This is a genomic window from Terrihabitans aquatilis (assembly GCF_052542005.1).
In genome coordinates this window covers 725,314-782,107 of sequence record NZ_JBOCUO010000001.1, presented here as the reverse complement: position 1 = coordinate 782,107, position 56,794 = coordinate 725,314, and the positions used below count along the sequence as shown (strand labels likewise).

Below are 56,794 nucleotides of genomic sequence, written 5' to 3'. Positions count from 1 at the left end.
GATCGTGGATGGCGTACAGAAGGCCGCAAACTGAACGGCGGAGACCGCGACAGATCCCCCCTGAAAGACGCCGATATCCGGATCGGTCGAGAAGCCCGCATCTCCCTTGTCGTTTAGCACGGCGCCGGGAATACGGCGTAAATCCGCCACGGATTGGCGTGGTCGACCATACGGCTTTCGAACATCGTCGATCAGCACCACGCGTCTTTCCAAAAGCCATCTCGGATCAATTTCGCAGATGGCTCGGATCACTCCGGCAGACAGCAAGAGGATGGTGTCGCGCGGTGCCTTGGCATCCAGCAGTGCCATGTGACGCCAGATGAAGCGCTCATCTTCGATCGCGATGGCGAGCGGACATTCGACCGTCTCACCGATCAGGGTACACGCTCCGTTGAGCAGGATCGCAGACTTCGGCCCGACCGCGTCAAATGACGTCGTGGCAACCGATGGACCGCTTCCAACGACGAACAATTCATCCTGTACGGTAGCTTCCTTCAGGATGCGTGCAGGGTGCAGCGTGCAGACATCCTGTCCTTGGAAAGTCGCTGCGCAGAAACTTCCTTTTTCGTCGCGCTTCAATCGCAGCGCCGGCAGCCAATTGTGCGCGTGCGACCAGCGAGGAATGCCGATCAAGGACAGCTTGATCAGACGACGGTGCAGCGGCTTGCGTTGATGCCGCGTGAAAATCGGCGCGCGGGTGAGACTCATGTGAATATCTTCGTGTCCTTGCGCCAGGAATAGGCGAGGCGGGACAGCCTCATGTTTCGGGGGCGCAGGAACTTTCGGAAAATGGGGAGCTCTTCGAACGGGCGGGCATCCATTGCCGCAATTTCCGTTTCGGTCATCGCATGGAACGAATATCTCCCCCGGTTGAACGGGAAGATCCGGACCTTTCTCTTGCCCTTCCGAAACAGTTTCGGAAACGGCACATGCATCATGATCGGCGAGAAGGGAAAGAGCCGCTGGTAATCCATGTCCGCGAGGGCTTCCCGATTGATGCCTTCCCCGTCCTGCAGAATCCATCCTGAGGCCTTCAGGCGACCCAGATGTGTGACCCCGACATCGGCGTAAGCGGTTTCAGGGCCGTGCCGATAAGCCCGAATATCCGGCATAATTTCGTACTCACCACCCCGCAGGAAACGCGGGTCGACTTGCAGGACTTTTTCGCTCGTGGCGAACATTCGCGAATATTGCTGCCTGACCTCCGGCGAGAACGGACGGACGAACTGCATGTCATCCTGGATCATGAAGAGGTAGTCGAAGCCGTTCTCGCAGGCATGATCCAGCATGTTGCGGATATTGGCATAAAGATTTCCGTGCCGCTTTCCGTCCTTCGGGTCTGTGTTCACGATGACCTGATCGAGCCATCCTCGATGATCCTCGAGAACTTGGCGCGTTTGCGGGTCTTCACTGTTGTCGTCGCACACGATGACGCGAAAATTCGGGCAGAATTGCCGCGTCGATTCAAGGCAGATCTTCAGCGAGGCTCCCATATTATAGGAAAACACGCAAAGGAGCGTGTTTGCGGGGCCGATTTCTGGCGCCGGAATCATGTTAGGGGACGACATCGCCGAGCCTCTTTTTCTCCGAGGCCGAGACTTCCTCTTTCCATAGCTCGGCATAAATCTGGCCGATGCGGCGCGCTTCTTCCGTAAGGCCAAACGCCTTTTCAGCGCGCACGCGACCCGATCTCGCCATAAGCTCCGCCCGGCCGGGGTCCGCCATCAAGGTTTCGAGACGGGAGGTGAGGGTCGGCAGATCCTCGATATCGACCACAAAGCCGGTCTCTGCATCCGCCACCAGATGCTCGAAGACGCCCGCACGGGTGGCGACGACCGCGGTGCTGCTCGCCATTGCCTCAAGAGGCGTCAGCCCAAAGCCTTCCCATCGCTGGGGGGCGACGTGGATCAGGAGGCGGCGAAACCAGCCCGGAATCTCGTCGGCCGGAAGCTCGCCGAGAAACAGGATGCGGTCCGTCAGGCCGGCGTCGGTCACCCTGCGGCGGAGTTCGTTGAGGAAGCCTGCATTGTCCGGCGTTGCCAGGCCGATGACCACAGCGGTGAAGTCCGGATATTTCGGCAGGAGGCGGCACATCGCCTGCACGAACAGATCGGTGCCTTTCTGATGGCGGATCCGGCCGAAGGCGCCGATGCCATAGCGGCCGGGCAGGCCGGTTTTCGCCCATTCCGCCGCGCGGTCCTCGCTCGGGCGGAATTTGTCGAGGTCTACGCCATGCATGATGGTTGTGGATAGCACTTCGAGATACGAGGCGGCCTGCGGGGAGGTGGCGATCACCGCGTCCATGCGCCGGATCAGCCATTTGGTAAAGCTCGTGTGATGACGCTGGGCAGCAGACGTGAAGACCAGCCGCCACGGCTGCCGCAGAACGTCGCGCAGAAGAACGCCAGCGATCATTTCGATGTTGCGGCGGGCATGCCAGATGCGAAATGACCTATTGCTCGGCCGCGTCCATCCATGGCGGAGGATGTCGCTCCAGCCAATACGCGGAAAGTCGGCCGGGATGTGATGGCCGAGCGCCGCGATCTTCAGGCTCCGCGCCTGATGAGGGATGAGGGCCAATATGGTGGCCGTAACGCCAGAGAATCTGCGGTTAAGATTGGGCGCGACCACATGTATCGCCCGCAGATCGACGTTCATAACCGAACGTGAGAGGCGCACGTTCATCACGCGCGCCCGCTCGTCGGACATGATTGGAGGCCCGGCTCCGGAATTGAACCGGAGCTTGCCAGACGTTGCACCGTCTGTGAGTCGCCGCTCCCCCACCGGGCCATGCGCAACCTATGCGGGCAAATGTTGCTAACTCCTGAACGGCTTACTCGAAACGGATGTCCAGGATCTCATAGCTCTTGGCACCGCCCGGCGCGGTCACTTCCACCTGATCGCCGATCTTCTTGCCCACGAGCGCACGCGCGATGGGCGAGGTGATGGAGATGCGTCCGGCTTTCACGTCGGCCTCGAACTCTCCGACAAGCTGGTAGGTACGCTCTTCCTCGGTGTCCTCATCGATCAGCTTCACCTTGGCGCCGAAGGTCACGGTGTCGCCCTTCAGCTTGGTGGGATCGATGATCTCGGCGCGCGCCAGGATGCTTTCGATCTCGGCGATGCGACCCTCGTTCAGGCTCTGCTGCTCTTTGGCCGCATGATATTCCGCGTTCTCCGAGAGATCGCCATGGCTGCGCGCCTCGGCGATGGCCGCAATGATGCGCGGGCGCTCCTCGGAGGTCCGCTTCTTGAGGTCCGTTTCGAGGGCCTCATGTCCGGAAGCGGTCATCGGAACTTTTTCCATGATCTTCTTCTCTCACGCAAAAAGACGCCGGCACGCGTGAGTGTCGGCTCACGCGATGCCAGTCACAGGTTGCGGGTAACGTCCCGAATCAGTTCGGGGTTTGGACTTCCCCGGCGAAGTAGGACTGCAATGGCCGAACTTCCAGATCCCCCTCAAGGTAGGCCCGGATGCCCTGTGCCGCCGCAATCGCTCCAGCTAGGGTGGTATAGTAGGGCACTTTGTGCAAGAGGGCTGCACGCCGGAGCGAGCGGCTGTCGCTGAGAGCACCCGCACCTTCGGTTGTGTTGATGACCAGCTGGACCTCGCCATTCTTGATGGCGTCCACGATGTGCGGGCGGCCTTCGAGCACCTTGTTGATTGGCCGGGCGACGACACCCTGCTCCTCGAGGAAACGCTGGGTGCCCGTGGTGGCGATGATCTCAAAGCCGAGGCTGACGAGCAGCTTTACGGCATCCACGATCCGGGATTTGTCGCCGTCCTTCACCGAAACGAATGCGGTGCCGGAGGTTGGCACGCGCGTGCCGCCGCCGAGCTGGCTCTTGGCGAAGGCGATCGCGAAATCACGGTCGAGCCCCATGACCTCTCCGGTCGAGCGCATTTCCGGTCCGAGGATCGTGTCGACTCCCGGGAAGCGGGCAAACGGGAACACGGCCTCCTTGACGGCGATGTGATCGAGCGTCTGCGGCGTGAGCCCGAACGAGGCGAGGTTTTCGCCGGCCATGATGCGGGCTGCGATCTTGGCGATCGGCCGGCCGACGGTCTTGGCCACGAAGGGCACGGTGCGGGAGGCGCGCGGATTCACCTCCAGCACATAAATGTCGCCGTCCTTGATGGCGTATTGCACGTTCATCAGGCCGCCGACTTCCAGCGCCAGCGCCATCTTCTTCGTCTGCGCCTCGATCTCGGTGATCGTTTCGGGCTTCAGCGAATAGGGCGGCAGCGAGCAGGCCGAATCGCCTGAATGCACGCCAGCTTCCTCGATGTGCTGCATGATGCCCGCGACGAAGGCGTCCTTTCCGTCGCACAGGCAGTCGACGTCCACCTCGATGGCGTCGGAGAGATAGCGGTCGATCAGCACCGGGCTATCGCCGGAAACCACCACGGCCTCGCGCATGTAGCGTTCGAGCTGGCCTGGATCGCGAACGATCTCCATGGCGCGCCCGCCAAGCACGTAGGACGGCCGGATAACGACGGGGAAGCCGATCCGGTCGACGATGACACGCGCTTCCTCGGTCGAGGTGGCGATGCCGTTCTGCGGCTGGCGCAGATCGAGGTTCCGCAACAATTGGCTGAAACGGTCGCGGTCCTCGGCGAGGTCGATCGCATCGGGCGAGGTGCCGAGGATGGGAATGCCCGCATCTTCCAGTGCCTGAGCCAGCTTCAGCGGGGTCTGGCCGCCAAATTGGACGATAACGCCGTGCAGAGTGCCGTGCAGGCGCTCGGTGTGCAGGATCTCAAGTACGTCTTCGGCCGTCAGGGGCTCGAAATAGAGTCGATCCGAGGTGTCGTAATCGGTCGACACGGTCTCCGGATTGCAATTGACCATGATGGTCTCGTAGCCAGCATCACGCAGTGCGAAGCAGGCGTGGCAGCAGCAATAATCGAACTCGATGCCCTGGCCGATGCGGTTCGGACCGCCGCCGAGGATTACCACCTTCTTGTGCTCGCTGGGCTGCGCCTCATCGGCCGGGCGGCCGTCGAACAGCGGCGTGTAGCTGGAATACATATAGGGCGTTGGCGATGCGAACTCGGCGGCGCAGGTGTCGATGCGCTTGAACACCGGGCGCACGTCGAGCGAATGACGCAGCCCCGCCACGTCCTTCTCGCTGGTGCCGGCCAGTTTGGCGAGGCGAGCGTCCGAGAAGCCCATGGATTTCAACGAGCGCAGGGCGCCGGCCGTCTTCGGCAGGCCGAGACGCCGCACCTTGTCCTCGGTGTCGACGACGCTCTTGATCTGGTTGAGGAACCACGGATCGATCTTGCAGGCCTCGTGCACCTGCTCGACCGTGAGGCCGAGACGAAGCGCGTGGGCGCAGGTCACGATGCGGTTGGGCAGGGGGGCGGCCAGCGCAGCGCGCACCGCGTTCTTGTCGTCGCCCTGGCCAAGCCCCTCGATCTCGACCTCGTCGAAGCCGGTGAGCCCGATCTCCAGCGAGCGCAGCGCCTTCTGCATGGCTTCGTTGAAGGTGCGGCCGATGGACATGGCCTCGCCGACGGATTTCATCGAGGTGGTCAGATTTTGCTCGGCGCCCGGGAATTTCTCGAAGGCGAAGCGGGGAGCCTTCACCACTACGTAGTCGATGGTGGGTTCGAAGCTCGCCGGCGTCGCACCGCCGGTGATGTCGTTTGCGATCTCATCGAGCGTGTAGCCGACGGCCAGCTTGGCCGCGACCTTGGCAATGGGAAAGCCCGTGGCCTTCGACGCAAGCGCGGACGAACGCGAGACACGCGGGTTCATCTCGATCACGATCATGCGGCCGTTCGCGGGGTCGATGGCGAACTGCACGTTCGAACCACCCGTCTCGACACCGATCTCGCGCAGAACCGCGATCGAGGCGTCGCGCATGCGCTGATATTCCTTGTCGGTCAGCGTCAGCGCCGGGGCCACCGTGATCGAATCGCCGGTGTGGATGCCCATCGGATCGATGTTCTCGATGGAGCAGATGATGATGCAATTGTCCGCCTTGTCGCGGACCACCTCCATCTCGAACTCCTTCCAGCCGATGACGCTCTCCTCGATAAGGACCTCGTCGGTGGGGGAGGCGTCGATGCCGCGCTCGATGATGTCGACGAACTCGGCCTTATTGTAGGCGATGCCGCCCCCCGTGCCGCCCATTGTGAAGGAGGGGCGGATGATGGCCGGCAGGCCGATCTCGTCCAGCGCCTGCAGGGCTTCCGACATCGAATGGGCGAGACGGGAGTTCGGCGTGTCGAGGCCGATCTTGGTCATGGCCTGCTTGAAGAGGTCGCGATCCTCGGCCTTGTCGATGGCCTCCGCCGTGGCGCCGATCATCTCGACGCCGAACTTCTCCAGCACGCCCATCTTCCGCAAGGACAGCGCGCAGTTCAGCGCCGTCTGCCCGCCCATCGTGGGAAGGAGGGCATCGGGCCGCTCCTTCTCGATGATCTTGGCCACGATCTCCGGCGTGATCGGCTCGATGTAGGTCGCGTCCGCCAGCTCCGGATCGGTCATGATCGTCGCCGGGTTGGAGTTCACCAGGATGATCCGGTAGCCCTCCTCGCGCAGCGCCTTACAGGCCTGGGTGCCGGAATAATCGAACTCGCAAGCCTGGCCGATGACGATCGGACCGGCGCCGATGATGAGGATCGATTTTATGTCGAGGCGTTTGGGCACAGCGGGGCGTTCCGTGACGTTTGCGCGCGCAAAGGTGCGCGGGCCGTTGCGGCGGTTTTGGCGATGATAGGCTAGAGGCGTCGTTTACACAGTGCGGAGGCTTTGCGAAAGTCCCGCGTGCTTAACCACAGGATAGATATGGCCGAACCACGCTGGACGATCGTCACGGGAGCATCATCCGGCATCGGATTGGAACTGGCGCGCTTGTTCGCGGCGGATGGCGATGGGCTCGTCCTCGTTGCGCGCCGTCGTGAGCGGCTGGACGCACTGGCGGCTGAGCTTTCGGCGATGCATGACGTGCCCGTGCGGGTCTTGCCGCTCGATCTGGCCGATCCAGCCGCACCTCAAGCTCTGTTCGATTGGGTGACGCGCGAGGGCATCATCGTCCACACCCTCGTGAACAATGCCGGCTTTGGCCTGCGCGGCCGCTTCCACACGCTGCCGACGGATCGCCAATCGGACATGGTGGCCGTAAACATCGCCGCGCTGACCTGCCTGTCGCGCCTGTTCCTGCCCGGTATGATCGCCCGCGGGCAGGGAGGCATCCTCAACGTGGCCTCGATGGCCGCCTTCCAGGCAGGGCCGTATATGGCGGTCTATTACGCCACCAAGGCCTATGTGCTGTCGCTTTCGGAAGCCTTGCACGAGGAGGCAAAGCCCCACGGCGTCTATGTCAGCGCGCTTTGCCCGGGGCCGGTCGACACCGAATTCGCAGACGTGGCCAACCTCCAGGGCAGCAAGCTGTTCACCTTCGGCGCGGCGGATTCGGTTTCCGTGGCGCGCTATGGCCATCGTGCCTATCGTCGCAACGTTGCCATCGCCGTCCCAGGTCTTCTGAACAACATCGCCGTGTTCGGGTCGCGCATGATGCCGCGCTTCCTCACCCGCTGGGCTGCCGGGCGCTTGCAGAAGGTTGCGGGCCCCTGAATAAACAGGACGGTATTCGCTTTTCGCAACACCGTTATGCATGAACCCATCGCCGCGCAGACCGTTGGCCGGGCATCCGACCGTTTTGGATTGCACACCAACAAAGCAAGGAGATCGCGATGGATCTCGTTCTGCCAAGCTGGGTTCTCGCGCTGCCGCCGTGGGTCTGGGTTCTTGCGGGGCTAGGGGTCGCCGCATTGGTCATGCTGCTGGCCTCGGTCGTCCTGGCGTTTGTAGGACTGCGCTTCGAAAAATATGCCCATACACGCTTTGTCGCCCATGTCCTGAAGCGGCTGCGCTTCTCGCTTTCACTGATCGTGGGAACCGTCGCGTTTTTCCTGCTTCTCCCGGTCACCGGGGTCACGCTTTACATGCAGGCCGGGCTTCAGCAGGTATGCGCCGTCATTCTGGTCGCGGCCGTCGGTATCGGGGCCTATCGCCTCGCGAGCTTCGCCTTTGATCTCTACGCGAAGCGGGATGGCGCAAATTTCGAGGACGTCCACGTCCGACGCCGGCAGACGCGCTACAATCTCCTCAGGCGTCTCGCGCTTACAGCGATCGCCGTTGCGACCATCGGCCTGATCTTCACGGTTATTCCGGCGCTTCAGACCGTCGGCGTCAGCCTTTTCGCCTCGGCCGGTGTTGCCGGCATCGCCATCGGTCTCGCCGCGCGGCCCGCCATCAGCAATCTGCTGGCCGGCATTCAGATCGCGTTCAGCGAACCCATCCGCATCGGCGATCAGGTGGTGCTGGAAGGCGAATGGGGCACGGTCGAGGACATCACCTCGACTTATGTTGTGGTGAACATCTGGGACCAGCGCCGGCTTATCCTGCCGCTGTCGTACTTTCTGGAAAAGCCGTTCCAGAACTGGACGCGCGAAAATCCGCAGATCCTCGGCACGTCGATGCTTTACGTCGATTATTCGGTGCCCGTGGAAGAGATGCGTCAGGAACTCGGCGAGATCCTCAAGCAGTCGAAATATTGGGATGGCCGCGCCTGGGCGCTCCAGGTGACCGACCTGCGTGAAAACACGATGGAGCTCCGCGCCCTCATGAGCGCGCGCAATGCCGGCAGCGCCTTCGACTTGCGCTGCGAGGTGCGTGAGAAAATGGTGGGATGGCTGAAGGAGCGCCATCCCGAGGGTCTGCCACGCTCGCGCCTCGACGTCAGCGCCGGTAGCCGTTCCGAATTCGCGGCGCTGGCGGGTATGCGGCCGCAATGAATGTGAGGAAGGCCCGGGACTGCCCGGACCTTTCCGATCAATACAGGGTGCGCGGCCGGGAAAGGGACTGCACCCAGTAATAAAGCTGCACCAAGGCCGACAGTCCCACCAGGATGTAGACGAGCCGGGTGAGGGCGGTGCCGACACCGAAAATGGATTCGACGAGATTGAAGTCGAACGCACCGACGAGGCCCCAATTCAGGCCGCCGACGATGATGAGCAGAAGAGTGATGATGTTCACGATGTGCATGACGCGTTGCCTCGACGGTCCTTGAGGATGGCCGTGGTGAGGCAATCGCCGGTTGTGTCGTCGGTTCCGCCGTTTGTGCGCGATCACGAGAAATTGGGCGCCAGTCGGCCTATAAGCCGGGTTTTGTAGGGCCGGTTGCGGTTGCCCGCAGCCGACGCGACGGCCATTCCTCTGGGACATCCGTTGCCGGATGCCTCGAGCAACCAACCCGAGCAGCGGTCTGGAGGCGGGACCTGGGCGAGCCCGCGCCGCTCCTATTCGGTTTTGCTCCCGGTGGGGTTTGCCTTGCCGCTCCTGTTGCCAGGCGCGCGGTGCGCTCTTACCGCACCCTTTCACCCTTACCCGCGGCGGACCGCGGGCGGTTTGCTTTCTGTGGCACTTTCCCTGAGGTCACCCCCGCCGGACGTTATCCGGCACCGTGCCTCCATGGAGCCCGGACTTTCCTCCCTGCCGAAGCAGAGCAGCCATCCGGCCGACTGGCGCGCCCCAATAGAGGGTGTTCGCACCCGATTGCAAGGCTTGGCGCTTGTGAAGACGCTGGCAGAGGTCTACCGACGCCGGCATGATGCCCGTATCCGCCAGCCGATCTTCTCTAATCGAGACCTTTGTCCCGCTGCTGTTCGTCGTGCTGTGGTCGTCGGGCTTCATCGTCGCGCGTCTCGTCGCGCCGCATGCGGATCCGCTGACCTTCACCTGCGTGCGGTACGTGCTGGTTCTTCTCCTGCTCGTCCCGCTGGCCCTGATCCAGAAAGCGCCCTGGCCCCGCACCCCGCGTGAGATCGGCGCCAATGCGGTCTCCGGCGTGTTGCTCCACGGAATGTATCTCGGGGGTGTTTTCTGGGCGGTAAAGCACGGGCTGCCGGCGGGGATCGCGGGCCTCTTTTCCGGCCTTCAGCCCTTGGTCACGGCTTTGGTCGCACAGCCGCTGCTCGGCGAACGTGTCGGCTTGCGGCGTTGGATTGGCATCGTGCTCGGCTTTGCAGGCGCCGCGATCGTGCTGTCACCGAAGCTCGGAATGCAGCCGGACTCCATTCCTCCGATCTCGCTCGGCGTCGCGGCCATCGCCTTCGCCGCCTTCACCGCGGGGACCATCTGGCAGAAGCGCACCGGCGGTCTCATGGATTTGCGCACGGGCAATGTCGTGCAGTTCTCGGCGGCGCTGGTTCCCACGGCCGCCGCGGCCTTCCTGCTGGAGGAAGGCAGGTTCGACATGACGGGCGAATTGTTCGCCGGCCTGTTCTGGTCTGTCTTCGGCTTGTCGATCGGTGCGGTGATGCTGCTGCTGGCCATGATCCGGCGGGGCGCGGTGGTGAAGACAGCCTCGCTGCTCTACCTCGTGCCCCCCGTCACGGCCCTGATGGCCTGGATCGGCTTCGGCGAGACGTTCACGCTGCTCCAACTGGGCGGGATGGTACTGGCCGCCATCGGCGTTGCGATCGCGACGCGGCCCGAGATATGATTGCTGAAATGGCGCGGTTGGACGGCCGGGCGCTTTGTCGTTCTCTGAAAAGCTCCGGTGAAGATCATGAGCGTGCGGGTCCATTGCGTCTACGGCGCCGATCACATCGACCATGTCCGGGATGTGCTCGTTCCTTCATTGGCGTCTTCGGCCGATTGCGCCATCGAATTCTGTGCGATCAATTACGACGCCGCATCGGACGCGCTTCTGGAAAACACGCGGTTTCAGAACGTGTCTGTGGTCAACGTGTCCAACGACCGGGGCGGCACGATCGGCTTTGCCGAGGCCCACAATGCCCTCGCGCGAACCTCAACCGACGCTCCGTTTTTCATCATCATAAACCCGGATTGCATCGCCCAGCCGGGGTCGATCGAGGCCTTGGTTGACCGTTTCAACTATAATCCCACCGGGATCGGTATCGTCGAGGGTCGGCAATGGCCTTTTGAACACCCCAAGGAATACGATCCCGACACCGGCGCGACACCATGGGCAAGCGGAGCCTTCGCTCTGATCAACACGGCCGCCTACGGCCAAATCGGTGGGATGGATGAGAACTACTTCCTTTACATCGAGGATGTTGATCTCAGCTGGCGGATGTGGCTCGCCGGGTTTGAGGTTATCTACGAGCCAAAATCAGCGGTGGCCCATTTTTCGGGCGGTCCGTTCTACCGCGATGATCTCGTGGAAAACGAAAAATACTTCGGACTTCGCAACTTTCTTCTGATCATGAGAAAGTTCTGGGGTGAGGAAGGGGAGGAGCGCGCCCGCAAAATGCTCGTCCGTCACGGTGACAAGGAGATCGTTTCTGCCGCCTTTGCGGATGTCGATGCCAACTTCCGCCATTTCCATCCTTTGCCGGGGCGTCCGAGCCACCCTCTGATCAAGGTTTGCGGCGTCGGCCTGTTTCACGAGATCCGAAAATGAGAGTGCATGTCGCAGCTCGCTCCAAGGAGAGCGCTAAAAAGTTCAGCTCCAACAATCCGGCGTTTGTGGATTGCGAAGTCCATCTCGGGAGTAAGTCTCTTTTTGATTTGCTGAACAAGATCATTTTTGATTATCCGGACGATGTTGCCCTCTTCGTTCATGATGATATTTTCGTCTGCAGAGAATTTATAAATATCGTCGAAGAACTTGTCCTGGATCTGGATCGAAATTGGCCGGGATGGGGCGTCTGCGGAAATGCAGGTTTTGCTCCGCTGTCTTATGGTGCCGATGCCAGCAATGTTGTCAGATGTCTGCAGGATCCTCATGGTGGTCCGACCCGGCTTCGCGATATATGTCCAGTCGAGACAGTTGATGGCAACACAATACTGCTCAATTGCCGGGCACTTCGCCAATCTCATGTGAGACTGCCAAGTCTTCTCGGTTTCCATCTCTATGATGTTTCTCTGTGTATTGAGGCCCTTGCGGCCGGGTTGGGCGTTCTTGTTGCTCCACAACTCGCATGCATGCACGCAAGCGGTGGGGACGGATCTTCTTTTCGTGCTGCGGTTAAAAACCTCTCCTACGAGAGATATCTGCAATCCCGTCTAAATAATCGAACTCTAACTACCTTGAACGGACTGGTCTCAATTCCGTACAAGAAGCCTGAAGATCGATTGATCGACATCGAGATGCAGGCGCTAAGAAATGCTGCCGTGGGTCGCTCCGCGAAAACGGTGGCGATCGTGATCCGCACCCAATTCCGCAGCCCTAGTCTTTTGCGCCGCGCGCTCGATACGGCGGGGGCCTTTCGGGCGGCAGCGGGAACGTCCACCCGGTTTAAGCTCGTTTTGATCACCGATCGGGACGAGGTGGAAGAGACCGATCTTCGACTAGTGGACGAAATCATTCGCACCGGCCCTTTGTCGACCGGTGACACGCGAAATCTACTGATCCGCCATGTGATCCGAAATGTCGAGGCCGATTATTTCTGGTTTGTAGACGATGACGATTGGCTCTTTCCCAACGAAGCCGAGCGCGTGGCGCTTGCCGTTGCCAGCGCAACTCGGGATGCCGCCATCTTCATTGATTGCCAAGCGTATCACGAGAGATTGTCGCCCTCATCGGGATTGGAAGGATCGTCCTACACCATCCAGCCGGGCCATCTATTTGCCTCTGCGGATTGGGCGCGGTCTTTATCAGGCAATAATCACATCCCGATGTGCGGAATGCTGTTGAGCAAGACGTTGCTTGATCAGGTGCCGGACAGTCTCTTCGACCGAGTGGTTTATTTCGAGGATTACACGCTTCTAATGGTCAGCATCCTCACAATGCAGGCCCAACCCATCCTGGTGCAAAAGCTGACAGTCGGAGTCTCAATTCGACGGCCGACGGCGGAGAAGATTCTCGATAATACACCGATTGATCGTACGGTATGGAATCAATCTTATGCGGAACTGCTCAGCCAGATGTGCGCGAGATCTTCAAATTCGCTCTTGATAAGCTTCACACCGTTCGTGATGAAGGACAAGAAACTCGGGTTTCAGCCGCTGAAGAAAACAAGCCGGTTCGTCAAATTACAGGCGTTCTTGCGCCATCCGAAGAACTCGGAAAAGCGCAAGCGATACCGCCAGCAATTTTTTTAATTTGGACGAGTGATCTGGATCGCAGCTTAATCCCGCGCGATCTTCTTCACGGCCGGGGCGGTGGCGTCGGCGAGGCGGGTGGTCGGTAGTCCGGCGGCGATGATTTTGCGCACCTTGGCGCAATAGGCTGCGCCGGCGCGGGTTATGCCGGGCGTGCGGTGGCCTGCCTGATATTTGGAGATCGCGCCGCACATGTCGTTGCCGGCCTTCTTGTAAGCCATTCCGAGATATTTCAGACCGTAGGTCAGATTGGTCTCGGGATCATAAAGCTCGGCACGGGTCCCGGAAAAACCCAGTGATTTCGCGGTTGGATAGCTGATCTGAGTCAGCCCGACATGGCCGCCGGGGCCTGTGGCCTTCGGGTTGTAGCGGCTCTCGACCATTACAACGCCATGCGCCAGCTCGAACGGCATGCCGTTGTCGCGGGCGATGCGTGCCACGAGGTCTATCAGGGCGTCTTTGCCGGACGCCTGTTGAGTGGGGGCGGCTGGCCGGTCAGGTGGCGTCGGTTTCGCGAACAGGGGCAGGGTGCCAAGGCTTGCCTGCACCGGGGCTGCGTAGCCCAGCACGGCCGGAGTGGGCTGCTTCTTTTCGGGCGTCGAGCCAGGTGTTGGCACGTTTGCTGCGACCACTGGCGTGGCGGGCGTGACCGGGGATTTGGCGGCCGCCTTTGCGGGCGTAGAAGCGGCCGAAGCGAGGCCAGCTTCGACCGGCTTTGGTCGCATATCTGCGGCGCCAGGTTTTGCGGTTTCCGCCTTCGCGCTGACGGCCGCTTGGGTCTTTGGAGATGGTGCCGCAGCGGGCCGGGCCATCGGAAGTGGAATCGCGGTCGCCGGTTTCACGCTCTTGGTGGGTGTCGGGGCGGGCTTTGCAGCTATGGAATCCTGGCTCTCTGCCACGGCCATTGCGGCGGCAGGCTTGCCAGTCGATGCCGGATCAGCCTTCGCCGCCGGTTGAGCCGGCGTGCCGGCGGCCGCAGCCGTTGCTGTCGGGCGCATCGCGGAGGCGGCTTTGTTCACGGGTGCGCGGCTGGCGGTTTTCGAAGGTGCGGCCTTCTGTGCCGGCGTCGGCACGAGCACCATCGGCGCGGCAACGGCGCCTTCTTTTTCCGGAGCGGGCTTCTTCTTCGCGGATTTAACGGGCTCGGATTTCGAGGCGGCCGGTGCTTGCGCCGCGTCCTGGGCGAAAGCGGGCGCCGCACACAGGATGCTTGCGCCCATCATTAGCCCGGAGAATAGAGTGCGCCTCATCCAGATCCCCCAAACCCAAATCCTGATCAGGGTTAGCCTTAATGGTGTGGCCATTCTGAGGCAAACATGACAAGCGCGTCACGTTTTGGGCAGCGCCTTCAACAGGCGACGCAGCGTCGCGATGGTGGACGGGTCGATGATGCCGTCCACTTTTTCCTGCCGGAAATGGCGTTGGAAGGCGGTCACCACCGCTTTCGTCCCCGCGTCGAACACGCCGGAGATCTCGACGCCATATCCGTAGATCGCGAACAGCGACTGAACCTGCTCGACGATCTCGCTGTCGTCGCCTTCCTTCAGCGTGTCGCCCTGCGTGGTCAGCGGCGCGGGCTTCTGCCAATGGCCGAGACCGGCCGCAAAGAGCCTGTCCCACGGGAATTTCTCACCCGGATCTTCCTTGCGCCGGGGCGCCACGTCGGCATGGGCGAGCACACGCTGACGGGGAATGTTCCGGCGGGCGCAGATATCACGGCCCAGCGCAATCACGGCGTCGATCTGCGCTTCGGGAAAGTCGCGGTAGCCATGTTCGTGACCGGGATTGGCGATTTCGATGCCGATCGACATGGAATTGACGTCGGCCTCACCCTCCCATGACGATAGGCCGGCGTGCCAGGCGCGATCGTCCTCACGAACCATCTGGATGATGCGCCCGTCCTCGTGGACGAGGTAATGGCACGACACCTTGCTCACGGGATCGCACAATCGGGCCACGGCCTCGTCGGCGTCCGGCATCCCGGTGTAGTGCAGCAGCAGGATGTCCGGTTCGGCCTCATCGACGCGGGCGTCGTGGTTCGGGGAGGCGATGAATTCGGTCACCAGGGACGTGTCGGCGAAGGGGGCGTCTCTCATTCACGAAGGCGTGGCACAGCGAACGGCATCGGGCAATGCCGGAACGGCTGCGGTATGCGGGCGTTGATCTTCAGAAGGCATCTTTCGGAGACGCATGCCATGATCTCGAAACACACAATCACGGCCCTTGCCACGGCGGCATTGCTGACTGCCGGCACGGGCCTCGTACAGGCCCAGTCCAGTGGCGGTTCAAGCGGGGGAGGCGCGTCCTCCGGCAGCGGCGGCGGAGCAAGCGGCTTGTCGGGTGGCGGGGCATCAGGCGGCGCGACCGGCGCTCCCCGCGCGGCCACGTCATCCCAGCCGTCGGTGGTCAATCCGTCGGCCCGCGCCACGCCGGGCGCGCTGTCGAACCCGTCGACGAATTCCTCGACGGTTCCGGGCGCTGGAAGCAACGTCCAGTCGGGTCCGGGGTCCACTGTCGGCCAGCAGGTGCCGGTCTACGGCACCCAGAATTCGAGCATCGGCAGCACCATCGATCAATCCAGCCGCAATTCGTCGGGCACCCAATGCGGTGGTGACGGGACGAGTTCAAGCGGCGCCACCAGCGCCAATTGCGGTGCCGGCGATCCGCTCGGGACGCCGTCCATCATCTCGGGGTCCGAAGGATCGTCGGGCGCTGGCGCTGTGGATGTGACCGGCCGCTGATCGGGTGAGGCGTTGGGCCGCGCCAGTTCATCGGCTTGTGAAGAGCAAGGGGCGCCACGATCCGGCATCGTCGGCGCCCCAGCCATATCCGGAAAGGTTTCATGTCGAAGATCGCGCATTCGCTCGTCGTTGTCGCTGCTGTTGGGGCAGCGTTTTCGCCTGCAATGGCCCAACAGCCGGCCTCTTATGGTCCGGAGCTTCAAGGCTTCGACTATCCGCACCCGGTTCAGCGTTTCGAATTCTCGTCGCAGAAACAGAAGCTCGCCATGGCTTTCATGGACATCGCGCCGCAAGGCACCGCGAACGGCCAGACCGCCGTTCTGCTGCATGGCAAAAACTTCTGCGGCGCGACGTGGGACGCCACGATCTCCGTGTTGAGCCGCGCGGGTTATCGGGTGATCGTGCCGGATCAGATCGGATTTTGCAGTTCCACAAAGCCGCAGGGCTACCAGTTCAGCCTGGCGCAGCTTGCCGCGAACACGCAGGAATTGCTGGCGTCGAAGAACGTGGAGAAGGCCGTCGTCATCGGCCATTCCATGGGTGGCATGCTGGCCGCCCGATACGCCATCCAATATCCCGATGCGGTCGAGCGGCTCGTGCTTGTCAATCCGATCGGTCTCGAGGATTGGCAGGCGGAGGGCGTGCCCTATGCCGATATCGACCAGCTCTATGAGGGGGAGTTGAAGACCAGCCGGGAGGCCATCAAGGCCTATCAGCTGAAGTTCTACTACAACGGCATTTGGAAGCCCGAATACGATCGCTGGGTGGACATGGCCGCCGGCCTTTACGCCGGACCCGGCCGGGAGATCGTGGCCTACAATCAGGCTCAGACCTCGGAGATGATCTTCACGCAGCCCGTGGTGCATGAGTTCGAACGCATCCAGGCGCCGACGCTCGTGATGATCGGCGGGAAGGATCGCACGGCTCCCGGTGCCAATCGTGCGCCGAAGGATGTGCAGGACCGCTTGGGCAATTATCCAGAACTCGGCGCCAGGACGGCCAAGGCCATTCCGAATGCCACGCTCATCGCCTTCGATGAACTCGGCCATTCCCCGCAGGTGGAGGCACCGGATCGTTTCCACGAAGCCCTTCTGAAGGGGCTTCGCGCACGGGATTAATCGTCCTCGGGCGCGTCCGGCGCGTCGTCGGAAAGGGTCATTCCCGCGCCGCCGAGAGGCCAGCCCGGCTCGGCGGCGTAGGACATCGGGCCGCTGAGATAACGTCCGTCCGAGCCACCGTAAGCCGGTCCGGCCTGGGGGAATTGCGGCGCGCTCGGCACGTTTTGCGGTCTCGGCCGGCAATAGGTGTTCCGGCCGGATTTTCCGTGCCGGGCGAGATCGAGATGCAGATGGTCCTCGTGGTGACCATCGCTGCCGGGGCCGAGCACCGTCTTGAACGGACCGCAGGCGCCGCCCGTCACCTGCCGCAGAAAGGCGCGCTCGTCCGGTGCGCCGCGCCAGTGCCGCTTGATGTCAATGCGCCGTCCGTCGGCCAGGATGAAAGCCGCGATGTCGAGCGCATTGCCGAAGCCATGCTCGGAGAGCTTGGCGCCACGCTTGTGGTTGCGGGTGCGGCAGCCGTAGGAAGCAGCATTTTTCACGGCTACGATCGGCTGGCCGAAATTGGCCTGCGCCGAGGGCTGCACCACCTGCTGCATCCAGTAATTGAGCGACGCCGTGACAGGGCAGGCCAGACGTGCCGCTGGCTGCACTTCGACCGAGCCATCGGCCAAAGCGTGGATGCGGAATGGTTGTTCCATGCCGCAGGTCAGCTTGTCGCGAATAGGCTTGATGGGTTCGACGTAGGAGGAGGCCTGCACCGCGCCGGCGCGGATGCAGCGCGCCTCAGCGGCATCCCGCCACGGCTCGCGCTCCGGGCCGCCGAAGCGGCCGCAGGAGCCAAGCACCAGCGAGATGCCTATGAGAAGAAATGAGTACGCGAAACCAGTTCTCACATGCGGAGAATGCGCGCGATCCCGTTAAGAAGGCGTTGACGCTAATCTCAGCCGAGACGCTGTTTCACGAGGCCGTTGGCCTTGCCGAAATCCATCGTGCCGGTGTGGCGCTCTTTCAGCGCCGCCATCACACGGCCCATGTCCTTGAGGCCGGCTGCGCCGATCTCCGTGACGATCGCATCAACGGCGGCCGCCATTGCGGCTTCGTCCATCTGGGCCGGCATGAAATTCTGGATGACGCCGATCTCGTTGCGCTCCTGTGCGGCGAGTTCGGGGCGATTGTTTTCCTCGTAGACCTTGGCCGATTCCTGGCGCTGCTTCACCATCTTCTGGAACAGCTGGAGCAGCTCTTCCTCGTTCAGCGGCTCCTTGCCGGCACCGCGCGCCTCGATGTCGCGATCCTTGATGGCAGCGTTCATGAGGCGGAGCGTGCTCAGGCGTTCCTTGTCGCCGGCCTTCATGGCCTCCTTGAGGGCCGCGTTGATTGCTTCGCGCATATGTTCAGCTCCGGAGGATTGTCGCGGTTGACCGGCAGGCGGGGGCGGCATAGCTAACGGCAAACGCCCCGGGCCAATGGCCGGGAAGCACTAAGGCAGCCATGACGACCGAACAAGCCCCCTTCGACAACGCAGATTCCTGGGCGGAGCCCAAGCCCACCGCCGTTCTGGTGCTGGCCGACGGCACGGTTCTGGACGGGCAGGGGATCGGAGCCATCGGCCAGTCCACCGGCGAGGTGTGTTTCAACACGTCGATGACCGGCTATCAGGAGATCCTCACCGATCCGTCCTATTCCGGGCAGATCGTCACCTTTACCTTCCCGCACATCGGCAATGTCGGCACCAACGAGGACGACATCGAGACGGTGAACCTCGCCGCCACAACAGGCGTGCGCGGCGCGGTGCTCGCGGCCCCGATCTCGGATCCTTCGAACTGGCGTGCCAGCCGCGGCCTCGATGCCTGGCTCAGCGCGCGCGGCATCATCGGCATTGCGGGCATCGATACCCGCGCCTTGACGGCGATGATCCGGGACAAGGGCATGCCCAACGCGGTGATCGCCCACGATCCGCAGGGTGACTTCGACATCGCCGCGCTGCGCGAAGCCGCCGCCGCCATCCCCGACATGGAGGGCGTGGACCTCGTGCCCGGCGTCACCTCCGCCCAGCGGTTCGACTGGGATGAGGCCGGTTGGACCTGGGAGGGCGGCTACCGCAAGCTCGGCAACGGCAAGCGCCGTGTCGTCGCCATCGATTACGGGCTGAAGCGCAACATCCTGCGCATGCTGGCCGAGCAGGATTGCGAAGTCATCGTGGTGCCTGCCACCGCTACCTCCGAGGAGGTCATGGCGCTGAAGCCGGACGGCGTGTTCTTGTCGAACGGCCCCGGAGATCCGGCGGCGACAGGCGAATATGCCGTGCCCGTCATCCGCGAGGTGCTGGCGCAGAAGGTGCCGACCTTCGGCATCTGCCTCGGCCACCAGCTTCTCAGCCTGGCCATCGGTGCGTCTACCAAGAAGATGCATCAGGGCCATCACGGCGCGAACCATCCGGTCAAGGACTTCACGACCGGCAAGGTCGAGATCACGTCCATGAATCATGGCTTTGCCGTGGACCGCGAGAGCCTGCCGGAGAACGCCGAGGAGACGCATGTTTCCCTGTTCGACGGCTCGAATTGCGGCATCCGTCTCACCGACCGTCCGGCCTTTTCGGTGCAATACCATCCAGAGGCCAGCCCCGGCCCGCAGGACAGCCAGTATCTGTTCAAGCGCTTCGTCGATCTGATCGACGCCTCGCGAGGCTGAGCCGTCGCCAGCTAGATCCGTTTGATGCCGGGAACGCCTGTGCCGGCCTCGACGATATAATCGATGAACAGCCGGACGCGCTCGATATGGGCGCGTTCGGGCGCGCTCAGCATGTTCAGTGGCGCGGCGGGGCGCTAATCCGTTGGATGGCCCATTAGGCTCCGTTCAGGCGCCAACCTCTGCGAGAACGAAGGCGACACGTTCAGCCAACTGGGCGATCGGGAGCTCCACGATCTCGTAGCCATAGCCCTGATAGGTCTTGCGCATTGTCTCGTATGTGAGGACCGCCTCCGCGAAATCCTGTCGCCTCTCGGTGTCCTGCACGAAGATCGCCTCCCAGGGCGGAGCGACGAAGACGCGTCTGTTGTATCGGAACGCCAAGGCGGCCCGTTCGGCGTGTTCGGGAACCGGCAGGCCGCTGAGACGAAGGTAACCCACCACATCAGGCGCGCCGCGATCGAAGAAGACAGGTCCCGACTGCAGGTGCGCGGCTTCGTGGGACCTCATTTCCCAGCTCAGCATCAGTTCCGCGAAGGCAACACGGTCATGCCAGGGCAGGGCTTGGCCGCCGATTGCGGATTGATGGCGGATGATGCCGCGACCCGCTTCCTCGGTTGCCGCATGGCCGATGCTCCGCAGCGCCTCGATCAACGTTGTTTTCCCGGAGCCGGGACCACCCGTCACGACAAAGAAGCGATCCGTTTCGGTCATCGGGGGATCTCCGAGGGGTTTCTGCCAGGTCGCTGGGAACTCCCAACTTTGTCCAAACAGCAAATCCGGCGCTGATATGGCTTGCGGTTTCCGTTGGAAATGCAGGGCAAAGAGGGTGGAGGCTGCCTCAATTAAGGCGGAAATGGGAACCTGTCCCACGGTGTTGAGATAGAGGCGTCCTGATAACGCCTATGCCACCTTCATCCACGAAAAAAATTCTTTGTGGGATTTTCTCCCCCGGCTCGGAATTCAACGTTTTTTCAAGCCAGATCAACAGGTTGGCCAGAAAGGTCTTAGCTCGCGGGGGAAGCAAGCACCACCGATTTCCGCAAGCCCTTATTAACCTTAACGCCTCAGATTCACCAGTGAGTTAGAGGGTTTCGGAGTGTGCCAGATCCGATGCCCGCAATGGTTAATTGTGGCTAAATATCGTTGACGCCCATACAGGCCCATGCTATCCCAAATCATCCCTTGCGGAGCGTTCCAGGTGTTGCAGAACGAGGCGGCTGAAAAGGCTGTTTCGGGCGCGCGGCGGAGCTTTGTCTGCAAGGCTGAGGGGGGTCATGGACCGTTTCGTGTCCAACTTTACGAACCGGCTGGATGCCAAGGGGCGGGTCTCGATCCCGGCCCAGTTTCGTTCGGTGTTGGCGCGAGACGGCTACGAGGGGCTTTGCGTGATGCCGTCACTGGACACGAACGCACTGGACGCCGGCGGCAACGCGCTGCTGGCGGAGATCGACCGGCTTCTGGAGGGCTTCGCGCCCTATTCGGAGGAGCGGGATGCCATCTCGACGGCGCTTTTGGGCACCAGCGAAACCCTGAAGGTGGATGCCGAGGGTCGGGTCGTTCTCACAGAGACCCTGAAGGCCTATGCTGGCATCAAGGATCAGGTGACCTTCGTCGGTCACGGCCACAAATTTCAGATCTGGGAGCCGGACACATTTCGCGCCCATCTCGACGACGCCCGCGCAAAGGCGCGCGAACTTCGCCGGCGGATCGGCATGGAACGCATGGGCGGGACGACGGGGGTGCCGCAATGATGGGCCTCCAGACCGAACAGGGCGTTGCCCGTCCGCGCCATGTCTCCGTATTGCGCGACGAAGCCGTCGATGCGCTCGCTCCCATTGATGGCGGCGTCTACATTGACGGTACGTTCGGCGCCGGCGGCTACAGCCGCGCCATCCTCGATATGGCCGATGCGCGTGTCGTCGGTATCGACCGTGACCAGACCGCGATTGCCGGCGGGGCCTCGCTTGTCGAGCAGGCCGGCGGGCGGCTCATGCTGGTCGAGGGCCGGTTCGGCGATCTCAAATCCATCGTCGCGCAGCTGGGAGTCGACCGTGTCGATGGCGTCGTTCTCGATGTCGGCGTGTCGTCGATGCAGATCGACACCGCCGATCGCGGCTTTTCCTTCCGCTTCGACGGTCCGCTCGACATGCGGATGGGCGGGGATGGGCCGAGCGCGGCCGATCTCGTCAACGAGCTTGCGGAAAAGGACCTGGCGTCCCTGATCCGCGCTTTGGGTGAGGAGCGTCGTGCCAACGCGGTTGCCAAGGCCATCGTGGCCGAGCGTGCGAATGGCCGTATCGACACCACCATGCATTTGGCGCGCATCTGCGAGCAGGTGATCGGCCGTTCGCCGGATCTGATCAATCCGGCCACGCGCACCTTCCAAGCGCTGCGGATCGCGGTGAATGACGAGCTCGGCGAATTGCTGCGCGCATTGTTCGCCGCGGAAGAGGTGCTGTCTCCCGGTGGGCGGCTTGCGGTGGTCAGCTTCCACTCGCTGGAGGACCGCATCGTCAAGACGTTCCTGGCCGAGCGTTCGCGCACCACTCCCAATGTGTCGCGCCATGTGCCGGCCACCTTCGCGGCGGCGCCCACCTTCATCCCCATCATCCGCTCGGCCGTTCCGGGTGAGGATGAGATGGCGCGCAATCCACGAGCCCGCTCGGCCCGACTTCGAGCCGCGGAGCGCACCGAGGCTCCAGCCCGCGGCGCGGCCGACCCTCTGGCCTATGGTGTTCCTCAATTGTCCGCGCTTGCGGCCTTCATGGAGCGTGCATGAAGATCGCGCGCACCCTGCACGTAATGGCGATCTGCCTTCTGATCGCCGCGGCGGTGTATGTCTATCAGATCAAATATCAGGCGACCTGGCGGGCCGAGGAAGTGGCCCGCCTTGAGCGCCAGATCGCGCGTGAAAAGACCGCGATCGCGGTTCTCAATGCGGAATGGGCCTTTCTGCTGCGGCCGGACCGTATCCAGATCCTGACCGAGAAGAATCTCGACCTGAAGCCGCAGGATTCCCAGCAGCGCATTGCGCTGGCCGACATTCCGATGCGGCCGGAGCGAGTGGATTCCATCGCAGACACAATCGCATCGCTCGGCATGGAGGTCCCGCTCAGCGTCGAGGCGCCGCCGCCGGCGGACGATCCCATCGCCCGCACGATCGAAGCGATGGGCCTCGCCATGCCGGGTGCCGGCGATCGCGTGAAGCTACGCATGCGCGAAAGCGGTTTCGACGATCTCGATGCGGAAGAAGGGGGTCGCTGATGCGGGTGCGCAACGCCTCCAACCGGGTGAAGCTGGCGATGATCGGCTTCGCCCTCGTTTATTGTGCCATCGGCGGCCGTTTGCTCTGGCTCGGCATCGAGCCCGATCTCGAGGTCAAGGAGCGCTTCGACGCCGAGGCCTCCCTTGCCGCACGCCGTCCTGTCGTCGTTGACCGGGACGGGCGCCAGATCGCTACGGACATCCAGATGTCGTCGGTTTACGCCGAGCCGCGCAAGATGATCGACGCCGACGAGGCGGCGGAGCTGCTGACAACGGCCATGCCGGATCTCAATCCGGACGAGCTTCACAAGAGGCTCAATAAGAATGCCGGTTTCGTCTGGATCAAGCGCGAGATTTCGCCCGCCGAGCAGGCGAAGATCCATCGCCTCGGCATTCCAGGCGTGGGCTTTCTGAACGAGCAGCGCCGCATCTATCCGAACGGGCCGTTGGTCTCGCATTCGATCGGCTCGGTAAACATCGACAATGTCGGCATTGCCGGCTTCGAGCAATATATCGACCGTAAGGGCCTCATGTCGCCCGACGGCAAGGGCACGCTGGAGCCGGTCGCGCTGGCGCTGGACCTCAACGTTCAGCATGCCGTGCGCGACGAACTGGCAAAAGCCAAGAAGGAATTCGACGCAATCGCCGCCTCGGGCATCGTGCTCGATGTCGAAACGGGCGAGATCGTCTCCTTCGTCTCGATGCCGGATTACGATCCCAATCAGCCGGCTGAGGCCCTGAAGCCGAACAACATCAACCGGCTCAGTGTCGGCGTGTACGAGATGGGGTCGACCTTCAAGGCCCTGACGCTCGCGATGGCGCTCGATTCCGGCAAGGTGCGGCTGTCGGACCGTTTCGACGCACGCAGCGCCATGCGTTACGGCAAGTTCCGGATCAGCGATTTCCATGGCACCAACCGCATCCTGTCGGTGCCGGAAGTCTTCATCCATTCCTCGAACATCGGCACGGCCAAGATCGCGCTGCAGGTCGGCGTTGAAGGGCACAAGGCATTTCTCCGAAAGATGGGCCAGCTCGACAGGCTGCGTACGGAATTGCCGGAAAGCGCAATGCCCATCGTTCCGCGCAATTGGGGCGAGCTGAACACCGTCACCATCTCCTACGGCCACGGCCTGTCGGTTACGCCCTTGCAGACGCTGATGGCCACAGCCGCGCTGATGAATGGCGGCCACCTCATTCCGCCGACCTTCATCAAGCGCACGAAGGAAGAGGCGATGGCCGTGGCGAAGCAGGTCATCAAGCCTGAGACGAGCGCGCAGATGCGCTATCTGTTCCGGCTCAATGCCGAGAAGGGCTCGGCGAAGAAAGCCAACATTCCCGGCTATATGGTGGGCGGCAAGACGGGCACCGCGGAAAAGGTCATCAACGGCCGCTATTCCGACACCAAGGTCATGACCGCCTTCACCGCCGTGATGCCGACGACCAAGCCGCGCTATGCCCTGCTCGTGATGTTCGACGAACCCAAGGGCACCAAGGCCACGCACGGCTTCCGCACTTCCGGCTGGAACGCCGCGCCGGTGACCGGCCGCATCGTGTCCCGCATCGCGCCGCTGCTCGGCTTGGAACCTGATTTCGATGCACCGCCCAATCTTCCGCCGGCGCAATATGCGGCGGCCATCGGGGATCCTCATTGACGCCGATCGACGCCGGCCCCCACCCGCTGGGAGAGCTGTTTCCGGATGCGGGCCTCAGCGCGAATGTTCGCGACATTGCGATCTCGGGCCTGACATCGGACAGTCGCAATGTGCGGCCCGGTTTTCTGTTTGCGGCGTTGCCCGGCCTGAAAGCCGATGGCATTCGCTTTGCCGCCACCGCGCTGGCCGCGGGCGCGGTAGCCGTGCTGACCGAGAGCCGCGAGCCCCTGCCGGACGGGCTTGTGCCGGTGCGGGTATCCAATGCCCGCGCGGCTCTTGCCAAAGCCGCGGCACGCTTCTATCCGCGTCAGCCCGAAATTGTCGTGGCCGTCACCGGCACCAACGGGAAGACGTCGGTCGCCTCGTTCACGCGGCAGATCTGGGCCGCACTCGGCCATTCGGCCGCAAGCCTCGGCACGGTGGGTCTCGTCAGTCCGAAGGGCGAGGTTTATTCCAATCTCACCACGCCCGATCCCATTGTCCTGCATCGCACCATGGACGAGTTGGCGCGGGACGGCGTTACTCATCTGGCTCTTGAAGCCTCGTCCCATGGGCTCGATCAATCGCGACTGTGCGGTGTGCACCTCTCCGCCGGCGGCTTCACCAATCTCACGCGCGACCATCTCGATTACCACGCGACATTCACCGATTATCGTGCCGCGAAGCTGAAGCTGTTCACGCAGGTTCTGCCGGAAGGCGCAACGGCGGTTATCTGCGCCGACGGCCCCAGCGCGGATGTCTTCGGGGATGCCGCGCGAGCGCGAGATCTGCCGGTCTTCACCGTGGGCGATCATGGGCTCGACATTCATATCGTCGCGCGCGAGCCTGTGGGTTTCGCGCAGCGCTTGCTGCTGCGCCATGGCGATGTCGACTTCAGCGTGCTTCTGCCGCTTGCCGGAACCTTCCAGGTGGAGAACGCGCTTGTGGCCGCCGGCCTCGTGATCGCCACAGGCGGCGAACCGGAGCGGGTGTTCGCGGCACTTGAAGGGCTGAAGGGTGCCAGCGGGCGGCTGGAGCGGGTTGCCGGCCACAACGACGCCGAGATCGTGGTCGATTACGCACACACGCCCGATGCTCTGGAGAATGCGCTTTCCGCCTTGCGGCCTTATGTCCGTAACCGGCTGATCGTGGTCTTCGGCGCAGGCGGCGATCGTGATCCCGGCAAACGGCCCCTGATGGGTGCGGCGGCCCGGCAATATGCCGATGTCGTCATCGTTACCGACGATAATCCACGCTCCGAGGAACCATCCTCGATCCGCAGCCAGATCCTCGCTGCCGCGCCTGGCGCCTTCGAGATCGGTGATCGCGGCGAGGCGATTTCCACCGCCGTCGGCTCCCTGCAACCCGGCGATGTTCTGCTGATTGCAGGCAAAGGCCATGAAACGGGCCAGATCGTCGGCGATCGAACGCTTCCATTTTCGGATCACGCGGCCATCCGGTCCGCGGTCGAGGGGGCGATATGATCAAGGCACATCATGGCTGAGGCACTCTGGCGCGGTCCGGAACTGATCGCGGCCGTCGGTGGGCAGCTCCAGGGGACCAGGCCGGAGGAGATTTCCGGGGTCTCCATCGACAGCCGGACGATCGGTGCGGGTGAAGCCTTCGTCGCCATCTCCGGAGACCGCTACGATGCCCATGATTTTGTGGCGGGTGCGCTGAACAATGGCGCAGCCCTGGCCATCGTCGAGGATGCGAAACGGGATCGTGTCGGCCAGGCCGGACCTCTTGTCGTGGTGCCGGACGCGCTTCGCGCGTTGGAAGATCTCGGCCGCGCCGCGCGCGCCCGTACATCGGCCCGCATCATCGCCGTCACCGGCAGTGTCGGTAAGACCGGCACGAAGGAAATGCTGCGGCAGGCACTGAGCGGGCAGGGCGCGTTGCATGCCTCCGCCGCCAGTTTCAACAATCATTGGGGCGTGCCGCTGACCTTGTCGCGCATGCCCCGCGATACGGATTTCGGTATTTTCGAAATCGGCATGAACCATGCGGGCGAGATCACGCCCCTGGTCGGCATGGTGCGGCCGCATGTTGCGATCATCACCAATGTCGAGCCGGTGCATCTTGAATATTTCGGTTCGGTGGACGCCATTGCCGACGCCAAGGCCGAGATTTTTTCCGGCGTGGAATCTGGCGGCTCCGTCGTTCTCAACGCCGACAATGCGCAGTTCGAGCGGTTGTCGGCGCAGGCGTCGGAGCGTGGCCTCGATATTCGCAGCTTCGGCATCGAGAAAGGCGGGGATGCCCGAGCCATCACGGTCGCGGCGCTGGCGGATCGTTCCGTGGTCACGGCCAGCGTGCTGGGCGAGGATGTCGCCTTCACAATCGGTGCTCCAGGCCGGCATCTCGTGCAGAACAGCCTTGCCGTGCTTCTGGCGGCGAAACTTTCCGGAGCTGATCTGAAGCAGGCGGCTGCGGCCCTGTCGGCCTTCACCGCGCCATCCGGGCGCGGGCAGCGCCACACTTTGAGCGTCGGCACCGGGACGGCCGTGCTGTTCGACGAGAGCTACAACGCCAATCCTGCCTCCATGCGGGCCGCGATCGCCTTGCTCGGCGGCGCTTCTGTATCCGGTGGCCGGCGCATCGCCGTTCTGGGCGACATGCTGGAACTGGGCGAGCATTCGGACGCGATGCACCGCGATCTGGCCGAGGTTCTTCTCGCCGCCGGAACAGACCTCGTCTTTACGGCGGGGCCGGCAATGCGCGCATTGCACGACGCACTGCCCGAGGATCGTCGTGGCGCGTGGGCGGCGACCTCCGCGGAATTGGAGACACAGGTGCTTGAGACTGTGCGCTCCTGTGACGCGATCATGATCAAGGGCTCGCACAGCAGCCGCATGGGTCCTATCGTCGCCGCGCTGGTCCGTCGATTCGCCGCAGCCGACACCGTTCCCGCGTAAGGACGCGTAATGCTGACCTTCCTCGCCGACTTTTCGGGAAGCCTGCCTTTCCTGAACGTGTTCCGCTACATCACCTTCCGCACGGGCGGAGCGGTGATCACGGCGCTTCTGTTCGTCTTCATGTTCGGGCCGGCGGTCATCGATTATCTCCGCGTCAAGCAGGGCAAGGGTCAGCCCATCCGCACGGACGGACCGCAGAGCCATCTGGCAAAGCGGGGCACGCCCACCATGGGCGGACTGATGATCATCGTCGGCCTCGTCGTCGCCACCCTGCTGTGGGGCAATCTGCGCAATGTCTATGTGTGGGTCGTGTTGGCCATCACCCTCGGCTTTGGCCTGATCGGTTTTTACGACGATTTTCTGAAAGTCTCGAAGCAGAGCCATGCGGGCTTCTCAGGCCGCACCCGGCTGGCGCTGGAATTCGTGATCGCCGGCGTGGGCGTAGCCATCATGTCCGCCGTCAGCCCGCAGCCGCTGGAACATGCGCTGGCGCTTCCGTTCCTGAAGGGCGTGCTGATCGATCTCGGCTGGTTCTTCCTAATCTTCGGCGCTTTCGTCATCGTCGGTGCCGGCAACGCGGTGAACCTGACGGACGGACTGGACGGCCTGGCCATCGTGCCGGTGATGGTGGCGGTCATGAGCTTTGCGCTCATCGCCTATCTCGCCGGTAATGCGGTATTCGCCGATTATCTGCAGATCCATTTCACGCCGGGCACGGGCGAACTGTCGGTGATGTGCGGCGCCATTCTGGGCGCTGGTCTCGGCTTCCTGTGGTTCAACGCGCCTCCGGCGCAGGTCTTCATGGGCGACACCGGGTCGCTGGCGCTCGGCGGTCTGCTCGGTAGCATCGCGGTCGCCACCAAGCACGAAATCGTGCTCGCCATCATCGGCGGCCTGTTCGTGCTGGAAGCGGCGTCCGTCATCATCCAGGTCGTGTCGTTCAAGCTCACCGGCAAGCGCGTGTTCCGCATGGCGCCGATCCACCACCATTTCGAGCAGATGGGCTGGACCGAGCCGCAGGTCGTCATCCGGTTCTGGATCATCGCCGTCGTTCTGGCGCTGATCGGCCTCGCCACGCTGAAGCTGCGATGACACCGGCCACCTCGTTCCGCGGCAAGCGCATCGCGCTGTTCGGTCTCGGCGGTTCCGGTCTGTCCACCGCCAGGGCGCTCGTCGCGGGTGGGGCGGATGTCGTGGCGTGGGACGATGCGCCTGCACGTGTGGAAGCCGCGCGAGCCGCCGGCATCACTGCATCCGATCTCCGGGAAGCTGATTTTACCGGCGTGGATTCGCTCGTGCTCGCGCCCGGCGTGCCGCTGACCCATCCCGTCCCGCACTGGACCGTGGAAAAGGCGAAGGCCGCCGGCGTCAAAATCATCGGCGATATCGAGGTGTTCGTGCGCGAACGCCGCGCAATTTCTCCACGTTCGGCCTTTGTGGCCATCACCGGCACGAACGGCAAATCCACGACCACCGCGCTGATCGCCCACATCCTGCGCTCGGCGGGCATTAACGTGCAGATGGGCGGCAATATTGGCGTGCCGATCCTCGACCTTGCGCCGCCCTCGAACGGCTGCATCCATGTCGTCGAATGCTCGTCCTACCAGATCGACCTTGCGCCCTCGCTGAACCCGAGCGTGGGCCTTCTGCTCAATCTGTCGGAGGACCATCTCGAGCGCCACGGCACGATGGAGAGCTACGCCGCGATCAAGGAACGGCTGGTGGCCGGCTCGGAGACGGCCGTGATCGGTGTCGACGATCATCTTTGCGCCGAGATCGCCGATCGAGTGGAAGCACACGGCGTGCGGGTGCGGCGTGTCTCCCAGCACCGCGTGGTGCCGGACGGAGTGTATGCGGACGGCCCCAAGCTTCTGCTGGCGGAGGACGGGCTGGCGCGCGAGGTCGCGAACCTGTCCGGCATCGGCTCGTTGCGCGGCGCGCACAATGCACAGAACGCGGCCGCCGCGATGGCCGCCTGCCTCGCGCTTGATCTTTCGCCGGAATCGGTGGCGCGCGGCCTTCAGACCTTTCCGGGCCTTGCCCACCGCATGGAGCAGGTCGGCCATGCCGGGCATGTTCTTTTTGTCAACGACAGCAAGGCCACCAATACCGACAGTGCGGCCCAGGCGCTCGCCAGCTTTCCGGAGGCGATTTACTGGATTCTCGGTGGCAAGCCGAAGACCGGGGGCATCGACAGCCTCCGACCGTTTTTCCCTCGAATCGCACGTGCCTATCTGATCGGGGAAGCGGCCGATGCTTTTTCCGGCACGCTCGGCGGGGTGCCGCACGAGATCGTGGAAACAATGGAGCGCGCGGTGGAGCGCGCTCATCAGGACGCGGCCTTGTCGCGTGCCGATGAGCCGGTGGTGCTGCTGTCGCCGGCCTGCGCCAGTTTCGACCAATATCCGAACTTCGAGATCCGGGGCGATCATTTCCGCCGCCTCGTTCACGAGAGAATAAAGCATTTACCATGATCGGCGATGATCAGGGCCTGCTCTCCCGGATCGGGAGAGGGAGGGGATTCGCATGATCTCGCGCGCGGAACGCACACGCTTTGGCGAATGGTGGTGGACCATCGACAAGCCGCTCCTGTTCGCGCTGTCGGCACTGATGCTTGGCGGCATCGTGCTGTCGCTGGCAGCCAGTCCGGCTGTGGCGGAGCGGCTGAACCTCGATCTCTTCCACTTCGTCAACCGCCAGGTGATGTTCCTGTTGCCGGCCGTCTTTCTGATGGTCGGCCTGTCATTCCTCGAACTGCGGAGTGTGCGGCGCACCGCTCTGATCGCGTTCACCATCTTCTATCCGCTGATGATCGCCACGCTGTTCATCGGGCCGGAGATCAAGGGCGCGCATCGCTGGATTCAGATCGGGCCGCTCGGTCTTCAGCCCTCTGAGTTCGTCAAGCCGGCCTTTATCGTGCTGGCCTCCTGGCTGTTCGCGGAGGGTGCTCAACGCAAGGACGTGCCGGGTCATCTCATGGCCATCGTGCTGTTCGCCGCCACGATCGGCATCATGATCCTGCAACCCGATTTCGGGCAGACCATGCTGATTTCCGTAGTGTGGGGCGCTCTGTTCTTCCTGGCCGGCCTGCGCTGGATTTGGATGGCCGGACTCGGCGGCCTGGGCGTCGGGGGCGTGTTTTTGGCCTATGAGGCCCTTCCGCATGTGCGAACCCGCATTGCCAAGTTCATGGACCCGGATTCCGGCGAGAACTTCCAATCCGAGCGCGCGTTCGACAGCTTCGTGTCGGGCGGCTGGCTCGGCAAGGGGCCGGGCGAGGGCACGGTGAAACGCATCCTGCCCGACGCGCACACCGACTTCATCTTCGCCGTGACTGGCGAGGAATTCGGCATCATGTTCTGCCTCGTTCTGCTGTCGCTTTTCGCCTTCATCGTGCTGCGCGGTCTGTGGCTGGCGTCGGAGGAGGAAGATCCCTTCACACGCCTGGCTATTTGCGGCCTCACCATGCTGTTCGGGCTGCAATCGGCCATCAACATGGCCGTCAATGTCCAGTTGATGCCGGCCAAGGGCATGACGCTGCCCTTCATCTCCTACGGTGGGTCGTCGCTTCTGTCGCTCGCCCTGGGCATGGGCATGCTTCTGTCTCTGACGCGACGCCGCCCACGCGCCCAGCTGTCGCGCGGCATGGCTCCGCTCCCGATGGGGCAGTTCGCCTGATGGCACGCCAGCCTCTCGTTCTTCTGGCCGCCGGCGGGACCGGCGGCCATCTCTTTCCGGCCGAGGCGCTGGCGGCCGAGCTTGGCCGTCGCAATGTGGCCGTCGAACTCGTGACGGATCCGCGCGCTCGCGAATATGCCGGTGAGTTTCCGGCGCGCGCTGTTCATTCCGTTGCATCCGCCACATTCGGCAGCCGCGCGCCTGCGGCGGTGCTGCGTTCCGCGACGACTTTGGGGCAAGGGCTGGGCCAGGGTCTTGCCCTGATGCGACGGCTGAACCCCGCTGTCATCGTCGGCTTCGGAGGCTATCCGAGCCTCACGCCGCTCGCCGCCGCGCAGGTGCTCGGCATTCCCAGCATCGTCCACGAGCAGAACGCCGTAATGGGTCGCGCCAACCGGCTCCTGGCCCCGCGCGCGATCCGCATCGCTACGGGATTTCCGAATCTTGTCAATGTGAAGCCACGGATTCTTGCCAAGGCGATTCATGTGGGAAATCCCATACGGGCGTCCGTGCTGGAGGCGGCGTCCGCCTATGTGGCGCCCATACCGGGCGGGCGTATCCGGCTTCTCGCATTCGGCGGCAGCCAGGGTGCGCGCATCATGTCGGAAATCGTGCCGGCGGCCGTGAACTGGCTTGATTCCGGTCTGCGGTCCCGCCTCAGCGTCGTCCAGCAGGCACGGGCCGAGGACCTGGACGCCGCAACAGCCGTCTACCGTTCGGCCGGCGTCCATGCCGAGATTGCTCCGTTCTTCCGCGATCTGCCGAGCCGCATGGCGAACGCCCATCTCGTCATCGCCCGTTCGGGCGCGTCCACCATTGCCGAGCTTGCTGTGATCGGGCGTCCGTCCATTCTCGTGCCGCTGCCGCATTCCCTCGACAACGACCAGCTGGAAAACGCGCGGGCCCTTCAGACCGAAGGGGGTGCCACTCTGGTGCCGCAATCGGAGTTCACGCCGCAGGCGCTGGCGCGGCTTCTCACCGAGTTGCTGTCGGACCCGCAGATCCTTGCGCAACAGGCCGCTGCGGCGCACACCTATGCCCGTCCGGACGCGGCCGCGCGTCTTGCCGATCTCGTTCTCGAGGTGGCCGGGCTCTCTTCGAACGCCTGATCGGTATCCTCAGATGAAATTGCCCCGCCACACTGGTCCCATCCATTTCGTCGGCATCGGCGGCATCGGCATGTCCGGCATCGCCGAAGTGCTGGCCAATCAGGGCTACCAGGTGCAGGGGTCGGACGTTGCGGAGAACGCCAACGTCAAGCGCCTGCGCGAGAAGGGCATCCCCGTCAGCGTCGGCCACAAGGCCGATAATCTTGGCGAGGCCGAGGTGCTGGTCGTCTCGTCCGCCATCAAGCGCGACAATCCCGAACTGGTCGAGGCGCGCGCCAAGCGGCTCCCGGTCGTGCGCCGTGCCGAAATGCTGGCCGAGCTTATGCGCATGAAGACCTGCGTGGCGGTGGCCGGCACCCACGGCAAGACCACGACGACATCTTTGGTTGCCACCCTGCTGGATGCTGGCGAGTTCGACCCGACCGTCATCAATGGCGGCATCATCAACGCCTACGGCACAAATGCCCGCATGGGCGATTCGGACTGGATGGTGGTCGAGGCCGACGAATCCGACGGCACGTTCCTGAAGCTGCCTGCCGACATCGCCATCGTCACCAACATCGACCCCGAGCATCTCGATCATTTCGGCACCTACGATGCCATCAAGGCGGCGTTCCGCTCCTTCGTGGAAAACGTTCCGTTCTATGGCTTCGCCGTGATGTGCCTCGACCACCCCACGGTACAGGACCTCGTGGGCCAGATCGAGGATCGCCGCATTGTTACTTACGGCGAGAATCCTCAGGCCGATGTTCGCCTGCTCGATATCGACCTGAAAGGAGGGCGCTGCCGTTTCCGGGTCGTCATCCGCGACCGCGACGGTTCCGAGACGGAGATCGACGGCCTCGAACTGCCGATGCCGGGCCACCACAACGCGCTCAATGCCACAGCCGCTATCGCGGTGGCGCATAATCTGGGCATCTCCGCGGAGAAGATCCGGCTCGGCCTGTCGCGCTTCGGTGGTGTGAAACGGCGCTTCACCAAAACCGGGGATTGGAAGGGCGTGTCGGTGTTCGACGATTACGGCCATCACCCGGTCGAGATCGCCGCGGTGCTGCGCGCCGCCCGCGCCTCGACGGATGGGCGCGTTATCGCCGTGGTCCAACCGCACCGCTACACGCGTCTGCAGGCCTTGTTCGATGGATTCTCGACCTGTTTCAACGACGCCGACACCGTCGTCGTGGCCGATGTCTACGCGGCCGGCGAGCAGCCGATCGAGGGCGCCGACCGCGATCATCTGGTTAACGCCCTGCGGGCGCGCGGCCATCGCAACGTCATTCCGCTGGAAGCGCCCGAGCAATTGGCAAACCACATTGCGGGTCTGGCGCGAGCCGGCGATTACGTGATCTGCCTCGGCGCCGGCTCCATCACCCAATGGGCCTACGCGCTGCCGGGCGAGCTTGAGGCCAGCGCCGGAGCGAAGGCGTGAGCTTCCCGGATCTTTTGCCCCAGCTTGGCGACTGGACCAGCAAAATCCGTGGGCGGCTGGTGCCCAACCAGATGCTGTCCGAGATCACGTGGTTTCGCGTGGGCGGGCGGGCCCAGCTCTTCTTCCAGCCCGCGGACGAGGAGGATCTTGCGTTCTTCCTCAGCCACTTGCCCGAGGATGTTCGCGTCACCACAATCGGCCTCGGCTCGAACCTGCTGATCCGCGATGGCGGGTTAGACGGCGTTGTCATCCGGTTGTCGGCGCGCGGCTTCGGCGGCGTCGAAGTGCTCGGCGACAATCGCATTCGCGTGGGCACGGCCTTGCCGGATGCCCGCGTGGCCGCCGCCGCTGCAGATGCCGGTATCGATGGTCTCACCTTCTACAGCGGCATTCCCGGCGGCATCGGAGGAGCGCTCTACATGAACGCCGGCTGCTATGGCACCGAAACGCGCGACCGCATGGTCGAACTGCGGGCCGTCACCCGTCAGGGCGAGATCGTGACCCTGACCAACGCGGACATGGCCTATCGCTACCGCAAGTCCAACGGCCCGCGCGACGCGGTGTTCACTTCGGCAGTCTACCAGGGCACACCCGGCGAGCCCGAGGACATCCGCGCCCGCATGCGCGAGATCACCGAGCGCCGCGAGGCCAGCCAGCCCATTCGTTCGAAAACGGGCGGGTCCACCTTCAAGAACCCCGACGGACATTCCAGCTGGAAGCTGATCGATGAGGCCGGCTGCCGCGGGCTGACGATCGGCGAGGCCCAGGTCTCCGAGTTGCACTGCAATTTCCTGCTTAATCTCGGCAATGCGAGCGCGCACGACGTCGAATTGCTGGGCGAGACAGTGCGCAATCGTGTGCGGGCTGCGTCCGGCATCGAATTGCGCTGGGAAATCCGCCGCATGGGCCATTTCGCGCCGGGGCACGAGGTGCGTGAATTCCTTGATGGTGACGTGTTCACCGGCGCCGTTTAAGGGGGCAATGGCCCCCGAAATTTCAGGCGGATCAATTTAGGACGAAAGACATGCCGAAACACGTGGCGGTGCTGATGGGCGGCTGGTCCGCCGAGCGTGAGGTTTCGCTGAATTCCGGCGCCGCCTGTGCCGAAGGCTTGGAAAAAGCGGGCTATCGCGTCACCCGCATCGATGTCGACCGGAACATCGCCGGGACGCTCGCCGAGCTGAAGCCAGACGTGGCCTTCAATGCGCTGCATGGCCGCTTCGGTGAGGATGGCACCCTACAAGGCGTGCTCGAGCTGCTGCAAATTCCCTACACGCATTCCGGCGTCATGGCCTCCGCCCTGGCCATGGACAAAAACCGCGCCAAGATCGTGATGGCCGAGGCCGGGGTGCCCGTAGCCGAGGGCGTCGTCGTTAACCGCAGCGATGCCGCAAAGGCACACCCGTTAACTCCTCCTTATGTTTTGAAACCTGTCTGCGAAGGCTCCAGCGTGGGCATCCTGATCGTGCGGGAAGACCAGGAGCATCCGCCCCAGGAACTCACCCGCGCAGACTGGCCACACGGCGAATTGTTATTGTGTGAGAAGTACATAGAGGGCAGGGAGCTGACCTGCGCCGTGATCGACGGCAAGCCCACCGACATCATCGACATCGTGCCCAGCGCCGGGTGGTACGACTATCATGCGAAATACGCGCAAGGCGGTTCAATTCACATTCTGCCGGCCGATCTTTCACCATCTGTTTACCATTTTGTTCAACACTCTGCTCTCAAGGCACATGACTCACTCGGGTGCCGCGGCGTCAGCCGTGCAGACTTCAGATACGACGATCGTCCCGGCGGAACCGGGGAGCTGGTCTGTCTCGAAGTCAACACGCAGCCCGGAATGACCCGAACGAGTCTGGTGCCGGAACTGGCGGCTAAAGCCGGCTTCGCATTTGATGAGCTCGTGTCATGGATGGTGGAAAACGCTTCCCTGAACAGATAGACGGCCCCGCCCGGGTCGCAGGGGCGCGTCCGCAATCCAGCTGGACCGGCTTTCGCAAGAGCCGCCCGCAGCGCCGCCGCGACGGCGCTGTTGCCGTTCTCACCCGCCCCGGGATGGGCTGGGTGGGCGTGGTTCTCCTGTTCGGAGCGACCGGGCTTTACGGTGCGACTGCCGGCGAGCATTGGACCGAGGTCGGTGAATTCGTTCACAGCATCCCCGAAGGCATGGCACGCGGCAGCGGCTTCACCATTGCGCGCATCGAGGTCGAGGGCCGCAAGGTCCTGACCAATGACGAATTGATTCAGGCGCTCGGCTACGAGCCCGGACAATCCCTCGTCGGGCTCGATGTCGGTGCCGCGCGTGAATCCCTGCTCAAGAATCCGCTCGTCAAGCAGGCCTCGGTGCGCAAGCTCTATCCTGACCGCCTGACGGTGAAGATCGTCGAGCGTGAGCCTTTCGCTCTCTGGCAGCAGGGTGAGAGCCTGTCCGTCATCGCCTCAGACGGTACCGTCATCGAAGGCGCGCCGGGCAGCCGTTTCGCGCACCTTCCTCTGGTCGTGGGCCGTGGCGCGGACAGCTCCGCCAAGGAAATCCTCTCGGCGCTCCAGGCCCACCCCGAGCTTCGCGAGCGCGTATACGCCGCGGTTCGCGTGGGCGAGCGGCGCTGGAACCTGCGCCTCAAGAACGGGATGGACATCAAGCTTCCCGACCACGGCGTGGAAGATGCGCTGGCACGTGTTGCCCGTCTCGACCGCGATCACAAGATCACCGACCGCGACATCACCGAGCTCGACCTGCGCCTTCCCGGACGTGCGACAGTTCGACTCTCCGAGCCGGTCGCAAAGGCGCTTGCCGAAGCAGCCAAAGACAAGACAAAGCGGGCGGGCACATGAAACACCACCCGCACAGCGTGACGCCTCGGCTGAAGCCGCTGCCGCCCAAGCGCGCGATCGACATCTCGGTTCTCGATGTGGGAACGAGTAAGATCGCCTGCCTGATCGGCCGCCTGAAGCCAGTCGAGAGCGGACCGTCGCTGCCCAGCCGCACTCATCGTATCGAAGTGCTCGGCATCGGCCATCAGCGGGCGCGCGGCATCAAGGGCGGTGCGATCGTCGACATGGAGGCGGCCGAGCATTCCATCCGCCTGGCGGTCGATGCCGCCGAGCGCATGGCCGATGCCCGCATCGAAAGCCTAATCGTGTCGGTCTCCGCCGGCCGTCTCGGCAGCGAGCTCTACAATGCCACCGTTCCGGTGACGGGACGTGCGATTGCCGAGGGCGACATCCAGCGCGTTCTGCGGGCCGGCACCAATCATTCAGTGCGCCGCGATCGCTCGATCCTGCACTCCATTCCGGTCGGCTTCTCGCTGGACGCAACGCGGGGCATCCGCGATCCGCGCGGCATGGTTGGCTCTGAGCTTGGTCTCGATATGCATGTCGTCACGGCCGACGAGGCGGCGGTGCGCAATCTGATGCTGTGCATCGAGCGCTGCCACCTTGAGGTCCAGACGCTTGTTGCCGCACCCTATTCGAGCGGCCTCGCGGCCCTGGCCGACGATGAATCCGAGATTGGCGTCACCTTGGTCGACATGGGCGCCGGCACCACGAGCGTCGCGGTGTTCTCCGGCGGCAATTTCAACCACGTCGATGCGGTCGCGCTCGGCGGCAACCACGTCACGCTTGATTTGGCGCGCGGCCTGTCGATCTCGGTCGACGACGCCGAGCGCCTCAAGACCCTGCATGGCAGCGTGTTCGAGACCTCTTCCGACGAGCGCGAGATGATCGCCATCACGCCGGTGGGCGAGGATGCGCGCGATCACGTCCAGCACGTTCCGAAGTCTCAATTGTTCCGCATCATCAAGCCGCGCGTCGAGGAGACGCTCGAACTGGTGCGCGACCGGCTCCGGGCGTCGGGCTACGGCTCCGAAGCTGGCAAAAGGGTGGTTCTGACAGGCGGCGCCTGCCAGCTCACCGGCATGCCGGATCTCGCCGGCAAGATCCTCGGCCGCAATGTTCGGATCGGGCGCCCCCTCGGGGTGCGCGGTCTGCCGGACGAGGCCAAAGGGCCGAGCTTCGCCAGCGGGGTGGGCCTTCTGGTCTATCCGCAGCGCAGCGGCGAGGAACATTTCGACATGGCGCGTCCCGCACCGCGGGCCACCGGAACCCACGGCTATCTGTCCCGCATGGGGCATTGGCTGAAGGAAAGCTTTTAACCGGCGGCTTAGGCAACCGGTCTCCAGAAAACCAGAAACGCGGCGCGTGACCAAACTTTAGAGGCGAGCGATGTCCATTAACCTTAAAATGCCCGATATCCGGGAGCTTCGGCCCCGCATCACGGTTTTTGGCGTCGGCGGAGCCGGCGGCAATGCCGTCAACAACATGATCGAGTCCGGCCTGCAGGGCGTGGATTTCGTGGTGGCAAACACGGACGCACAGGCGCTCAGCCTGTCCAAGTGCGACCGCATCATCCAGATGGGCCTCCAGGTCACCGAGGGTCTCGGAGCCGGCTCGCGTCCGGAAGTCGGCTGCGCCGCCGCTGAGGAAGTGCTCGACGAAATCCGCGATCATCTGTCGGGCGCGCACATGGCCTTCATCACCGCCGGCATGGGCGGCGGTACGGGCACGGGTTCCGCTCCGGTCGTGGCACGCGCCGCGCGCGAAATGGGCATTCTAACGGTTGGCGTGGTCACCAAGCCGTTCCACTTCGAGGGTCAGCGCCGCATGCGCGTCGCTGATGCCGGAATAGAGGAACTGCACAAGACGGTCGACACGCTGCTGGTCATCCCGAACCAGAACCTGTTCCGGGTCGCCAATGAGCGCACGACCTTCGCCGATGCGTTCGCGATGGCCGACCAGGTGCTCTATTCGGGCGTTGCCTGCATCACCGACCTGATGGTCAAGGAAGGCCTCATCAACCTCGATTTCGCCGACGTCCGCGCCATCATGCGCGAAATGGGCAAGGCGATGATGGGCACGGGCGAGGCCACTGGCGAGAAGCGCGCAATCCAGGCCGCCGAAGCCGCCATCGCCAATCCGCTGCTGGACGATGTGTCCATGCGCGGCGCGCGCGGCCTTCTGATCTCGATCACCGGCGGCAACGACCTGACGCTGTACGAAGTCGACGAAGCCGCCACCCGCATCCGCGAGGAAGTGGATCCGGAAGCCAACATCATCCTCGGCGCAACCTTCGATGAGAAGCTGGAGGGCACCATTCGCGTGTCGGTGGTCGCCACCGGTATCGATCAGGTGGCCGGCTTTCAGCCCGTCTACACCGAGCAGCGACTCGCCGAACTGGCCGAGAAGCTGAAGCCGCAGCCGAAGGGCGAGCAGGCTGCCCGCACCGCGGCTCCGCGTCCGGTCCAGGTGCCTGCCGCTCAGGCGCCGCGTCCGGACGCCTACGCCCAGGAATTCCTGGAGGAGCAGCTTGCTCCGGTGCCGGCTCCCACGGCGGTCGTCGCGGATGACGTGACCATCCGTCCGGTTGCCCCGCGTCCGGCGCCTGCGTTCTACGACGAGCCGGCTCCGGCTGCACCGGAAGCGCATGAAGAATCGCCGCTGCCGTTCATCCCGCCGGCGCCCGAGCGCACCCGCGGTGGTCCGCGCATGCCGCGCATCGAGGACCTTCCGGTTCATGCGCAGCAGCAATTCGCCCAGCGTGCACCGGTCGAGGACCATTCTCCGGATCGCAAGCGCGCCTCGCTGCTGCAGCGCCTCGCAGCCGTCGGCCTTGGCCGCCGCGAGGATGACGAGCCGGCCCCGGCCGCTCATCGCGAACCGCCGATGGCGCCCCCGGCTCCGCCGCGCCCGGCACCGCAGGCTCCCCGCCAGCACCGCCCGGCCGATGTGCATCCGCAGATGCGTCAGCCCGCTCCGGCGCCGCGCGGCCTTGAGGACGAGCTGGAAATTCCGGCTTTCCTTCGCCGCCAGGCGAACTGAGGTCGCACGCGCATCGCACGATACGAAGGCCCGGCCATGTGCCGGGCCTTTTTCTTTCAGGGCTGTAACACTCGGCAATGAACAGTGATTTGTTCCACGCCGGCTCAAATTTTATTCTTCGGGCGTGGAACGATTCCGGCGAATCACAAACGCCGACGTTCCCGGAGCCTGGTGGTCATGCCGCAGGCGGTTCGCGTAAGGGGGCAGGACATGAACGGTGAACAGACGACGCTCGGCGGCGCCACGTCGATCCACGGCATCGGAGTTCACAGCGGCGCTCCGGCGTCCATCGTTCTGTCGCCGGCACAGGCCGGCACCGGCATCCGTTTCGAACGTACCAATCTCCCCGGCGGGGCAACGCGTATGCTGCGCGCCCATGTCGATCAGGTCGGCCAGACCGAATTGTGCACGATCCTCGGTGACGACGAGCGCGGCGCGGTCTCGACCGTCGAGCATCTGCTGGCGGCTCTCCGCGGCCTCGGCATCGACAATGCGCTCGTTTCGATCGACGGCCCGGAAATGCCCATCATGGACGGCAGTTCTGCCGCGTTCGTTGAGGCGATCGACGCCATGGGCGTCGTCACCTTGCCCGCGCCGCGCAGCGTCCTCAAGATCCTGAAGCCTATCCGCGTCGAGCAGGGACGGGCCTGGGGTGAATTGCTGCCCCATTCCAAGGGCTTCCGCCTTGAGGTGGAGATCGACTTCCCTCATCCGGCCATCGGCCGTCAGGCCATCGTCGTCGATGTGACGCCGGCTTCCTTCCGCCGTCAGCTGTCGCGCGCGCGCACCTTCGGCTTCATGAAGGATTTCGAGAAGCTTTCGGCACTCGGTCTGGCCCGCGGTTCGGCGCTGGAGAATACCGTGGTCATCGGCGATGACGGCGTTCTCAACCCGGACGGCCTGCGCGCCAAGGACGAGTTCGTGCGCCACAAGGCTCTGGATGCCGTGGGCGACCTCGCTCTGGCGGGGCTTCCGATCCAGGGATGCTACCGTTCCTATTGCGGTGGCCATCGCCTCAATGTCTCGATGATTCGCGAGCTCTACGCTGATCCGACGGCATGGACCATCGTTACGAGCCGTGCACCGTTGCGCGTCGGCCACGGTGATCGCATTCCGGCCCTCCAGCCGGTGTTTTCGGCGGAAACCGCCTGATCATCCACCGTTTCGACACAGCTTCGCCACACCATGGCGGTTCAGTCCGCTTTGGGGTAGAAGGCGCGTCTCGACAGGTTCCGTCGAGCGACTAGATTCTGGGGCTTGCATGGTTTCGAGCGTTTCGGCTCTTTCGTCCGGCGGTGCACGCCGCGCCGTCTTGACGACGCTGGCGGTTGCCTTGGCTTTCAGTGCGGGCGCATGCTCGACCTTTGGCGGCAGCAAGAAGGATGAGGTCATCGTTTATTCCGACGATCCGCCCGACAAGCTTTACAATGAGGGCTTGTTCAACCTGAACCAGAACAAGTTCGAGCAGGCGAGCAAGAAGTTCAACGAGCTCGACAAGCAGCATCCGTATACGGAATACGGCCGCAAGGCGGGTTTGCTTGAGACCTATGCCCAGTACAAGCAGGGCAATTACGACGAATCCGCCGCGTCCGCGAAACGATACGTCACGCTGCATCCCAGCTCGCCTGATGCGCCTTATGCGCAGTTCCTGCTCGGCATGTCGTATTACAACAAAATTCCGGACGTGACGCGCGATCAGACGCGCACCCAGCAGGCCCTTGAGGCTTTGGAAGACGTCATCCGGAAATACCCCGACAGCGAATATGCCGAACCCGCGCGGCAGCGCATCCAGGTCGCCCGCGACCAGCTGGCCGGCAAGGAGATGGAGATCGGCCGCTTCTATCTGAAGGAGCGCAATTACGTCGGTGCGGTGAACCGTTTCAAGACGGTGGTGACGGTGCATCAGACCACCCGCCACGTCGAGGAAGCCCTGGCCCGTCTTGCGGAAGCCTATATGGCGCTCGGCATCGTGGGTGAGGCGCAGACCGCTGCCGCCGTGCTGGGCCACAATTTCCCGCAGAGCCAATGGTACAAGGATACCTACGCGCTCATGTCCTCCAAGGGCATGCGGCCGCGGGAGGACAAGGGATCCTGGATCAGCAAAGCGTTCAAGGGCGTGATCGGCGCCGCTTGATCTGATACGGGGGCGCCATGCTGGTTCAGCTCTCGATCCGTGACATCGTTCTCATTGAACGTCTCGACCTCGCGCCCGCGCGGGGTCTGACCGTGCTCACCGGTGAGACCGGAGCCGGCAAATCGATTCTTCTCGATTCGCTTACCCTGGCGCTGGGCGGACGTGGCGATGCCGGCCTCGTTCGCGCAGGCACGTCGCAAGGGCAGGTGACGGCGGTGTTCGATCTGCCGGCCGATCACCCGGCGCGCGCCGTTCTCGCCGGGCAGGATCTCTCGGACGAAGGCGATCTCATCCTCCGCCGTGTCCAGCTTGCCGATGGCCGCACCCGTGCCTTCATCAACGATCAGCCGGTCGGGCTTCAGGCTCTCAAGGCCATCGGCGCCAATCTGGTCGAAATTCATGGCCAGCATGCCGACCGCGCATTGGTGGATCCTGCCCAGCATCGTGCCTTGCTCGACGCCTTCGGCGGGCTCGATGCCGACGTGCGCGCCCTGGGCCGGCTGTGGTCGGACTGGCGCACCGCACTTAAGGGCCGCGACGAGCAACGCGCTTTCGTGGAACGGGTGAGGGCGGAGGCCGATTATTTGCGCCACGCCCACGCCGAGCTCGATGAACTCGCCCCGCAGGAGGGTGAGGAAGACGTGCTGGCCGAACGCCGGACCCATATGATGCAGGCGGAGAAGATCGCAGGCGATCTCGATGAGGTGCATCAGGCGGTTGCGGGCCCGAATTCTCCCGTGCCCGCGCTCGCCGCCGCCATTCGCCGACTGGAGCGGCGCGCGGGCCAGCTTCCGTCCTACGTCGAGCCGGCGATGAAGGCCATCGACGACGCGCTTGTGCTGCTCGACGAAGCAGGCAACCATCTCGAAGCCGCCATCCAGAGCGCGGCCTTCGATCCGCGCGATCTTGAGCAGACCGAGGAGCGCCTGTTCGCCCTGCGCGCGGCCGCTCGCAAATACGACACCAATGTCGAGGGTCTGCCTGCGATGGCAGCGCGCTTCACGCAGGAGCTTGCTGCGCTCGAAGGCGGTGAGGAAGACCTCGTGCGCCGCGAGCGGGAGACTGCCGCGGCGGAAGCCACCTACCGTGCGGCCGCCGAAGCTCTTTCCGAACAGCGCCGCACCGCCGCCGACAGCCTTGCGGCCGCCGTGATGGCCGAACTGCCCGATCTGAAGCTTGAGCGCGCGCGCTTCTTCACCGAGATCACTGGCGATCAGCCCCCCGGCCCGGACGGTCTCGACCGTGTGGAATTCTGGGTACAGACCAATCCCGGCACGCGCCCCGGTCCAATGCTGAAAGTGGCTTCCGGCGGCGAACTCGCGCGTTTTCTGCTGGCGTTGAAGGTCGCCCTGGCCGATCGCGGCTCCGCTCCGACGCTGATTTTCGACGAAATCGACACGGGTGTCGGCGGCGCGGTTGCTGACGCCATCGGTGCGCGGCTGAAGCGGCTTGGCGAGCGGGTGCAGGTTCTGGCGGTCACTCACGCGCCGCAAGTCGCGGCCCGTGCTTCGAGCCATCTTCTCATCGCCAAAGACGAGGTTACGGGCGAGGAACGTGTGGCCACACGCGTCACCCCGCTGGAAGACATGTTCCGCCGTGAGGAAATCGCCCGCATGTTGGCCGGCGCCCGCATTACCGACGAAGCGCGGGCCGCTGCCGATCGTCTGCTCGCGGGCACGGGCTGAGGCTCCTCGCCCTTTAGCGCGTCCCTGTTTTCGGGCATGACAAGGGACATGAGCGCCCCAGATTCCCTGCCCGAAACCCTGATCGATGCCCAGGCGGAGCACGCCCGCCTCAGCGAGGAGATCAAGGCGCACGACCGGCGCTATTACGAGGACGATGCGCCGAGCATCTCCGATGCCGATTACGACGCGCTTCGCCGCCGCCTTCTGGAGATCGAGGCCGCATTCCCGGAGCTCATCTCCACCGACAGCCCCACGCAGCAGGTCTCGGGCGCGCCGTCCGAGAAATTCGCCAAGGCCCGCCATGGCGTTCCCATGCTGTCGCTCGACAATGCGTTCGATTCCGACGACGTGAACGAATTTGTCGCGCGTGTGCGGCGCTTCCTGAATTTCACCGGTGAGATCGCCTTTCAGGCTGAACCCAAGATCGACGGTCTTTCGGCGAATCTTCGTTATGAGAAGGGCCGCCTTGTGCTCGGCGCCACACGCGGCGACGGCACGACCGGCGAGGACGTCACTGCCAACGTTCGCACCATCGCGGATATCCCGCAGGAACTGGCGGGTGCGGGCATTCCAGACCTCATCGAGATACGCGGGGAGGTCTATTTCCCTCACGCCGATTTCCGAGCCCTGAACGAACGGCAGGCCGAAGCGGGCAAGCCGCTGTATGCCAATCCACGCAACGCCGCCGGTGGCTCGCTTCGCCAGCTCGATGCCGAGATCACGCGCTCGCGGCGGCTCAGGTTTTTTGCCTATGGTTGGGGCGAGGCTTCGTCGCTGCCGGAGCAGACCCAATCCGCGATGACGGCCAGGCTGCGTGATTGGGGCTTCATCACCAACCCGCTGGTGCGCGTGGTGCAATCGCCCGACGAGATGATTGCCTACCATCAGGACGTCGAGCAGCAGCGCGCAGGATTGGGTTATGACATCGACGGCGTGGTCTACAAGGTCGACCGGCTGGACCTGCAGCAGCGGCTCGGTTTCGTCTCGCGTTCGCCTCGCTGGGCCATCGCTCATAAATTCGCTGCCGAGCAGGCGACAACGATCCTTAACGACATCGAGATCCAGGTCGGCCGCACCGGGAAGCTGACGCCGGTCGCCAAGCTGGAGCCGGTCACGGTGGGTGGCGTCGTCGTGGCGAATGCCACGCTCCATAACGAAGACTTCATTCGCGGCGTCGACTCCCACGGACAGGAGGTGCGTGACGGCAACGACATCCGCATCGGCGACAGCGTGGTGGTGCAGCGGGCCGGGGATGTCATTCCCCAGATCGTGCGGGTCCTGATCGAGAAGCGCCCGGCGGACTCAAAACCATACGCATTTCCCACCACATGCCCCGCCTGTGGCAGCCATGCCGTCCGGGAAGAGGGCGAGTCGGACCGCCGCTGCACGGGCGGCCTCATCTGTCCGGCGCAGGTCGTGGAGCGGCTGCGCCATTTCGTGTCGCGTAACGCCATGGACATCGAGGGGCTGGGCGAGAAGCAGGTGCGCGCGCTCTATGAATGGGGGCTCGTCAAGGAGCCGTCCGACATCTTCCGGTTGGAGCGGGAGGAGAAGAACGATCTTGCGCGGCTCAAGAACCGGGAAGGGTGGGGCGATCTTTCCGCCCGCAATCTCTTCGCAGCCATCGAGACGGCGCGCACACGTTCTGCCAATCGTGTGCTCTTCGCGCTGGGGGTCCGCCATGTCGGCGAGATCAACGCCAAGCGCCTGATGCGCCATTACGGCACGCTGGAACGGCTGCGTGAGGCCGCCCGCGGCGCAGTGATGCCAGATCCGGCGCAGAAGGGCGACAAAGGAAACGAGGCCTGGCGTGAACTGGTGGACGTGTCAGGCATCGGGGCAATCGTCGCCGGAGCCGTCGTCGAGTTCTTTCAGGAGCCCCGCAACAACGCTGCGTTCGATGCCTTGCTGGCCGAATTGAACCCAGAGGCGATGGAGGAGGTCGCCCGCGACACGCCGATTGCCGGAAAGACCGTGGTGTTCACCGGCACGCTCGAGCGGATGACGCGCGACGAGGCAAAAGCCCAGGCTGAGCGTTCGGGCGCAAAGGTCTCTGGGTCGGTGTCGAAGAAGACCGACATCGTCGTAGCCGGACCGGGGGCTGGTTCAAAGCTGAAGCAGGCCACCGAACTCGGCCTGCAGGTCATGACGGAAGACGAATGGCTCGTCTTCATCGGCGCAAATTGAGACGATAACGGCCGGTCCGCACATGTCGGAGCCGGCCGTGACTCTCGGTCTTGAGGCGCAGCGTCAGAGGCGTCCGGTCAAGGCCAGAACGATGACGATGATGAGCACGACGCCGACGATGCCGCCGGGTCCGTAGCCCCAGGAACGGCTGTAGCCCCAGCTGGGCAGCGCGCCGATCAGGATCAGAATAAGGATAACGATCAGAATGGTGGACATAGGGCCCTCCTTGCCTCGGTGCCGACGGATCAACTTTCCGGCGATGGGCCTGGTTCCACCTCACAAGAAGGCTAAGGTGCTCACGTCGTTGTCATAAACGCGTGATGGGTGCGCACGCCCCTTCCAGCCATTCACGGACCTCGGCGCCCAGAAGCGGACCGAGTTCGTTCAGGACCCGCTCATGATAGGCGTCGAGCCAGGCGATCTCCGCCGTGTCGAGGAGATCGGTCAGGATCGGGCGGGTGTCGATGGGCGCGAGCGTGAGCGTTTCGAAGCGCAGCATCGGCCGTTCTGACGGGCGCTCGTCCTCGCGCACAAGTTCAAGGTTCTCGATGCGGATGCCGAACGCGCCCTCGCGATAATAGCCCGGCTCGTTCGAGAGGATCATGCCCGGCTCCAGCGCGGTGTGCCCGAGCTTCGAAATCCGCTGCGGGCCCTCATGCACCGACAGATAAGATCCCACGCCATGGCCGGTGCCGTGGTCGAAATCGCAGCCCGCATCCCACAAGGCGCGGCGGGCCAAGGGGTCGAGCTGTGCGCCGCTGGCGCCCTTCGGGAAACGGGCGGTCGCAATGGCGATATGGCCTTTCAGAACGCGTGTGTAGCGATCCTTCATGTCGGCCGAGAGCGTGCCAACCGCGATGGTGCGGGTGATGTCTGTGGTGCCATCGCGATATTGCGCCCCGGAATCGATGAGGAAGAGACCGTCTTCCACCCGGCGATTGCTGGCGCGCGTTACCCTGTAATGCGGCAGGGCGGCGTTCGGTCCGGCCGCCGAAATGGTGGGAAATGACACGTCCCGGAGCTGGCCGCTTTCGCGACGGAACGTTTCCAACGCCTGGGCCGCCAGGATCTCGTCGACCTTTCCCGTCGGCGCCTCGCGGTCGAACCAGGCCAAAAAACGCACCATCGCCAACCCGTCGCGGTGGTGCGCCTCCCGCGTGCCGGCGATTTCGGCTGCGTTCTTCACCGCCTTCATCTTCTGGATCGGGTCGGTGGCGCGCTTGATAATGGCGCCGGCCTCGCGCAGGCCCGCGTGAAGTCGCTCGGCTGTGGCGGAGGCGTCGATCATGACAATTCGGCCGGCGGTGCCGAGGCGCGCCAGCTCCGTCTCCAGGTTTTCCGGCTCACTGATCTCGGCCAGATCGGCCAGTTCGTCGCGCAGCAGATTGCTCAGCTTGCGGGCCTCGACCAGCAGGACGGGGCGGTCATGGGCGTGGATTACGGCCCAAGCGAGGGGCAGGGGGGTGTGGCTGACATCGCCGCCACGGATGTTGAACAGCCAGGCGATGGCGTGCGGGTCGGTCAGCAGCAGGCTGTCGGCCCCCGCCTTTTCAATCTCGCTCTGGACGCGGGCAATCTTGCTCGCGGCACTCTCGCCGGCGAAACGCTCGTCGTGCCCTAAGATCTGCGCGGACGGTGCAGGTGGGCGCGAGGTCCAGATGGCGTCAATCGGGTTGTCATCGAGCGCGAGCAACTCGATCCCGGTCGCTCGGAAACGCTCGATCGCCTCTGCGGTGTGCAGCCAGGAATCGAAGCCGATGCGCAACCCATGGGCATTCTCTTTCAGCCAATCGCTCGGAGAGGTCCGTGCCAGCTCGACCGGTTCGATGACAAGGGTGTCGATCTGCTCACGCGCCTGCACGGTGTAGCGGCCGTCGACGAACAAAGCCGCGCGCTCGCGCAGCACGACGGCGAAACCCGCAGAGCCTGTGAAACCTGTCAGCCAGGCCAGCCGCTCCTCGGAGGGCGGCACGTATTCATTCTGATGTGCGTCGGCCCGGGGAACGAGGAAGCCCTGCACGCCGCGCCGTTCAAGCTCGGCGCGCAATGCCGCGATGCGGGCTGCGCAATGCGCAGGTCCACCGTGATCTTCAAAGTCCTGGAATCGGCTTTCAAACATGGATCCAGCTTAGAACCCCAGCTGAATAACGCCTAGCGCCAGCTCCATCTTGATGAACAAGGTCTTATCGGCGCGTCAGCAGCGCAGAGGAGCTGCCATGCAAAATCTGCCGATGTGCGCCGACCGGCCATGCCATATGGTTCTCAGCGCTGGTATACCAAATACCAAATAACAAATACCGCAAGGATCAAGAACAATGGCCACCACGACTTACGCCTCTGGCGCCCTCGTTTCCCGTCCCAGCCTTGTCGAAGCTTTTTTCGGCTGGCTCAACCGCTTCAGCGTTCCCAGTGAAAACGGCAGCGTTGATTACACTTCCGCCTATTTCTCGCTTCGTGGTCTCTGATCGCGCGGTTTGAGTCCTGACGGCTCGCGGCTCAGGCCGCGAGCGTCAATGTCACCCAATTGTTCAGGACGGTGCGGCGAACCACGATCAGTCCCTGCAGACGATAGGCAGCGCGCACGGCGCGCTCCTGATGTGTGAGAAGCCCAGACAGGATGACATGTCCGCCGGGCATCACCGCCCGCGCAATAGACGGGGCGAGGGCCACAAGCGGGCCTGCGAGAATATTCGCAAAGATCAGATCGAACGGTGCAGCCGTCTGGATGGCAGGGTCCTGCATGCCGTTGGCATGCACCACGCGCACGCTGGTGCCGGTGCGGTTCAGCGCGGCGTTCTCGCGCGCGATCAGAACCGAGGTCGCATCAATGTCGCTGGCCAGAACCGGCAGGTGCAGCGCCTTTGCTGCGGCAATGCCGAGCACGCCCGTGCCCGTGCCGAGATCAAGCACGCGCCGCGGTCGATGTCCCTTCAGAAGGTGATCGAAGGCCAGAAGGCAACCGCGCGTCGTGCCGTGATGCCCCGTGCCGAACGCCAAAGCGGCCTCGACCTGAATGCCTACGGCATTTTGGGGCACGCGGCCACGATCGTGTCCGCCGTGCACGAAGAAGCGTCCCGCCAATACCGGGTCGAGCCCGGCCAGCGATTGCGCCACCCAGTCGGCGTCCTGAATGGTCTCAGCCGTCACGTCATACGACGCGATAGCCTCCCCGAGTACGCGGCGAACCTCGTCCTCCAGCGCGTCCGGGGTGATGTTCGGCCCGCCGAACAGATCCACCCGCCAGACCGGATCGTCGGGCGCGGTTTCCGACACCACGATGGAAAGATCGTCCAGCGTCAGCATCTCCTCGGCGAGAAGCGCCACGTGCTCGGCTTCCTGCTGCGGCGCAAAAATTCGGACGACGGCGGTGGGCATGGATGTGTTCCTGAAAGGGATGCGCGATGCATAGCGTCACCGCGTGGCAAATCACAGCGCCAGTTTGCGCGGCTTCTCACAGCTGAAGAAACTTGCTCAGACCCGTTTTACGAAGCTGTCGATGACGCGCTTCTGGCCTGCCTTGTCGAAGAGCACTGCGAGCTTATTGCCCTCCACGCCGGTCACGTCGCCATAGCCGAACTTCTCATGGAAGACGCGTTCGCCGATCGTGAATGTCGAGGCGCTGGAATCGGATGTGGCGACAAGCTCACCCTCGATCACAGTGGGGCCGCCACGGCGTGACATACCGCTGCCGAAACCACCGCGCCGGGGCTCGGCAAAACCCGGATTGGCGTCGCGCCGGGCCTGCGCTCGCTGCCAGCCGGGCGTGTTGTAGCTCGAGCCGAACGTTTCTACCTTATCGAACCGGCTTGCCCCGAACCCGCGATTGGAGAAGGCGGCCGGTGCCTCCGTCACCTCGACATGCGCTTCCGGCAGGTCGTCGAGGAAACGTGACGGGATGGAGGATTGCCACATGCCGTGGATGCGGCGGTTGGACGCGAAATAGATCTTGGCCCGCTTCTTGGCGCGGGTGATACCGACATAGGCCAGCCGGCGCTCCTCTTCGAGCCCGGCACGGCCGTTCTCGTCCAGCGATCGCTGGTGCGGAAACAGTCCTTCCTCCCAGCCGGGCAGAAACACCACATCGTATTCCAGCCCCTTGGCGGCGTGCAGCGTCATCAGGGTCACGGCTTCATCGGTGTTCGCGCCTTCGGTGTCCATCACCAGCGAGACGTGTTCGAGGAAGCCCTGCAGGTTCTCAAAGCCGTCCATGGAGCGAATGAGCTCCTTCAGGTTTTCGAGACGCCCGGCCGCTTCCGGCGAACGATCCTGCCGCCACATCTCGGTGTAACCCGACTCGTCCAGCACCATCTCGGCGAGGTCGGTGTGCTTCATCGTCTCGGCGGCGCGGCTCCAGCGCGCGAAGCAGCCGGTCAGGTCGCGCAGGGTCTGGCGTGGCTTCGGCTTCAGATCCTCGGAATCGGCCGCCATGCGCGCGGCTTCCATAAGGGGCACATTGGCCGAACGGGCGATGAGGTTCAGGCTTTGAACCGTGGCATCGCCCAGCCCGCGCTTCGGGGTGTTGATGATGCGCTCGAAAGCTAGGCCGTCGAAAGGCGAGTTCACGCAGCGCAGATAGGCAAGCGCATCGCGGATCTCGGCGCGTTCGTAGAAACGCGGACCGCCGATGACGCGGTAATTCAGGCCCAAGGTGACGAAGCGATCCTCGAATTCGCGCATCTGGAACGAAGCCCGCACCAGAATGGCGATATTATCGAGGCTGTGGCCCTTTCTCTGCAGGCTCTCGATCTCGTCGCCGATCGCGCGCGCTTCCTCGCCCGAATCCCAGGAGCCGGTCACCGTGACGCGTTCGCCTTCCTCTCCCTGAGGGCGCAGCGTCTTGCCAAGACGTCCCTGATTGTGGGCGATGAGATGGGAAGCGGCGCCGAGGATGTGCGCGTCGGAGCGGTAATTGCGCTCCAGCCGGATGACCTTTGCGCCCGGAAAGTCCTTTTCGAAGCGCAGGATGTTGTCCACCTCCGCGCCGCGCCAGCCATAGATCGACTGGTCGTCGTCGCCCACGCAGCACAGATTGTGCGAGCCCTGCGCCAGAAGCCGCAGCCACAGATATTGCGCGACGTTGGTGTCCTGGTACTCGTCCACCAGCAGGAACCGGAAGCGCTGGTGATAGAGCGTCAGGATGTCCGGATTCTCGCGAAAGATGCGGATCGGCTCGAGCAGAAGGTCCCCGAAATCGGTGGCGTTCAGGACCTTCAGGCGGGCCTGATAAATCTCGTAGAGCGCCTTTCCCTTGCCGTTGGCAAAGGACGCGCCTTCGCCTGGCGGCACTTCGGAGGGGCCGAGCCCGCGGTTCTTCCAGCCGTCGATCGCCCAGGCGAGCGATCGGGCGGGCCAGCGCTTGTCGTCGATGTTCTCGGCCTGAAGGATCTGCTTGATCAGGCGAATCTGGTCATCGGTGTCGAGAATGGTGAAGCTGGATTTCAGTCCCGCCAGCTCGGCATGGCGGCGCAGGATGCGGGTGCCGATCGAGTGGAACGTGCCGAGCCACGGCATGCCCTCCGCCACATCGCCCACCAGCGTGGCAACGCGGTTCTTCATCTCGCGCGCGGCCTTATTGGTGAAGGTCACGGCCAGAATCTGCGAAGGGTGGGCGCGCCGCGTCGCCAATATGTGGGCGATGCGCGTGGTCAGCACGCGGGTCTTACCTGTGCCCGCGCCGGCCAGCACCAATAGCGGGCCATCCAGCGTCTGCACCGCCTCGCATTGTTCGGGATTCAAGCCGGAGAGGTAATCGGCCTCGGCCGCCGCACCACGGCCGGATGCCGCCAGCGCACGCGCCGCAATCCCGCCCGCGCGCGGGGCGAGAAGCTCATCATCGTCGAAGAAAGGTACTGGGTTTTGTCCGGCCAAATCGCTCAATCCTGCGGGCGGAACGCGCCATCCGAAGCGATTCGTTCCCGGGAACAAAATGGCACCTCGTTCGGGTGATTGCGAGGGGCGGGGACAAATCCAGGTCAGGCCCGTGCGAACTCCGGCAGATCGTGCTTCTCCGGCGGGTGAATGGCGCGATAGCGCGCTTGCACCAGTCCGAACATGCCGAATGCCGCGAGACCGATGGCGACCAGGCCGAGCAGGGCCCATCCGTAAGGCTGGACCTGAAGCTCCTTCAGAGCGCCGCCGAGGCCGTGGGCGGCGGAGGAATCATATGTGACTGCGGCGACGATGAGGAAGCCGCCGATGATGAGGAAGGTTACGCCCCGCGCCGCATAGCCGATGCGGCCCACGCTCCTGATCCAGCCGGCATGGTTTTCCGGGCAGTCGAGCCGCTTGAGGAACGCCGCCTTCGCCGCCGCGACGAACATCACGCCGCCGCCGACAATGGTGCCGGCGCCGATCGCGCCCAACATCCAGCGTCCGAACGGCTGCTGCATGAGGAAGCTCGTCCAGTCGCGCACGCTGCCATCTTCGCCCGAGGCGGTCGCGGTGCCGATCAGGAGCCCGATGGCGGAGAGCGCGAGGCCGGTGTTGACGATAGCGCTGAACACATGGGCCGCGCGCACCACGATGCCCTTTGGCCCGGTTCCGTGGTCGTCGGCATCGAAGCCGGCCTCGATGATGCGCCAGGCGGCAAACGCCAGCAGCCCGAGCGCCACAAGGGCGAGGATGACGCTGCCGAACGGCTGCAGCAGCACTTCCTGAAGCGCGCCCTTCGAGCCGGTGGCTCGTCCGCCGGAGCCGATCGCGGCGAGAAGCGCCAGGGCTCCGACGACGATGTAGACCGCGCCTCGCGCCGCAAAGCCGAAGCGTGCCATTCTTTCGATGGTCGTGCGTGCCAATGCCATTGCAAAATCCCCGTCAGGCAAGGCAACGTTCCTGGAAGGAATTGGATGCATCCGGATCGCCAATCGGGGTGTCCGCATCCGCAGGTGCTCGCCATGACTCCTCAGGCTCTTACCGCATCCTTCTCCGCCGGTTTTGTGTACGGAATCTCGCCGGGGCCTGCGGTGCTGGCGCTGTTCACGCTGACCGCGATCTCCGGTCGTGCCCATGGCGCGCGCTTCATCACGGCGCACATGCTTGGAGACACGCTGTGGTGCGCGCTGGCCATTTTCGCCATCGTTGGCGTCAGCCAGCTCGGGCACACGCTTTTCGATGCGCTGGGAATCGTTTGCGGCCTTTACCTCATCTGGCTCGGCATCAAGGCGCTGCGTGATCCGGGCGAGGGGCCGTCGCACGCCGTGGGCGCGCGAAATCCTGTGCGCACCGGACTGATCTTCGGCCTCACCAACCCCAAGGCCTATCCAGTGGCGGTTGCCATGTTCACGGCGCTGACCGCGCCCTTTGCCTCGGCGCTGACCTGGAGCGATGCACCGGGGTTCATGGCCGCCGCCATGGTGGGCTTCGTCATCGCCTATGGCATCCTGTTGTGGATGGCCGGCCTCTCGCCCATCCGCCGCGTGGTGGAGCGGCATCACCGCATCATCACCCGCGTCACGGGCGCGCTATTCGTGGCCTTCGGCGGAAAATCCATCCTCGACGCCGTACAATCCCTGCGTATGCGGTAAAAGTCGCCGCCGGCGTCGCTTTCCTTTTGCCTTGCCGTCATAGTAATCGCGGCTGCCTCCTGCCGGAGGCGATGAACGTTGCCGGGGCTTTGGTGATTTGAACGCGACCTTGACCGGATTGGGCCTCGCCCTTGTGGCCGCTCTGATCGCGGCCCTGATCGGACCTTTCTTCATCGACTGGAGCGATTACCGAACCGAGTTCGAGCAGCAGGCGGGCCGCATCACCGGCGTGCCGGTACGCGTCACGGGCGATGTCGATGCCCGCCTCCTGCCGAGCCCGCGCGTGCGGTTCGGCGGTGTGCGCATCGGGGCGGATGGCGAACAAAGCGCCCTCCAGGCAGGCGAGTTGACGCTCGATCTGGCCCTCACGCCGCTTCTCAGCGGCCAATACCGCGTGACCAAGCTTACGATTGGCGGCGCCGAGCTCACGGCGAGCATCGGCCAGAACGGTGAGATCCGGCTGCCCATCGGCCGAAGCGCGGTAACCGCGGATCTCGGCCGCATCGCCATCGAGGACATCGCGGTCAACGACGCCCGGATCCTGCTGCATGACGAGGCGTCCGATCGCACATTCCATTTCGACGGCGTCAATCTGTCCGGCCAGGCGAGTGCCCTGTCGGGACCGTTCAAGCTCAATGCCTCCGGCCGCGGTGAAGGCGTGCCGTTCGATCTGCGCGTTTCCACCGGCTCCTTCGCGAGCGGAACGGGGCGCACCAATCTGGCCCTGCGCGCGGAGGGCAAACCCTCGCTCGATGTGGATGGCAATCTGCGGCTTCAGGATGGCCGGCCGGTTCTATCGGGCAAGGCGGATATCACGGCCGCCGCCGCGCAGAACCAGCCCGCGCCCTGGCGCATTGGCAGCGAGATCGAAGCCGAGCCTCACCGCATCGCGATGAAGACGCTGGATCTGCTCTACGGCGCGGAGGGGCAGGGCCTGCGACTGAACGGGCAGGGCGACATCGCTTTGGGCGCGCAGCCGCGCGCAAACCTCGCTCTCAAGGCGAGGCAATTCGATCTCGACCGGGCGCTCGCCCGCCCGGCGGATGCGCCGACTCTCACACCGGCCGAGGCCGTGCAGGCCTATCTGGACGATCTTCCGGCTCTGTCCGGCATGCCATTCGCTATCCAGGGGTCGGTCGATATCGGCTCTCTTGTTCTCGGGAGCGATGTGATCACCGGCCTGCGGGCGGATCTGGCTTCGACCGCGCAGGGATGGGAGGTGCGTTCGTTCGATGCCCAGCTTCCCGGCGGAGGCGCGGTGTTCACCAAGGGCGCGTTGACCGTCAACGAATGGTCGCCGCCGGCCTATGAGGGGCAGGCGCGTCTCACCGTTTCAAACCTCCCCAGCCTTCTGCGCTGGGCCGGGGGTGGCACGGCCGATCAGGCGCGTCCCGATATCGGCGTGCGCACGCTCAACCTGTCCGGAGACGTGCAGGTTCGACCGGGGGCCTCCGCCGTCCATGGCATGAAGCTTGGTCTCGACAATACGGAGATACAGGGCCGGGTCACGTGGCGGCAGGAGGACGACGCGCCGCTGCGCCTCGAAGCCGATCTGCGGGCGGACGAACTGGACCTCGATGCGCTCGATATCAAGCGGCTTCTGGCCTGGCTCGACAAGACCGGGGGCGGGACGCCTGAATTCCAGATCGCGCTTCGCGCCGAGCATCTGGTTTATGCGAAGGTTCCCGGTCGCGGCATCGACGCCGATCTGACCATCGACCGCGAGGCGGCGGATATCCGGCGTTTAATTATCGCCGATCTGGGTGGTTCGAGGCTGGAGGCCGAGGGCCGCCTGCCGATCGCGGAAGGCGGGCACGGTGCCAAGCTGAATGCGAAGATTGCCGCGCAATCGCTCGACGGCGCCGTTCAGGTGCTGCGCAGCCTTCCGGTGCCGCCGGCCCTCGTTACGGCGCTGTCCCGGCGAGGGGAGGCTCTCGCGCCCCTGAATCTCACGGCCGCTCTGTCTTCGGACGATACTGGCCGGTATGCCTTGCGGCTTTCGGGCATCGTCGGCGGCACCGATCTCGATATCGACGCCACCAGCAAGGGGCTGGCCTGGGCGCAGCTTCAATCGGCGCGACTGGCGGCGATGTCCGGCGATGGCGCACGTCTTCTGCAGCAGATGGGTCTTCCTCTCGTCAACCCTGAGCCCCAGGGTGATTCACGGGCCGAGCTGTCACTCAGTCAGGACGGTGCGCGCGGCCTCGCCGTGGAAGGCACGCTGTTGGCGGCGGGCAGCCGCATCGATCTTCGTGGTCGGACCGACGAGGAATTCCTGCTGCGTGGCCATGCCGAGGTGAATGCCGAGGATGCGTCCCGCTTCGCAATCCTCCTGGGGCGTGTTGCGCCGGGCGTCCTGCCGGTGCTTCCCGTGAGCCTTACCGGGGATGTGACGTGGAAGGACGAGACCGTCTCGGCGTCGCTGATCACCGGCTTCGTCGGAGGGCGCGCCAGTTCGGGGCGGCTGGAATACAATCCGAAATCAGGCATCGCAGGCGATGTCGATCTGACCTCGGTCAGCCTGCTGGAACTGGTGGGCGCAGCCGTCGGTCCGCTCGCCTTGAGCGAGAACGACGAAACCGGCTGGCCGTCCGGACCGATCGGGCAGGGATTGTTCGACGGGCTTCAGGGGCGCATCGGCATCCGCACAGGCGCGTTCGAACTCGCTCCGGGCTACATCGCCGGCAAAGCGGGCATGAACCTCGTTTTGTCGCCGAACGAGTTCGCGCTTCAGGACGTCTCGGCCGTTCTGGCGGGCGGGGCCGTTACCGGCAGTGTTATCGTTCGCAAGGCAGGCAAAGAGGCATCCGTTTCCGGCCGCGTGGCGTTGGCCGGCGGTTCGCTGGCCGACCTCGTGACGAAATCCGAGGGCCAACCCGTCGCCGTGGGGCGGCTCGATGTCATGGCAGATGCGGTGGGCAGTGGGGCCAGCCTTTCCGCCATGGCTCAGGGCCTGACGGGCAGCGGCACCTTCCAGATTCGCAATGCGCGTCTGCGCGGGCTCGATGCGGGTGCGTTCTCGCGTGTGATGCGCAGCCTCGAGGAAAAGGCGGTAACGCCGGACGAGCTTGACGTGATGCGCCGTTTCACCGCCGAACTCGCGGCCGGCGATCTGCCGGTCGAGGATGTCACCAGCGCCTTCACCATGGCGTCGGGAACGATGCGGATCTCGAACGCGGCCGTTCAGTCGGAAGCGGCGTCCGCCAGTGCTTCCGCCGATATCGATCTGGCGCGCGATGTGCTCGCGGCCAGCATCACGCTGCGTCCTTCCGGCATGGACGCCGTTGCCGGCGCGGCCGCTCCGCAAGTCGCCCTCCGCTTCGACGGGTCGATCCGCGCGCCCGCCCGCAGCATCGACACCACCGCCTTCACAAGCTTCCTGACCGTGCGTGCACTCGACCGGGAGATGAAGCGCGTGCAGCAGATGGAGCACGATCAGCGTGAGCGCACCCGGCGCGCGGAGGAGGCGGCGCGCCTGAAGGCCATCAACGAGAGCACGGGAACCGTTCCGCTGGGCGAATTGCCGCCGCCGGTTCAGATGCAGAGGCCACAGCCGAGACCGCAGCCGGCACCGCAGCAGCCGGCGCCCCAGCCGCGCCGTCAGTTTTCGCCGTTCGACGTGTTCCGTGGCGGAAGTCCGCAACCGGCGCGATAATGGTGCAGCACACGTAGCCGTATCGCGGAGGAAAGGTTGTTCGGGCCGCGCGCGGCATCGATTTCCGCCACCAGTGCCCGCAGCGTCTTGCCATCGGCTTCGGCGATTTCGCGAAGCCCTGCC

Annotated in this window: 49 protein-coding genes and 1 other RNA gene (2 of these 50 running past the window's edge); 32 read left to right on the top strand and 18 right to left on the bottom strand. The window is 64.0% G+C overall.

Annotated elements, in window-relative coordinates; all coding sequences use genetic code 11:
* The 5 genes from ACQ6S1_RS03905 to carB form a co-directional block, all read right to left on the bottom strand.
* Positions 1 to 708: the 5' portion of a glycosyl transferase gene (locus ACQ6S1_RS03905; protein ID WP_445039832.1), read on the bottom strand. 198 nt of this gene lie to the left of the window's left edge; only the first 708 of its 906 coding nucleotides appear in the window; its start codon is at positions 706 to 708; the stop codon falls past the left edge of the window.
* Positions 705 to 1,568, bottom strand: coding sequence for a glycosyltransferase (locus tag ACQ6S1_RS03900; protein WP_445039831.1), 864 nt, complete (start codon positions 1,566 to 1,568; stop codon positions 705 to 707). Before ACQ6S1_RS03900 ends, ACQ6S1_RS03905 begins: the two co-directional genes overlap by 4 nt.
* Positions 1,555 to 2,658 carry a glycosyltransferase family 4 protein gene (locus tag ACQ6S1_RS03895; protein WP_445040258.1) on the bottom strand — a complete coding sequence of 368 codons (1,104 nt, stop codon included), beginning with the start codon at positions 2,656 to 2,658 and terminating at the stop codon, positions 1,555 to 1,557. Before ACQ6S1_RS03895 ends, ACQ6S1_RS03900 begins: the two co-directional genes overlap by 14 nt.
* 175 nt (positions 2,659 to 2,833) lie before the next feature.
* Positions 2,834 to 3,307 (bottom strand): transcription elongation factor GreA, encoded by a 474-nt coding sequence (gene greA / locus ACQ6S1_RS03890; protein WP_445039830.1) that lies wholly within the window; start codon positions 3,305 to 3,307, stop codon positions 2,834 to 2,836.
* Positions 3,308 to 3,395: 88 nt separating this feature from the next.
* Positions 3,396 to 6,662, bottom strand: a complete 3,267-nt coding sequence (gene carB / locus ACQ6S1_RS03885) for a carbamoyl-phosphate synthase large subunit (protein ID WP_445039829.1) — start codon at positions 6,660 to 6,662, stop codon at positions 3,396 to 3,398.
* Positions 6,663 to 6,800: 138 nt separating this feature from the next.
* On the opposite strand from carB, the gene ACQ6S1_RS03880 reads away from it, so the two are divergent.
* A complete protein-coding gene (locus ACQ6S1_RS03880) occupies positions 6,801 to 7,589 on the top strand; it encodes an SDR family NAD(P)-dependent oxidoreductase (RefSeq protein WP_445039828.1) in 789 nt (262 codons plus the stop codon).
* Between the two features lie 119 nt (positions 7,590 to 7,708).
* Positions 7,709 to 8,812, top strand: a complete 1,104-nt coding sequence (locus ACQ6S1_RS03875) for a mechanosensitive ion channel family protein (protein ID WP_445039827.1) — start codon at positions 7,709 to 7,711, stop codon at positions 8,810 to 8,812.
* 37 nt (positions 8,813 to 8,849) lie between these two features.
* Here ACQ6S1_RS03875 and ACQ6S1_RS03870 read toward each other — a convergent pair whose 3' ends face one another.
* The gene (locus ACQ6S1_RS03870) at positions 8,850 to 9,062 is read right to left on the bottom strand and encodes a DUF378 domain-containing protein (protein ID WP_445039826.1); all 213 of its coding nucleotides are present in this window, start codon (positions 9,060 to 9,062) and stop codon (positions 8,850 to 8,852) included.
* Between the two features lie 96 nt (positions 9,063 to 9,158).
* An RNA gene (gene rnpB / locus ACQ6S1_RS03865) (RNase P RNA component class A) lies at positions 9,159 to 9,542 on the bottom strand.
* 82 nt (positions 9,543 to 9,624) lie between these two features.
* Here rnpB and ACQ6S1_RS03860 point away from each other — a divergent pair.
* Genes ACQ6S1_RS03860 through ACQ6S1_RS03850 form a run of 3 tightly spaced genes read left to right on the top strand, consistent with a single transcriptional unit; the run spans position 9,625 to position 13,088 of the window.
* Positions 9,625 to 10,521, top strand: coding sequence for a DMT family transporter (locus ACQ6S1_RS03860; protein WP_445039825.1), 897 nt, complete (start codon positions 9,625 to 9,627; stop codon positions 10,519 to 10,521).
* Positions 10,522 to 10,578: 57 nt separating this feature from the next.
* A complete protein-coding gene (locus tag ACQ6S1_RS03855; RefSeq protein WP_445039824.1) occupies positions 10,579 to 11,445 on the top strand; it encodes a glycosyltransferase family protein in 867 nt (288 codons plus the stop codon).
* Positions 11,442 to 13,088 carry a glycosyltransferase family 2 protein gene (locus tag ACQ6S1_RS03850; protein WP_445039823.1) on the top strand — a complete coding sequence of 549 codons (1,647 nt, stop codon included), beginning with the start codon at positions 11,442 to 11,444 and terminating at the stop codon, positions 13,086 to 13,088. Before ACQ6S1_RS03855 ends, ACQ6S1_RS03850 begins: the two co-directional genes overlap by 4 nt.
* 26 nt (positions 13,089 to 13,114) lie before the next feature.
* Here the strand turns inward: ACQ6S1_RS03850 and ACQ6S1_RS03845 are convergent, their stop codons facing one another.
* Positions 13,115 to 13,813, bottom strand: a complete 699-nt coding sequence (locus tag ACQ6S1_RS03845; protein ID WP_445039822.1) for a lytic transglycosylase domain-containing protein — start codon at positions 13,811 to 13,813, stop codon at positions 13,115 to 13,117.
* 286 nt (positions 13,814 to 14,099) lie between these two features.
* Between ACQ6S1_RS03845 and ACQ6S1_RS03840 the strand changes: the two genes are divergently transcribed.
* Positions 14,100 to 14,408: a hypothetical protein gene (locus ACQ6S1_RS03840; protein ID WP_445039821.1), complete on the top strand. Its 309-nt coding sequence runs from the start codon at positions 14,100 to 14,102 to the stop codon at positions 14,406 to 14,408.
* Positions 14,409 to 14,416: 8 nt separating this feature from the next.
* Here the strand turns inward: ACQ6S1_RS03840 and ACQ6S1_RS03835 are convergent, their stop codons facing one another.
* Positions 14,417 to 15,184 (bottom strand): peptidoglycan recognition protein family protein, encoded by a 768-nt coding sequence (locus ACQ6S1_RS03835; RefSeq protein ID WP_445039820.1) that lies wholly within the window; start codon positions 15,182 to 15,184, stop codon positions 14,417 to 14,419.
* Positions 15,185 to 15,283: 99 nt separating this feature from the next.
* On the opposite strand from ACQ6S1_RS03835, the gene ACQ6S1_RS03830 reads away from it, so the two are divergent.
* Complete coding sequence (locus tag ACQ6S1_RS03830) at positions 15,284 to 15,829, top strand: hypothetical protein (protein WP_445039819.1); 546 nt, start codon at positions 15,284 to 15,286, stop codon at positions 15,827 to 15,829.
* Between the two features lie 101 nt (positions 15,830 to 15,930).
* Positions 15,931 to 16,947: an alpha/beta fold hydrolase gene (locus ACQ6S1_RS03825; RefSeq protein ID WP_445039818.1), complete on the top strand. Its 1,017-nt coding sequence runs from the start codon at positions 15,931 to 15,933 to the stop codon at positions 16,945 to 16,947.
* Here ACQ6S1_RS03825 and ACQ6S1_RS03820 read toward each other — a convergent pair.
* Together ACQ6S1_RS03820 and ACQ6S1_RS03815 are read right to left on the bottom strand one after the other, a co-directional pair.
* On the bottom strand, positions 16,944 to 17,735 hold the full coding sequence (locus ACQ6S1_RS03820) for an extensin-like domain-containing protein (protein ID WP_445039817.1): 792 nt from the start codon (positions 17,733 to 17,735) through the stop codon (positions 16,944 to 16,946). The two genes, ACQ6S1_RS03825 and ACQ6S1_RS03820, sit on opposite strands and share 4 nt — an antisense overlap.
* Positions 17,736 to 17,830: 95 nt before the next feature.
* The gene (locus ACQ6S1_RS03815) at positions 17,831 to 18,280 is read right to left on the bottom strand and encodes a GatB/YqeY domain-containing protein (RefSeq protein ID WP_445039816.1); all 450 of its coding nucleotides are present in this window, start codon (positions 18,278 to 18,280) and stop codon (positions 17,831 to 17,833) included.
* Between the two features lie 101 nt (positions 18,281 to 18,381).
* Here ACQ6S1_RS03815 and carA point away from each other — a divergent pair, with 101 nt between their 5' ends.
* Positions 18,382 to 19,581, top strand: a complete 1,200-nt coding sequence (carA, locus tag ACQ6S1_RS03810; RefSeq protein WP_445039815.1) for a glutamine-hydrolyzing carbamoyl-phosphate synthase small subunit — start codon at positions 18,382 to 18,384, stop codon at positions 19,579 to 19,581.
* A 165-nt stretch (positions 19,582 to 19,746) separates the two neighbouring features.
* On the opposite strand, the gene ACQ6S1_RS03805 is transcribed toward carA, so the two are convergent.
* Positions 19,747 to 20,292: an AAA family ATPase gene (locus ACQ6S1_RS03805; protein ID WP_445039814.1), complete on the bottom strand. Its 546-nt coding sequence runs from the start codon at positions 20,290 to 20,292 to the stop codon at positions 19,747 to 19,749.
* Between the two features lie 563 nt (positions 20,293 to 20,855).
* On the opposite strand from ACQ6S1_RS03805, the gene mraZ reads away from it, so the two are divergent.
* The 20 genes from mraZ to ligA all read left to right on the top strand — a co-directional run bounded on the left by mraZ (position 20,856) and on the right by ligA (position 45,493).
* A complete protein-coding gene (mraZ, locus tag ACQ6S1_RS03800) occupies positions 20,856 to 21,332 on the top strand; it encodes a division/cell wall cluster transcriptional repressor MraZ (RefSeq protein ID WP_445039813.1) in 477 nt (158 codons plus the stop codon).
* Between the two features lie 50 nt (positions 21,333 to 21,382).
* A complete protein-coding gene (rsmH, locus tag ACQ6S1_RS03795; protein WP_445039812.1) occupies positions 21,383 to 22,360 on the top strand; it encodes a 16S rRNA (cytosine(1402)-N(4))-methyltransferase RsmH in 978 nt (325 codons plus the stop codon).
* Entirely contained in the window at positions 22,357 to 22,845 is a 489-nt protein-coding gene (gene ftsL, locus ACQ6S1_RS03790) for a cell division protein FtsL (RefSeq protein WP_445039811.1), read from the top strand. Before rsmH ends, ftsL begins: the two co-directional genes overlap by 4 nt.
* Entirely contained in the window at positions 22,845 to 24,497 is a 1,653-nt protein-coding gene (locus ACQ6S1_RS03785; protein WP_445039810.1) for a peptidoglycan D,D-transpeptidase FtsI family protein, read from the top strand. Before ftsL ends, ACQ6S1_RS03785 begins: the two co-directional genes overlap by 1 nt.
* The gene (locus ACQ6S1_RS03780) at positions 24,494 to 25,960 is read left to right on the top strand and encodes a UDP-N-acetylmuramoyl-L-alanyl-D-glutamate--2,6-diaminopimelate ligase (RefSeq protein ID WP_445039809.1); all 1,467 of its coding nucleotides are present in this window, start codon (positions 24,494 to 24,496) and stop codon (positions 25,958 to 25,960) included. The genes ACQ6S1_RS03785 and ACQ6S1_RS03780 overlap by 4 nt, the downstream gene beginning before the upstream one ends.
* 12 nt (positions 25,961 to 25,972) lie before the next feature.
* Positions 25,973 to 27,394 carry a UDP-N-acetylmuramoylalanyl-D-glutamyl-2,6-diaminopimelate--D-alanyl-D-alanine ligase gene (locus ACQ6S1_RS03775; RefSeq protein ID WP_445039808.1) on the top strand — a complete coding sequence of 474 codons (1,422 nt, stop codon included), beginning with the start codon at positions 25,973 to 25,975 and terminating at the stop codon, positions 27,392 to 27,394.
* Positions 27,395 to 27,403: 9 nt separating this feature from the next.
* Positions 27,404 to 28,486 (top strand): phospho-N-acetylmuramoyl-pentapeptide-transferase, encoded by a 1,083-nt coding sequence (mraY, locus tag ACQ6S1_RS03770; RefSeq protein WP_445039807.1) that lies wholly within the window; start codon positions 27,404 to 27,406, stop codon positions 28,484 to 28,486.
* On the top strand, positions 28,483 to 29,868 hold the full coding sequence (gene murD, locus ACQ6S1_RS03765) for a UDP-N-acetylmuramoyl-L-alanine--D-glutamate ligase (protein ID WP_445039806.1): 1,386 nt from the start codon (positions 28,483 to 28,485) through the stop codon (positions 29,866 to 29,868). The genes mraY and murD overlap by 4 nt, the downstream gene beginning before the upstream one ends.
* Positions 29,869 to 29,920: 52 nt before the next feature.
* Positions 29,921 to 31,072: a putative lipid II flippase FtsW gene (gene ftsW / locus ACQ6S1_RS03760; RefSeq protein WP_445039805.1), complete on the top strand. Its 1,152-nt coding sequence runs from the start codon at positions 29,921 to 29,923 to the stop codon at positions 31,070 to 31,072.
* On the top strand, positions 31,072 to 32,181 hold the full coding sequence (murG, locus tag ACQ6S1_RS03755; RefSeq protein WP_445039804.1) for an undecaprenyldiphospho-muramoylpentapeptide beta-N-acetylglucosaminyltransferase: 1,110 nt from the start codon (positions 31,072 to 31,074) through the stop codon (positions 32,179 to 32,181). The genes ftsW and murG overlap by 1 nt, the downstream gene beginning before the upstream one ends.
* 13 nt (positions 32,182 to 32,194) lie before the next feature.
* Positions 32,195 to 33,607, top strand: coding sequence for a UDP-N-acetylmuramate--L-alanine ligase (gene murC / locus ACQ6S1_RS03750; RefSeq protein ID WP_445039803.1), 1,413 nt, complete (start codon positions 32,195 to 32,197; stop codon positions 33,605 to 33,607).
* Positions 33,604 to 34,581, top strand: a complete 978-nt coding sequence (gene murB, locus ACQ6S1_RS03745; RefSeq protein ID WP_445039802.1) for a UDP-N-acetylmuramate dehydrogenase — start codon at positions 33,604 to 33,606, stop codon at positions 34,579 to 34,581. Before murC ends, murB begins: the two co-directional genes overlap by 4 nt.
* Before the next feature lie 50 nt (positions 34,582 to 34,631).
* The gene (locus ACQ6S1_RS03740) at positions 34,632 to 35,552 is read left to right on the top strand and encodes a D-alanine--D-alanine ligase (protein ID WP_445039801.1); all 921 of its coding nucleotides are present in this window, start codon (positions 34,632 to 34,634) and stop codon (positions 35,550 to 35,552) included.
* Positions 35,519 to 36,445 carry a cell division protein FtsQ/DivIB gene (locus tag ACQ6S1_RS03735; RefSeq protein ID WP_445039800.1) on the top strand — a complete coding sequence of 309 codons (927 nt, stop codon included), beginning with the start codon at positions 35,519 to 35,521 and terminating at the stop codon, positions 36,443 to 36,445. The genes ACQ6S1_RS03740 and ACQ6S1_RS03735 overlap by 34 nt, the downstream gene beginning before the upstream one ends.
* Positions 36,442 to 37,764, top strand: a complete 1,323-nt coding sequence (gene ftsA / locus ACQ6S1_RS03730) for a cell division protein FtsA (protein ID WP_445039799.1) — start codon at positions 36,442 to 36,444, stop codon at positions 37,762 to 37,764. Before ACQ6S1_RS03735 ends, ftsA begins: the two co-directional genes overlap by 4 nt.
* Positions 37,765 to 37,834: 70 nt before the next feature.
* Positions 37,835 to 39,487 (top strand): cell division protein FtsZ, encoded by a 1,653-nt coding sequence (gene ftsZ, locus ACQ6S1_RS03725; protein WP_445039798.1) that lies wholly within the window; start codon positions 37,835 to 37,837, stop codon positions 39,485 to 39,487.
* A gap of 210 nt (positions 39,488 to 39,697) precedes the next feature.
* A complete protein-coding gene (gene lpxC, locus ACQ6S1_RS03720; RefSeq protein WP_445039797.1) occupies positions 39,698 to 40,639 on the top strand; it encodes a UDP-3-O-acyl-N-acetylglucosamine deacetylase in 942 nt (313 codons plus the stop codon).
* 109 nt (positions 40,640 to 40,748) lie between these two features.
* Entirely contained in the window at positions 40,749 to 41,621 is an 873-nt protein-coding gene (locus ACQ6S1_RS03715) for an outer membrane protein assembly factor BamD (protein ID WP_445039796.1), read from the top strand.
* A 17-nt stretch (positions 41,622 to 41,638) separates the two neighbouring features.
* Positions 41,639 to 43,306 carry a DNA repair protein RecN gene (gene recN, locus ACQ6S1_RS03710; RefSeq protein ID WP_445039795.1) on the top strand — a complete coding sequence of 556 codons (1,668 nt, stop codon included), beginning with the start codon at positions 41,639 to 41,641 and terminating at the stop codon, positions 43,304 to 43,306.
* Between the two features lie 48 nt (positions 43,307 to 43,354).
* Positions 43,355 to 45,493, top strand: coding sequence for an NAD-dependent DNA ligase LigA (ligA, locus tag ACQ6S1_RS03705; RefSeq protein WP_445039794.1), 2,139 nt, complete (start codon positions 43,355 to 43,357; stop codon positions 45,491 to 45,493).
* A gap of 63 nt (positions 45,494 to 45,556) precedes the next feature.
* Here ligA and ACQ6S1_RS03700 read toward each other — a convergent pair whose 3' ends face one another.
* The gene (locus ACQ6S1_RS03700) at positions 45,557 to 45,709 is read right to left on the bottom strand and encodes a DUF3309 family protein (RefSeq protein ID WP_445039793.1); all 153 of its coding nucleotides are present in this window, start codon (positions 45,707 to 45,709) and stop codon (positions 45,557 to 45,559) included.
* Positions 45,710 to 45,800: 91 nt separating this feature from the next.
* Entirely contained in the window at positions 45,801 to 47,612 is a 1,812-nt protein-coding gene (locus tag ACQ6S1_RS03695) for an aminopeptidase P family protein (RefSeq protein ID WP_445039792.1), read from the bottom strand.
* A gap of 196 nt (positions 47,613 to 47,808) precedes the next feature.
* On the opposite strand from ACQ6S1_RS03695, the gene ACQ6S1_RS03690 reads away from it, so the two are divergent.
* A complete protein-coding gene (locus ACQ6S1_RS03690; protein ID WP_445039791.1) occupies positions 47,809 to 47,958 on the top strand; it encodes a hypothetical protein in 150 nt (49 codons plus the stop codon).
* A 31-nt stretch (positions 47,959 to 47,989) separates the two neighbouring features.
* On the opposite strand, the gene ACQ6S1_RS03685 is transcribed toward ACQ6S1_RS03690, so the two are convergent.
* From ACQ6S1_RS03685 to ACQ6S1_RS03675, 3 genes are all read right to left on the bottom strand, one after another.
* Positions 47,990 to 48,868, bottom strand: coding sequence for a 50S ribosomal protein L11 methyltransferase (locus tag ACQ6S1_RS03685; protein WP_445039790.1), 879 nt, complete (start codon positions 48,866 to 48,868; stop codon positions 47,990 to 47,992).
* A gap of 96 nt (positions 48,869 to 48,964) precedes the next feature.
* Positions 48,965 to 51,361, bottom strand: a complete 2,397-nt coding sequence (locus ACQ6S1_RS03680) for an ATP-dependent helicase (protein ID WP_445039789.1) — start codon at positions 51,359 to 51,361, stop codon at positions 48,965 to 48,967.
* Between the two features lie 104 nt (positions 51,362 to 51,465).
* A complete protein-coding gene (locus ACQ6S1_RS03675) occupies positions 51,466 to 52,293 on the bottom strand; it encodes a DUF1206 domain-containing protein (RefSeq protein WP_445039788.1) in 828 nt (275 codons plus the stop codon).
* Positions 52,294 to 52,386: 93 nt separating this feature from the next.
* On the opposite strand from ACQ6S1_RS03675, the gene ACQ6S1_RS03670 reads away from it, so the two are divergent.
* Complete coding sequence (locus ACQ6S1_RS03670; RefSeq protein ID WP_445039787.1) at positions 52,387 to 53,016, top strand: LysE family translocator; 630 nt, start codon at positions 52,387 to 52,389, stop codon at positions 53,014 to 53,016.
* 97 nt (positions 53,017 to 53,113) lie between these two features.
* Positions 53,114 to 56,671: an AsmA family protein gene (locus ACQ6S1_RS03665; protein WP_445039786.1), complete on the top strand. Its 3,558-nt coding sequence runs from the start codon at positions 53,114 to 53,116 to the stop codon at positions 56,669 to 56,671.
* On the opposite strand, the gene ACQ6S1_RS03660 is transcribed toward ACQ6S1_RS03665, so the two are convergent.
* A protein-coding gene (locus ACQ6S1_RS03660) for a ribbon-helix-helix domain-containing protein (RefSeq protein ID WP_445039785.1) crosses the window boundary here: on the bottom strand, positions 56,617 to 56,794 show its 3' portion. It continues 74 nt past the right edge of the window; 178 of the gene's 252 nt are visible here — the last part of the coding sequence; the start codon falls outside the window, past its right edge; the stop codon is at positions 56,617 to 56,619. The genes ACQ6S1_RS03665 and ACQ6S1_RS03660 overlap by 55 nt on opposite strands.

What these genes read in the sequence shown, in the direction of transcription:
- ACQ6S1_RS03900 (WP_445039831.1), bottom strand. Translation starts at nt 1,568, where the DNA reads ATGTCGTCCCCTAACATGATTCCGGCGCCAGAAATCGGCCCCGCAAAC.
- ACQ6S1_RS03895 (WP_445040258.1), bottom strand. Translation starts at nt 2,658, where the DNA reads ATGAACGTCGATCTGCGGGCGATACATGTGGTCGCGCCCAATCTTAAC.
- greA (WP_445039830.1), bottom strand. Translation starts at nt 3,307, where the DNA reads ATGGAAAAAGTTCCGATGACCGCTTCCGGACATGAGGCCCTCGAAACG.
- ACQ6S1_RS03880 (WP_445039828.1), top strand. Translation starts at nt 6,801, where the DNA reads ATGGCCGAACCACGCTGGACGATCGTCACGGGAGCATCATCCGGCATC.
- ACQ6S1_RS03875 (WP_445039827.1), top strand. Translation starts at nt 7,709, where the DNA reads ATGGATCTCGTTCTGCCAAGCTGGGTTCTCGCGCTGCCGCCGTGGGTC.
- ACQ6S1_RS03870 (WP_445039826.1), bottom strand. Translation starts at nt 9,062, where the DNA reads ATGCACATCGTGAACATCATCACTCTTCTGCTCATCATCGTCGGCGGC.
- ACQ6S1_RS03860 (WP_445039825.1), top strand. Translation starts at nt 9,625, where the DNA reads ATGATGCCCGTATCCGCCAGCCGATCTTCTCTAATCGAGACCTTTGTC.
- ACQ6S1_RS03850 (WP_445039823.1), top strand. Translation starts at nt 11,442, where the DNA reads ATGAGAGTGCATGTCGCAGCTCGCTCCAAGGAGAGCGCTAAAAAGTTC.
- ACQ6S1_RS03845 (WP_445039822.1), bottom strand. Translation starts at nt 13,813, where the DNA reads ATGCGACCAAAGCCGGTCGAAGCTGGCCTCGCTTCGGCCGCTTCTACG.
- ACQ6S1_RS03835 (WP_445039820.1), bottom strand. Translation starts at nt 15,184, where the DNA reads ATGAGAGACGCCCCCTTCGCCGACACGTCCCTGGTGACCGAATTCATC.
- ACQ6S1_RS03830 (WP_445039819.1), top strand. Translation starts at nt 15,284, where the DNA reads ATGATCTCGAAACACACAATCACGGCCCTTGCCACGGCGGCATTGCTG.
- ACQ6S1_RS03825 (WP_445039818.1), top strand. Translation starts at nt 15,931, where the DNA reads ATGTCGAAGATCGCGCATTCGCTCGTCGTTGTCGCTGCTGTTGGGGCA.
- ACQ6S1_RS03815 (WP_445039816.1), bottom strand. Translation starts at nt 18,280, where the DNA reads ATGCGCGAAGCAATCAACGCGGCCCTCAAGGAGGCCATGAAGGCCGGC.
- carA (WP_445039815.1), top strand. Translation starts at nt 18,382, where the DNA reads ATGACGACCGAACAAGCCCCCTTCGACAACGCAGATTCCTGGGCGGAG.
- ACQ6S1_RS03805 (WP_445039814.1), bottom strand. Translation starts at nt 20,292, where the DNA reads ATGACCGAAACGGATCGCTTCTTTGTCGTGACGGGTGGTCCCGGCTCC.
- mraZ (WP_445039813.1), top strand. Translation starts at nt 20,856, where the DNA reads ATGGACCGTTTCGTGTCCAACTTTACGAACCGGCTGGATGCCAAGGGG.
- ftsL (WP_445039811.1), top strand. Translation starts at nt 22,357, where the DNA reads ATGAAGATCGCGCGCACCCTGCACGTAATGGCGATCTGCCTTCTGATC.
- ACQ6S1_RS03785 (WP_445039810.1), top strand. Translation starts at nt 22,845, where the DNA reads ATGCGGGTGCGCAACGCCTCCAACCGGGTGAAGCTGGCGATGATCGGC.
- ACQ6S1_RS03775 (WP_445039808.1), top strand. Translation starts at nt 25,973, where the DNA reads ATGGCTGAGGCACTCTGGCGCGGTCCGGAACTGATCGCGGCCGTCGGT.
- mraY (WP_445039807.1), top strand. Translation starts at nt 27,404, where the DNA reads ATGCTGACCTTCCTCGCCGACTTTTCGGGAAGCCTGCCTTTCCTGAAC.
- murD (WP_445039806.1), top strand. Translation starts at nt 28,483, where the DNA reads ATGACACCGGCCACCTCGTTCCGCGGCAAGCGCATCGCGCTGTTCGGT.
- ftsW (WP_445039805.1), top strand. Translation starts at nt 29,921, where the DNA reads ATGATCTCGCGCGCGGAACGCACACGCTTTGGCGAATGGTGGTGGACC.
- murG (WP_445039804.1), top strand. Translation starts at nt 31,072, where the DNA reads ATGGCACGCCAGCCTCTCGTTCTTCTGGCCGCCGGCGGGACCGGCGGC.
- murC (WP_445039803.1), top strand. Translation starts at nt 32,195, where the DNA reads ATGAAATTGCCCCGCCACACTGGTCCCATCCATTTCGTCGGCATCGGC.
- ACQ6S1_RS03740 (WP_445039801.1), top strand. Translation starts at nt 34,632, where the DNA reads ATGCCGAAACACGTGGCGGTGCTGATGGGCGGCTGGTCCGCCGAGCGT.
- ACQ6S1_RS03735 (WP_445039800.1), top strand. Translation starts at nt 35,519, where the DNA reads ATGGATGGTGGAAAACGCTTCCCTGAACAGATAGACGGCCCCGCCCGG.
- ftsA (WP_445039799.1), top strand. Translation starts at nt 36,442, where the DNA reads ATGAAACACCACCCGCACAGCGTGACGCCTCGGCTGAAGCCGCTGCCG.
- ftsZ (WP_445039798.1), top strand. Translation starts at nt 37,835, where the DNA reads ATGTCCATTAACCTTAAAATGCCCGATATCCGGGAGCTTCGGCCCCGC.
- lpxC (WP_445039797.1), top strand. Translation starts at nt 39,698, where the DNA reads ATGAACGGTGAACAGACGACGCTCGGCGGCGCCACGTCGATCCACGGC.
- ACQ6S1_RS03715 (WP_445039796.1), top strand. Translation starts at nt 40,749, where the DNA reads ATGGTTTCGAGCGTTTCGGCTCTTTCGTCCGGCGGTGCACGCCGCGCC.
- recN (WP_445039795.1), top strand. Translation starts at nt 41,639, where the DNA reads ATGCTGGTTCAGCTCTCGATCCGTGACATCGTTCTCATTGAACGTCTC.
- ligA (WP_445039794.1), top strand. Translation starts at nt 43,355, where the DNA reads ATGAGCGCCCCAGATTCCCTGCCCGAAACCCTGATCGATGCCCAGGCG.
- ACQ6S1_RS03700 (WP_445039793.1), bottom strand. Translation starts at nt 45,709, where the DNA reads ATGTCCACCATTCTGATCGTTATCCTTATTCTGATCCTGATCGGCGCG.
- ACQ6S1_RS03695 (WP_445039792.1), bottom strand. Translation starts at nt 47,612, where the DNA reads ATGTTTGAAAGCCGATTCCAGGACTTTGAAGATCACGGTGGACCTGCG.
- ACQ6S1_RS03690 (WP_445039791.1), top strand. Translation starts at nt 47,809, where the DNA reads ATGGCCACCACGACTTACGCCTCTGGCGCCCTCGTTTCCCGTCCCAGC.
- ACQ6S1_RS03685 (WP_445039790.1), bottom strand. Translation starts at nt 48,868, where the DNA reads ATGCCCACCGCCGTCGTCCGAATTTTTGCGCCGCAGCAGGAAGCCGAG.
- ACQ6S1_RS03675 (WP_445039788.1), bottom strand. Translation starts at nt 52,293, where the DNA reads ATGGCATTGGCACGCACGACCATCGAAAGAATGGCACGCTTCGGCTTT.
- ACQ6S1_RS03670 (WP_445039787.1), top strand. Translation starts at nt 52,387, where the DNA reads ATGACTCCTCAGGCTCTTACCGCATCCTTCTCCGCCGGTTTTGTGTAC.